Source organism: Rhodococcus sp. OAS809 (assembly GCF_040546695.1).
GTDB lineage: Bacteria > Actinomycetota > Actinomycetes > Mycobacteriales > Mycobacteriaceae > Rhodococcus_F > Rhodococcus_F qingshengii.
Map to the genome: position 1 here is coordinate 5,928,309 of NZ_JBEPOI010000002.1, position 57,671 is coordinate 5,985,979.

General features: G+C 63.6%; 52 protein-coding genes (2 of these 52 cut by a window edge). 29 read left to right on the top strand and 23 right to left on the bottom strand.

The genetic code is table 11. From position 1 onward, the window contains the following. The 8 genes from ABIE52_RS30880 to ABIE52_RS30915 form a co-directional block, all read left to right on the top strand. Positions 1-2,242, top strand: the 3' portion of a protein-coding gene (locus ABIE52_RS30880; protein ID WP_354541569.1) for a putative bifunctional diguanylate cyclase/phosphodiesterase. The gene continues 62 nt to the left of window position 1, outside the view; only the last 2,242 of its 2,304 coding nucleotides appear in the window; its start codon lies beyond the left edge, outside the window; it ends in the stop codon at positions 2,240-2,242. Beyond that, a complete protein-coding gene (locus ABIE52_RS30885) occupies positions 2,235-4,625 on the top strand; it encodes a putative bifunctional diguanylate cyclase/phosphodiesterase (protein ID WP_192712318.1) in 2,391 nt (796 codons plus the stop codon). Before ABIE52_RS30880 ends, ABIE52_RS30885 begins: the two co-directional genes overlap by 8 nt. A gap of 46 nt (positions 4,626-4,671) precedes the next feature. After that, on the top strand, positions 4,672-5,523 hold the full coding sequence (locus ABIE52_RS30890; RefSeq protein WP_007728815.1) for an SDR family NAD(P)-dependent oxidoreductase: 852 nt from the start codon (positions 4,672-4,674) through the stop codon (positions 5,521-5,523). Between the two features lie 3 nt (positions 5,524-5,526). After that, positions 5,527-6,432, top strand: a complete 906-nt coding sequence (locus ABIE52_RS30895) for a TIGR03619 family F420-dependent LLM class oxidoreductase (RefSeq protein WP_042448880.1) — start codon at positions 5,527-5,529, stop codon at positions 6,430-6,432. A gap of 68 nt (positions 6,433-6,500) precedes the next feature. Then, on the top strand, positions 6,501-7,187 hold the full coding sequence (locus tag ABIE52_RS30900; protein ID WP_003943290.1) for a nitroreductase: 687 nt from the start codon (positions 6,501-6,503) through the stop codon (positions 7,185-7,187). 73 nt (positions 7,188-7,260) lie between these two features. Continuing rightward, a complete protein-coding gene (locus ABIE52_RS30905; RefSeq protein WP_192712319.1) occupies positions 7,261-8,397 on the top strand; it encodes a class I SAM-dependent methyltransferase in 1,137 nt (378 codons plus the stop codon). Positions 8,398-8,591: 194 nt separating this feature from the next. Continuing rightward, entirely contained in the window at positions 8,592-9,443 is an 852-nt protein-coding gene (locus tag ABIE52_RS30910; protein WP_192712320.1) for a Bax inhibitor-1/YccA family protein, read from the top strand. Between the two features lie 120 nt (positions 9,444-9,563). Further along, entirely contained in the window at positions 9,564-10,319 is a 756-nt protein-coding gene (locus ABIE52_RS30915) for an enoyl-CoA hydratase/isomerase family protein (RefSeq protein ID WP_192712321.1), read from the top strand. A gap of 81 nt (positions 10,320-10,400) precedes the next feature. On the opposite strand, the gene ABIE52_RS30920 is transcribed toward ABIE52_RS30915, so the two are convergent. Continuing rightward, positions 10,401-11,618: an acetyl-CoA C-acetyltransferase gene (locus ABIE52_RS30920; RefSeq protein ID WP_019744600.1), complete on the bottom strand. Its 1,218-nt coding sequence runs from the start codon at positions 11,616-11,618 to the stop codon at positions 10,401-10,403. A 121-nt stretch (positions 11,619-11,739) separates the two neighbouring features. Beyond that, positions 11,740-12,711 carry an SGNH/GDSL hydrolase family protein gene (locus tag ABIE52_RS30925; RefSeq protein ID WP_042448870.1) on the bottom strand — a complete coding sequence of 324 codons (972 nt, stop codon included), beginning with the start codon at positions 12,709-12,711 and terminating at the stop codon, positions 11,740-11,742. Positions 12,712-12,782: 71 nt separating this feature from the next. Here ABIE52_RS30925 and ABIE52_RS30930 point away from each other — a divergent pair, with 71 nt between their 5' ends. The 3 genes from ABIE52_RS30930 (at position 12,783) to ilvA (ending at position 16,684) form a co-directional block, all read left to right on the top strand. Then, positions 12,783-14,168, top strand: a complete 1,386-nt coding sequence (locus tag ABIE52_RS30930; protein WP_003943292.1) for a cystathionine beta-synthase — start codon at positions 12,783-12,785, stop codon at positions 14,166-14,168. Between the two features lie 44 nt (positions 14,169-14,212). Further along, the gene (locus ABIE52_RS30935) at positions 14,213-15,385 is read left to right on the top strand and encodes a cystathionine gamma-synthase (protein WP_007728802.1); all 1,173 of its coding nucleotides are present in this window, start codon (positions 14,213-14,215) and stop codon (positions 15,383-15,385) included. 135 nt (positions 15,386-15,520) lie between these two features. After that, a complete protein-coding gene (gene ilvA / locus ABIE52_RS30940) occupies positions 15,521-16,684 on the top strand; it encodes a threonine ammonia-lyase (protein WP_223304414.1) in 1,164 nt (387 codons plus the stop codon). A gap of 6 nt (positions 16,685-16,690) precedes the next feature. Here the strand turns inward: ilvA and ABIE52_RS30945 are convergent, their stop codons facing one another. Both ABIE52_RS30945 and ABIE52_RS30950 read right to left on the bottom strand, forming a co-directional pair. Continuing rightward, positions 16,691-17,485: an FAD:protein FMN transferase gene (locus ABIE52_RS30945; RefSeq protein ID WP_003943281.1), complete on the bottom strand. Its 795-nt coding sequence runs from the start codon at positions 17,483-17,485 to the stop codon at positions 16,691-16,693. Then, positions 17,482-17,727 carry a hypothetical protein gene (locus ABIE52_RS30950; RefSeq protein WP_153211881.1) on the bottom strand — a complete coding sequence of 82 codons (246 nt, stop codon included), beginning with the start codon at positions 17,725-17,727 and terminating at the stop codon, positions 17,482-17,484. Before ABIE52_RS30950 ends, ABIE52_RS30945 begins: the two co-directional genes overlap by 4 nt. 205 nt (positions 17,728-17,932) lie before the next feature. Here ABIE52_RS30950 and ABIE52_RS30955 point away from each other — a divergent pair, with 205 nt between their 5' ends. Then, the gene (locus ABIE52_RS30955; RefSeq protein ID WP_003943296.1) at positions 17,933-19,033 is read left to right on the top strand and encodes a C40 family peptidase; all 1,101 of its coding nucleotides are present in this window, start codon (positions 17,933-17,935) and stop codon (positions 19,031-19,033) included. 88 nt (positions 19,034-19,121) lie between these two features. On the opposite strand, the gene greA is transcribed toward ABIE52_RS30955, so the two are convergent. Together greA and ABIE52_RS30965 are read right to left on the bottom strand one after the other, a co-directional pair. Beyond that, complete coding sequence (greA, locus tag ABIE52_RS30960) at positions 19,122-19,616, bottom strand: transcription elongation factor GreA (protein ID WP_007726385.1); 495 nt, start codon at positions 19,614-19,616, stop codon at positions 19,122-19,124. Positions 19,617-19,843: 227 nt separating this feature from the next. Continuing rightward, entirely contained in the window at positions 19,844-20,269 is a 426-nt protein-coding gene (locus ABIE52_RS30965; RefSeq protein ID WP_007726384.1) for a DUF4307 domain-containing protein, read from the bottom strand. Between the two features lie 303 nt (positions 20,270-20,572). Here ABIE52_RS30965 and mca point away from each other — a divergent pair, with 303 nt between their 5' ends. Genes mca through ABIE52_RS30980 form a run of 3 tightly spaced genes read left to right on the top strand, consistent with a single transcriptional unit; the run spans position 20,573 to position 23,809 of the window. Then, positions 20,573-21,451: a mycothiol conjugate amidase Mca gene (mca, locus tag ABIE52_RS30970; protein ID WP_007726383.1), complete on the top strand. Its 879-nt coding sequence runs from the start codon at positions 20,573-20,575 to the stop codon at positions 21,449-21,451. Then, positions 21,448-21,762, top strand: a complete 315-nt coding sequence (locus ABIE52_RS30975; protein ID WP_003943283.1) for a hypothetical protein — start codon at positions 21,448-21,450, stop codon at positions 21,760-21,762. The genes mca and ABIE52_RS30975 overlap by 4 nt, the downstream gene beginning before the upstream one ends. 19 nt (positions 21,763-21,781) lie before the next feature. Further along, positions 21,782-23,809 (top strand): thioredoxin domain-containing protein, encoded by a 2,028-nt coding sequence (locus ABIE52_RS30980; protein ID WP_047270318.1) that lies wholly within the window; start codon positions 21,782-21,784, stop codon positions 23,807-23,809. Here ABIE52_RS30980 and trhA read toward each other — a convergent pair. Beyond that, entirely contained in the window at positions 23,776-24,444 is a 669-nt protein-coding gene (trhA, locus tag ABIE52_RS30985) for a PAQR family membrane homeostasis protein TrhA (RefSeq protein ID WP_042920879.1), read from the bottom strand. The genes ABIE52_RS30980 and trhA overlap by 34 nt on opposite strands. Positions 24,445-24,616: 172 nt before the next feature. Here trhA and ABIE52_RS30990 point away from each other — a divergent pair, with 172 nt between their 5' ends. Continuing rightward, positions 24,617-25,384, top strand: coding sequence for an isoprenyl transferase (locus ABIE52_RS30990; RefSeq protein WP_003945211.1), 768 nt, complete (start codon positions 24,617-24,619; stop codon positions 25,382-25,384). Between the two features lie 6 nt (positions 25,385-25,390). Here the strand turns inward: ABIE52_RS30990 and coaA are convergent, their stop codons facing one another. Further along, positions 25,391-26,323 (bottom strand): type I pantothenate kinase, encoded by a 933-nt coding sequence (coaA, locus tag ABIE52_RS30995; RefSeq protein ID WP_003945270.1) that lies wholly within the window; start codon positions 26,321-26,323, stop codon positions 25,391-25,393. A 172-nt stretch (positions 26,324-26,495) separates the two neighbouring features. Here coaA and ABIE52_RS31000 point away from each other — a divergent pair, with 172 nt between their 5' ends. The 5 genes from ABIE52_RS31000 (at position 26,496) to phoH2 (ending at position 33,048) form a co-directional block, all read left to right on the top strand. Next, entirely contained in the window at positions 26,496-27,692 is a 1,197-nt protein-coding gene (locus ABIE52_RS31000; RefSeq protein WP_007726370.1) for a hypothetical protein, read from the top strand. Between the two features lie 76 nt (positions 27,693-27,768). Next, positions 27,769-29,076 (top strand): serine hydroxymethyltransferase, encoded by a 1,308-nt coding sequence (gene glyA, locus ABIE52_RS31005; RefSeq protein ID WP_003945195.1) that lies wholly within the window; start codon positions 27,769-27,771, stop codon positions 29,074-29,076. Positions 29,077-29,228: 152 nt separating this feature from the next. Continuing rightward, positions 29,229-30,662, top strand: coding sequence for an amidase (locus ABIE52_RS31010; protein ID WP_192712322.1), 1,434 nt, complete (start codon positions 29,229-29,231; stop codon positions 30,660-30,662). A 26-nt stretch (positions 30,663-30,688) separates the two neighbouring features. Next, on the top strand, positions 30,689-31,405 hold the full coding sequence (locus ABIE52_RS31015; RefSeq protein ID WP_030536254.1) for a helix-turn-helix transcriptional regulator: 717 nt from the start codon (positions 30,689-30,691) through the stop codon (positions 31,403-31,405). Between the two features lie 275 nt (positions 31,406-31,680). Further along, positions 31,681-33,048, top strand: a complete 1,368-nt coding sequence (gene phoH2 / locus ABIE52_RS31020) for an RNA 5'-3' helicase PhoH2 (RefSeq protein ID WP_007726365.1) — start codon at positions 31,681-31,683, stop codon at positions 33,046-33,048. Positions 33,049-33,108: 60 nt separating this feature from the next. Here the strand turns inward: phoH2 and ABIE52_RS31025 are convergent, their stop codons facing one another. The 5 genes from ABIE52_RS31025 to ABIE52_RS31045 form a co-directional block, all read right to left on the bottom strand. Further along, complete coding sequence (locus ABIE52_RS31025; RefSeq protein WP_003945227.1) at positions 33,109-33,513, bottom strand: carboxymuconolactone decarboxylase family protein; 405 nt, start codon at positions 33,511-33,513, stop codon at positions 33,109-33,111. Positions 33,514-33,543: 30 nt separating this feature from the next. Further along, on the bottom strand, positions 33,544-33,969 hold the full coding sequence (locus tag ABIE52_RS31030; RefSeq protein WP_007726363.1) for a limonene-1,2-epoxide hydrolase family protein: 426 nt from the start codon (positions 33,967-33,969) through the stop codon (positions 33,544-33,546). Positions 33,970-33,986: 17 nt separating this feature from the next. Further along, on the bottom strand, positions 33,987-35,600 hold the full coding sequence (locus tag ABIE52_RS31035) for a serine hydrolase (protein WP_050656894.1): 1,614 nt from the start codon (positions 35,598-35,600) through the stop codon (positions 33,987-33,989). Between the two features lie 97 nt (positions 35,601-35,697). Continuing rightward, positions 35,698-37,269 (bottom strand): MFS transporter, encoded by a 1,572-nt coding sequence (locus tag ABIE52_RS31040; protein WP_050656893.1) that lies wholly within the window; start codon positions 37,267-37,269, stop codon positions 35,698-35,700. A 97-nt stretch (positions 37,270-37,366) separates the two neighbouring features. Further along, entirely contained in the window at positions 37,367-37,933 is a 567-nt protein-coding gene (locus ABIE52_RS31045; protein WP_003945239.1) for a TetR/AcrR family transcriptional regulator, read from the bottom strand. A gap of 340 nt (positions 37,934-38,273) precedes the next feature. Here ABIE52_RS31045 and ABIE52_RS31050 point away from each other — a divergent pair, with 340 nt between their 5' ends. Both ABIE52_RS31050 and ABIE52_RS31055 read left to right on the top strand, forming a co-directional pair. Further along, positions 38,274-38,729 (top strand): nitroreductase family deazaflavin-dependent oxidoreductase, encoded by a 456-nt coding sequence (locus ABIE52_RS31050; protein WP_007726357.1) that lies wholly within the window; start codon positions 38,274-38,276, stop codon positions 38,727-38,729. 59 nt (positions 38,730-38,788) lie between these two features. Continuing rightward, entirely contained in the window at positions 38,789-39,508 is a 720-nt protein-coding gene (locus ABIE52_RS31055) for an NADPH-dependent F420 reductase (protein WP_074447084.1), read from the top strand. Between the two features lie 49 nt (positions 39,509-39,557). Here the strand turns inward: ABIE52_RS31055 and ABIE52_RS31060 are convergent, their stop codons facing one another. Then, the gene (locus tag ABIE52_RS31060; RefSeq protein ID WP_007726353.1) at positions 39,558-40,961 is read right to left on the bottom strand and encodes a class II fumarate hydratase; all 1,404 of its coding nucleotides are present in this window, start codon (positions 40,959-40,961) and stop codon (positions 39,558-39,560) included. Positions 40,962-41,062: 101 nt separating this feature from the next. Further along, positions 41,063-42,097, bottom strand: coding sequence for a class II fructose-bisphosphatase (gene glpX, locus ABIE52_RS31065; RefSeq protein ID WP_003945202.1), 1,035 nt, complete (start codon positions 42,095-42,097; stop codon positions 41,063-41,065). 180 nt (positions 42,098-42,277) lie between these two features. On the opposite strand from glpX, the gene ABIE52_RS31070 reads away from it, so the two are divergent. Further along, the gene (locus tag ABIE52_RS31070; RefSeq protein ID WP_003945206.1) at positions 42,278-42,847 is read left to right on the top strand and encodes a DUF4245 domain-containing protein; all 570 of its coding nucleotides are present in this window, start codon (positions 42,278-42,280) and stop codon (positions 42,845-42,847) included. A gap of 21 nt (positions 42,848-42,868) precedes the next feature. On the opposite strand, the gene ABIE52_RS31075 is transcribed toward ABIE52_RS31070, so the two are convergent. The 3 genes from ABIE52_RS31075 to ABIE52_RS31085 are packed head-to-tail and all read right to left on the bottom strand — an operon-like array spanning position 42,869 to position 44,945. Next, complete coding sequence (locus ABIE52_RS31075) at positions 42,869-43,087, bottom strand: exodeoxyribonuclease VII small subunit (RefSeq protein ID WP_003945276.1); 219 nt, start codon at positions 43,085-43,087, stop codon at positions 42,869-42,871. Then, complete coding sequence (gene xseA / locus ABIE52_RS31080; RefSeq protein ID WP_007726351.1) at positions 43,084-44,349, bottom strand: exodeoxyribonuclease VII large subunit; 1,266 nt, start codon at positions 44,347-44,349, stop codon at positions 43,084-43,086. The genes ABIE52_RS31075 and xseA overlap by 4 nt, the downstream gene beginning before the upstream one ends. Then, positions 44,346-44,945, bottom strand: a complete 600-nt coding sequence (locus ABIE52_RS31085; protein ID WP_192712323.1) for a lipid droplet-associated protein — start codon at positions 44,943-44,945, stop codon at positions 44,346-44,348. The genes xseA and ABIE52_RS31085 overlap by 4 nt, the downstream gene beginning before the upstream one ends. 153 nt (positions 44,946-45,098) lie before the next feature. Here ABIE52_RS31085 and ABIE52_RS31090 point away from each other — a divergent pair, with 153 nt between their 5' ends. Then, positions 45,099-46,112, top strand: coding sequence for a 4-hydroxy-3-methylbut-2-enyl diphosphate reductase (locus ABIE52_RS31090; protein WP_003945273.1), 1,014 nt, complete (start codon positions 45,099-45,101; stop codon positions 46,110-46,112). Between the two features lie 69 nt (positions 46,113-46,181). Here the strand turns inward: ABIE52_RS31090 and ABIE52_RS31095 are convergent, their stop codons facing one another. Then, entirely contained in the window at positions 46,182-47,138 is a 957-nt protein-coding gene (locus tag ABIE52_RS31095) for a DUF6542 domain-containing protein (RefSeq protein WP_007726347.1), read from the bottom strand. A gap of 217 nt (positions 47,139-47,355) precedes the next feature. Between ABIE52_RS31095 and ABIE52_RS31100 the strand changes: the two genes are divergently transcribed. After that, the gene (locus ABIE52_RS31100) at positions 47,356-48,531 is read left to right on the top strand and encodes an exonuclease SbcCD subunit D (protein WP_192712324.1); all 1,176 of its coding nucleotides are present in this window, start codon (positions 47,356-47,358) and stop codon (positions 48,529-48,531) included. After that, entirely contained in the window at positions 48,528-51,506 is a 2,979-nt protein-coding gene (locus ABIE52_RS31105) for an AAA family ATPase (RefSeq protein ID WP_192712325.1), read from the top strand. Before ABIE52_RS31100 ends, ABIE52_RS31105 begins: the two co-directional genes overlap by 4 nt. On the opposite strand, the gene ABIE52_RS31110 is transcribed toward ABIE52_RS31105, so the two are convergent. After that, positions 51,507-52,700 (bottom strand): AI-2E family transporter, encoded by a 1,194-nt coding sequence (locus ABIE52_RS31110; protein ID WP_003945249.1) that lies wholly within the window; start codon positions 52,698-52,700, stop codon positions 51,507-51,509. A gap of 152 nt (positions 52,701-52,852) precedes the next feature. On the opposite strand from ABIE52_RS31110, the gene ABIE52_RS31115 reads away from it, so the two are divergent. Then, positions 52,853-53,257: a hypothetical protein gene (locus tag ABIE52_RS31115; RefSeq protein WP_003945253.1), complete on the top strand. Its 405-nt coding sequence runs from the start codon at positions 52,853-52,855 to the stop codon at positions 53,255-53,257. 6 nt (positions 53,258-53,263) lie between these two features. On the opposite strand, the gene ABIE52_RS31120 is transcribed toward ABIE52_RS31115, so the two are convergent. The 3 genes from ABIE52_RS31120 to ABIE52_RS31130 form a co-directional block, all read right to left on the bottom strand. Continuing rightward, complete coding sequence (locus ABIE52_RS31120) at positions 53,264-53,473, bottom strand: YbdD/YjiX family protein (RefSeq protein WP_003945213.1); 210 nt, start codon at positions 53,471-53,473, stop codon at positions 53,264-53,266. 2 nt (positions 53,474-53,475) lie between these two features. Continuing rightward, entirely contained in the window at positions 53,476-55,758 is a 2,283-nt protein-coding gene (locus tag ABIE52_RS31125) for a carbon starvation CstA family protein (protein WP_007726338.1), read from the bottom strand. A 112-nt stretch (positions 55,759-55,870) separates the two neighbouring features. Next, positions 55,871-57,448 (bottom strand): FMN-binding glutamate synthase family protein, encoded by a 1,578-nt coding sequence (locus tag ABIE52_RS31130; RefSeq protein WP_037132028.1) that lies wholly within the window; start codon positions 57,446-57,448, stop codon positions 55,871-55,873. Between the two features lie 92 nt (positions 57,449-57,540). Here ABIE52_RS31130 and ABIE52_RS31135 point away from each other — a divergent pair, with 92 nt between their 5' ends. Beyond that, positions 57,541-57,671, top strand: the 5' end (the start) of a protein-coding gene (locus ABIE52_RS31135) for a CD225/dispanin family protein (protein ID WP_397524156.1). The gene runs 388 nt beyond the window's last position; only the first 131 of its 519 coding nucleotides appear in the window; it begins with the start codon at positions 57,541-57,543; its stop codon lies beyond the right edge, outside the window.

Here is a 57,671-nt window from a genome sequence, read left to right on the forward strand (position 1 = left end):
TGACGTAACTCGTGAGCAGATAGCCGTCACCTTCGGCGTGCTGCCATGGGCCGCTGCCGTCCACCTCGTCGTCACACTCGGGCTGACGTTGTATGTAATTCCCCCGGACGGCGGACCGCTGCCGCGTGTGTGGCCATTGCTGTCCGGCGTGATCGGGTTGGTGGGGATGTGCGTGGGTCTCGCCATTCATTTCAACCTGATCACACCCACGTACCGGATGTCCTACGCGTTTCTCATCGTCGAATTTGCTGTAGTCGGGATCCTGTATTCCTCGCTCGCCCTGGTCCTGTACCCGATCCTGGACGATTCCGGCGATCTGATCCTGATAGCGGTCACCACATCGATCACCGGTGCCGGAGCCGTGGCCACCGCGATGTTGCGAGTGGTGGGGGTCACCTGGGTCCTGTCCAATCTGATAATCCTCGGGGTGGCATTCTGGCTTCAGCTGGGACCCGAGTTCGAACGAATTCTCATTGGAATGATCGCCTATGGCGCGGCTCTGATCGGCGGCACGATAGTGGTCTCGGGCAACCTGGAATCTCGCTATCGAGCTGAATTGAGCGCCGCGTCGGAACGATCGGTCGTGCAGATGCTTCTCGAAGACTTCGAAGGCAACGCCGGGGACTTCGTGTGGGAGACGGACCAGAAAGGCAAGTTCAACCGAATCCCGACGCGGCTCGCGGTCGAAGCGGGGCTGGACTCCACCGAGTTGCAGGGAACGGCGTGGCAGGACCTGTTCATGGAGTTGGGCACCCTACGGATCCCCGGCGGGATCGATGCGCTCATGGAGTTGCAGCAGGCCCGCCACACGAAGACCGCATTCGTCGACGTGCTCGTTCCGGTCCGAGTTCACGGTGAAATTCGGTGGTGGCAGATCTCCGGACGCCCGCGCCCCGGCCGTACACCCGACGAGTTCGTCTGGCGAGGAGTCGGTTCCGACGTCACGGAAGTAAAACTGCAGAGTGACGAGATCGTGCGGATGGGTCGTGTGGACGCACTCACCGGTATGCCGAACCGGCACAGCTTCTGGACCGAGCTCGAGCGACTGCTGCGCGAGCCGTACACAAGCGAAAGTGGTCTCGCGTTGGCCATGCTCGACCTCGACAACTTCAAGTCGGTCAACGACACACTGGGACACACCGTTGGCGACGCGGTTCTGCGAGAGGTCGCGGATCGCCTGTCCGAAGCCGGCGGGGTGTCACAGTTGTTCGCACGTCTGGGGGGAGACGAGTTCGCGGTTCTTTTCACCGATGTGGGTGACAGCTCACAAGTTCGTACTCTGCTCGGCCGCTACATCGAAACTCTGCACGAGCCGATCACAGTGGCTGGTACGCGGTTGGAGATCGGATGCAGCATCGGGTACTACCTCCCCGACGAGCTGCCGTCCTCCGCCGACGAGATGATGGGCGCTGCGGACCTGGCTTTGTTCGCGGCAAAGGAATCCGGGCGCGGGGCCGTACGTGAATATCGAGACTCGATGAAGTCCGTGGCCGATCGGCGGGCCCGCCTGCTCGAAGATCTGGGAAACACTGTCGCGGAGAAGGACCTCGAACTCGAGCTGTTGCCCAGGATCGACGTGGTTTCCCGCGAGATCGTGGCCGTGGAAGTCCGCGTGATCTGGCACAACGCCCGCCTCGGTGCCGTTACGTCCGCCGAATTCATGAGCGTCGCAGACGACACCGGTTTGGCGTACTCACTGGGGACTACCGTCTTCGAGTTGGCCTGCGAGGCGGCGTCCCGCCTTCCTGATCACCTGCGGGTAGCCGTCGCGGTATCGACGCGTCAGCTCGAATCGGATTCCTTTGTCGTCGCGATAGGGGACTCGCTTCGACGATCAGGTGTCAGTGCACATCAGCTCGAGCTCCAACTCAACGAATCATCGGCGATCACCGACGAGTCCAAGTTTGCGTTGCACGCCATCGCGGACATGGGAATCGCGCTGACCGTGGACGAGTTCGGCGCCGGATTCTCCTCGCTCGCATCACTGTCCGGCCTTCCGTTCACCCGAGTCCGGATAGAACGCTCCATTTCGGGTGCAGTGCCTGGTGGACGGTCGATCCTCGAAGCTGTCGTGGATCTGGTCGACGCGTTGGGAATGGAGGTCGTCGTCTCGGGAGTCGACGGTGAGGAAGACTTGAAGTCCGTGGCCGCTGCAAGGGTGAGGACTGTTCAGGGATACATCGCCGGCGGAGCCATGTCGGTCGACGCGGTCGCAGCGGCGGTAGCAGGCCGACGTGGATGACCCGGCAGTACTCCGTAGGCGTCGCGTCGGGACGTCGGTGCGCAAACTCGGTCGCAGCGGCACGGAACAACACCTCTCGGATTACGATCGCCGTCGCCTACTCGATCGACGACTGCGGTTCACCGCGCGCGTACTGCCGTGGTCGTTTCTGACCGCGGCGGTTGCCTTGTCAGCGATCGTGGTGCTTCTGCCGGTGGATGCCGGATGGTTCACCTTCGCCTGGTCGAGCGTCATGCTGTTGTCGAGCGCTGGATTCAGTGTGTATTGGCTCCGGCGCTCGCGTCTCGGCGTCTCCGAGTCCCAGACCACCGAACTGGTGGTACTCACAGTCGAAATCATTGTCTGGGGAGTGCTCCTGGCGTGCTTGGCTCTCGTTCTCTTCCCGAGGCTCGATCCTCGTGACGAGTTGGTACTGAGCTCGACCTTGATCGGTGGGATCGCGGTCGGCGTGTTTCCCACCATGATGTTTCGCGGAATCACTGTGGTCTGGATCAGCCTGGTGGGAGTCGGGTTGGCCGGGGCGTTCTGGACGGAACCGGGCACATCGCGTTTCGTGCTGATCGGGGTGCTGGTCGTCTTTGTAGGTTCGCTCTACAGCGGAACTTTGCTGTTGGCCAAACTTTTCGAGAGACGGCTACGCGCCGAACTCATAGCCGAGGACGAACGAGATCTCGTCGAGTTGTTGCTCAACGATCTCGAAGACGGAGCACAGGATTGGCTCTGGGAGACCGATTCGCGCGGTATCGCCAGTACCGTGTCGTATCGATTCGCCGAGCAGGTCGGTTTGCCGGCAGCACAGATTCGGGGCCGCACAATGCACGAGATCCTGATCGGGATCGGCGCGTCCCGAACAGATGTGGGCAGGAAGTCCCTTGATCTCCTCGCCGCGAATTTTCAAGCCGGGACGGCGTTTCGGGACCTCACCATGCAGGTCGTCGTTCGGGGCGATACTCGCTGGTGGTCGATGTCAGGTCACCCGGGCAGTGGCGATGGGGCGACCTACGGGTGGCGCGGTGTCGGATCCGATATCACGCACTCGTATCACCAGCGCCAGAACATCTTGCGATTGGCAGAGATCGATTCGTTGACCGGTCTCAGAAATCGGTACAGCTTCAACGCTCAACTGTCTTCGCGGATTCGGGACGGACACAGGGTGTGGCTGGCAATTCTGGATCTGGACAACTTCAAGTCGATCAACGACCGGTTGGGACACCACATCGGAGACGACGTGCTTCGCGATGTTGCCGGCAGACTGCACAGCGTTCTGCGATCGAACGAGATCTGTGGCCGACTGGGGGGTGACGAGTTCGCCATCGCCTTCGACGACCTAGCCTTCGACGACATCGGGAGTGCAGATGAGGTGGAGAAGAGATTCCAAACGATTCTCGACTCATTCGAACGACCATTTTCACTGGTCGGCAACCAGATTCGCATTCGTGCCAGTCTGGGGTACGGCTCGATGCCCGACGACGCCGACAGCCTCGAAGACCTGGTGATTGTCGCGGACCTCGCGCTTTACCACGCAAAGGAGAGCGGTCGGAACCAGATTCGCGCCTTCGATGCGACTTTGCGGGATCGTGCGACGGGTAGGGCCAGGGCACTGTTGGATCTTCGTCGTGCGTTGATCGACGAAGAGTTCGAGTTGGTTTATCAGCCACAGGTCTCGGCCGCGACTGGAGTTGTTGTCGGGTTCGAGGCTCTGCTGCGGTGGAACCATCCGACTTCAGGTCTCGTCTCGCCGGGAGACTTCATTTCGGTCGCCGAGGAAACCGGCTTGATCGTGCCGATCGGTGCAGGTGTTCTGAGGGCTGCCTGCACGGCGGCGACAACGTGGCCGGAGGACATTCGGGTTGCCGTCAATGTTTCTCAGGTGCAACTGCGTTCGAGTCGATACGTCGACTCGGTACGCCGGACACTGATCGAGGTGAACCTCCACCCCAGCCGACTCGAGATCGAGGTGACCGAATCGTTGGTCATCGACGACGCCGACCGAGATGTGTTGGTACAGCTCTCGGCGCTCGGCATCGCCATTGCGATGGACGACTTCGGCACCGGGTTCTCCTCGGTTGCCAGCTTGGCCCGGCTGCCGCTCGATCGGTTGAAGATCGATCGGGCGTTCGTCGCACCGCTGGACGCGGATCCCTCGAATTCGAGGTTCGCTGTCTTGCGAGCCGTCATCGCGATTGCCAAGTCTCTGGGGCTGGACACCGTCGCCGAGGGCGTGGAGACGGAGAGGCAGCGCGCGATAGTGACCGAGTGCGGATGTGACGTGATCCAGGGGTACCTCGAGGGAATGCCGATACGGGCAGCCGAGATTCCGCACTATTTGAATGGGCGACTCGGCGGTTCGAGCAGGTGGGGTGTCGCGGCTACCACTGAGTGAGAACTTTGCGCCCGTTTTGCCGTTCGATGTGTGACGGTACGCCGAAGTGCTTCACATCGAACTGCAGAAGGGTGTCTTCGTGGTGGTCGGATCGGCGTACTCCCCAGGGCCGATGTTGGTGGGTAAGAAGGCAGTGGTCACAGGCGGTTCCCAGGGAATCGGCGCAGCGATTGTTCGAGCATTTGCATCGCATGGCGCGTCAGTTCTGGTTGTCGACGTGGCTCCTCTTGGCGACGTCGAATTCGACTCGGCTGCAGGTGGTTCGATCAACTATCTCGAGTACGACGTGCGGACGCGGGAAGTCCCCGTCGCGTTGACCGAGTTCGCCCCGGACGTCCTGGTGAACAATGTGGGTCATTTCCTGAACCCGCCGACAGAGTTCACCGGTACGGATCCCGGTTTCTGGTCCGAGGCCGGCAGCATCAATTTCGATCACGTCGTGCGTCTGACCCATGCCCTGCTTCCCGGCTTGATCGACCGCGGTTTGGGTGGATCGATCGTGAACCTGACGACGGTGGAGGCGCATCGAGCGATCCCGGGCCACACGATGTACTCGGCATACAAGGCCGCGCTGACACAGTTCACCAGGAGCCTTGGTGTGGAGATCGGTCGAACCGGAGTGCGCGTCAACGCCATTGCCCCGGATCTGATCGAGTCGGTACAGGTGCCGTATCGCACGATCGTTCCTGCCGACGACTGGGACAAGTGGCCGGGGTGGGCACCGTTGGGCGGACCGGGCCAGCCGGTCGACATTGCCGGCCCCGCACTGTTCCTGGCTTCCGACCTGGCGAGATACATCACCGGAACCGTGATCCACGTCGACGGCGGCTCGCACGCTGCCGGAGGCTGGTTCCCCACAGAAGAGGGTGGCTGGACCAACCGGCCCCGAAAGGCTTGACACATGACAACTTTCAGTCTGAACGTTCCCAACTTCGGCACCACTCTCGCGGAGGACTCCTACGCGAAACTCGTGCAGGTCTGTCAGAGCGCGGAAGCTGCGGGCTTCGACCGGGTCCTCGTCACCGATCACGTGGTGATGGGCTCGGACAACTCGGCGTACACGTGGTCGGCGTTCCCCACCGAGCCCGACGCCAACTGGCTCGAGCCGCTGACCGTCCTGGCTTTTGTTGCCGGACAGACGAAGACAATTCGCTTGGGGACCGGAATCGTCATCGCGGCGCTGCGCGGGGGAGCGGTACTGGCCAAGACGGCCGCGACACTCGATCTGCTCTCCGGGGGCCGACTCGACCTGGGCGTCGGAACAGGTTGGCAGGAACGTGAATACGAGGCGGCAGGTATGGACTTCGGTAAAAGGGGACCACTGCTCGACGACGCTCTCGCAGTGTGCCGGGCCCTGTGGAGTTCGGCGCCGGCGAGCATCGACACCCCTCGTCTGAAGTTCGACGACGTGTACTGCGCGCCCCGTCCGGCCGCTGGAATCCCGATCTGGGTGTCCGGTTCGCTCTCCAAGGCCGTTGTACGACGCGTCGCAACCTGGGGTGACGGGTGGATTCCGATCATGGGTGCCGCGGACGACGACCTACGTGAAGGGATCGACGTCATCGGCAAAGCGATGGCGGATCTCGGACGCGATCCAGCGGAATTGCAGGTCCGTGGGCGACTGACCGTCGTACGCGGGTCCGACGGTTCGATCGACCTCCCGGCGACGATGATCGGCGCCGAGCAGCTGCTCGAATCCGGTGCCACCGATGTGCTGGTTGCGCTGGCGGCAGTAGATCCGGATCCGGATGCGGCGATGGCAGAGTTCGGCGAGCTGGTGGCGGCCTTCGCAAAGGTGACCCGCTGACGATTGCGTCGAGGCGGTAGTTCTATCGTGCGAAGTGTTGTAGTGCAGCCTGATCGAGGAGAGAACACATGACCGAGAGCATCGTCGTGGATACGAGCCTGGAAGCGTTGCTCGACGCCCGGATCAGCTGCCGCGCCTACGAGGACCGTCAGGTGCCACGTGAGGTGATCGAGGAGATCCTTCGGCTGGCGCAGAAGACGCCGTCGTGGTGCAACACGCAACCGTGGCAGGTCGCGATCACCGAAGGGGAGGGCACCGAGCGATTCCGCGCCGGCCTCGGTGAGTACGTGATGGCCAACGCCCAGGAGTCGGACTTCGAGTTCCCGCGCGCGTACCAGGGCATCTACAAGTCGCGTCGGTTCGACTGCGCGATGGCGCTGTATTCGAGCGTCGGAATCGAGCACGGTGACCGCGCCGGATCCGCGGCACAGACGATGAAGAATTTCGAGCTCTTCGGCGCTCCCCACGTCGCGATCATCACCACCGACGAGGCATTGGGCACCTACGGCGCAGTCGACTGCGGGTTGTACGTGAACAGCTTCCTGCTCGCGGCCCAGAGTCTGGGGGTCGCCACCATCCCGCAGGCGGCGCTCGCGGGCAGCTCCAAGTTCATTCACGAGCATTTCGGTATCGACGACACTCGCAAGGTTGTCTGCGCGATCTCGTTCGGATACCCCGACGCCGACCACCCGGTGAACGGATTCCGCACCGAACGCGAAACCGTCGACAACGTCGTGCAGTGGATGTCGAACTGACAGGGATGTCGAACTGATCACCTGCTGGTCGGGGGATTGAGTGTTGCGTAGTTCCACCTGAAAGACTGGTGGCATGTCCGACACACCCGAACTGTTCGATCGTCTGCGCCGATTCCCCGATGTCGAGGCACCCAATCTCTTTGCCGTCGATGCGGCTGATCGTCTGATCCTCGACGAGGCCGCCGACGCTCTCGCCGCGGCACCGGCGGGCACCGTCGTCGTGATCGGCGATCATTACGGTGCGCTGACTGCCGGTGTTGCGCTCGTGCACGGAATCGCCGCCGTGCGCGTTCACCAGGATCCGCTCACCGGAGAGCTGGCCCTCGCGAACAATGCGCGCGAACTCGGATTCAGTGACGCCTTCACCTCGCACGGACTGGACGAGGAGTTGCTCAGCGGCGCCCGCGTCGTGCTCATGCAATTGCCGCGTAGCCTCGCCGAACTTGCCGAGATCGCCCAGCTGATCGCGCTTCACGCCGACCCGGCGGTTCGTGTCTTCGCCGGTGGGCGTGACAAGCACATCACCCCGGCGATGAACAAGGTTCTCGGCGAATCGTTTTCCGACGTCAGCGCCTCGCGTGGGCGTCAGAAGTCCCGCGTACTCAAGGCTTCGGAACCGAAGCCCGATGTTGCTATCACGTTCCCGGTGACCGAACGCCTCGACGAATTCGACCTCGACGTCGTTGCTCACGGCGCAGTGTTTGCCGGTGCGAGCCTGGACATCGGCACCCGGTTGCTCCTGGAGAACCTCGGAAAGATTGCGGTCGATCCGCTGAGCGACGTGATCGATCTGGGTTGTGGCAGCGGCATTCTCGCGGCGGCGATCGCGCGGAAGTTCCCGGACGTGCACGTGATCGCAACGGATCAGTCCTCGGCAGCCGTCGCTTCGGCTCTGGCGACTGCGTCCGCAAATGGCGTCGGCGATCGAGTGAGCGGCCTGCGCGACGACGCCGTGGGTTCGTTGCCCAGTGCGAGCGCGGATCTGGTTCTGTTGAACCCGCCGTTCCACGTCGGCGCGGCGGTCCACACCGGCGGAGCACTCAAGATGTTCGAAGCTGCTGGCCGTGTCCTGCGTCCCGGTGGCGAGTTGTGGACTGTTCACAACGCGCATCTGGGGTATCGCGAACCGTTGAAAGCCGCGGTGGGTCCGAGCGAGGCGATGGCGAAGAACGCGAAGTTCATCGTGATGAAGTCGGTCAAACCGTCCTAGTATCGAAAAGGGACGAGTGTCGAAGAGTGTTGATCTTCCGGAAATGCGCCGGGAACTACAACCGAAGCTTCGACGTTGTAAATTACGAGTGCTTTACTTTTAGTCAGGTACACGGACCGTGTCGGAAACTCGGATCCGTCCGGCGAACCCGCGACGCACCCGTCGTAGGCCACCACGATGAAGGGATGATCACGGTGCGCACCACCAGCAACCCGGTGTTCCGCAATCTGCCCAAGCAAGAGGGCAACGGATACGCCTCGTTCGGATCTGCGACGGCGGGCGCCTCGCAGGCAACCCAGCAGTTCGGTCAGCCGCAGTACGCTCCGGCCGAGCCGTACCAGACCGGTCCCACCTCGCGGGCCATGACGATCGACGACGTCGTCACCAAGACGGGCATCACGCTCGGTGTGCTGACGATCTCGGCACTGGTGTCGTACTTCCTGGTCAACAACAACGTCGACCTCGCTACCCCGCTGGTAATCGGCGGCGGTCTCGTCGGCCTCGTTCTGGTTCTGGTCGCGACGTTCGGCCGCAAGATGGACAACCCGGCAATCGTGTTGGCGTACGCCGTCGCCGAGGGTCTGTTCCTCGGTGCGCTGTCGTTCATGTTCACCAATATTCAATTCGGTGGCGTCGGCGGATCTGCACTGATCGCGCAAGCAGTCCTCGGAACGTTCGGCGTGTTCTTCGGCATGCTGGTCGTCTACAAGACCGGTGCGATCCGGGTGACACCGCGTCTGACGCGAATGATCATCGGCGCATTGATCGGCGTTGTCGTTCTGGCCCTCGGTAACCTCGTCGCGAGCTTCTTCGTCGAGGGCGGACTGGGACTGCGTGACGGCGGAACGCTCGCCATCATCTTCAGCCTCGTCTGCATCGGCATCGCAGCCTTCAGCTTCCTGCTCGACTTCGACGCCGCTGATCAGCTGATCCGCGCACAGGCGCCCGAGAAGGCAGCCTGGGGCGTCGCATTCGGCCTCACCGTCACCTTGGTCTGGCTGTACGTCGAGATCCTGCGTCTGCTGAGCTACTTCAACAACGACTAGTTCTCGAGTCGATCCGTAACACGAAGAAGGGCCCCGCGAGGGGCCCTTCTTTTGTCGTCTGTGGGCGGTTACGGTGCTTGGATGCCTAGCAACTGCTTGGTTTGGAACGAAGGGGAGCGAATGTCGACAAACACCTCTGAACCCATCCTGGTCGCGGATGCCGGAGCAGTGCGAACGCTGACCTTCAACAATCCGAGCCGCCTGAACGCTTTCAATGCGGCCGGCTTTCGAGCTTTGACCAAGGCTCTCGACGACGCGGCGTCGGACGATTCCGTGGCCGTGGTGATCGTCGAGGGCGCAGGCAAGGCATTTTCCAGTGGCGTCGACCTACGCGCACTGGCCGAACCCGGCACGGACAATGCCGACTTCGGCGACGCATTCGCGCCGCTGATCATTGCGCTGGTGGAGTTTCCGAAGCCTTTGATCGCCGCGGTGCACGGCGCCGCCGTCGGCATCGGCCTGACCATGCTGCTCTACTGCGACGTCGTCTACGTTGCCGAGAACGCACGCTTGCGGGCACCGTTCACCTCGCTGGGTACCGCTCCCGAAGCTGCCAGTAGTTGGTTGCTGCCCAAGGTGATCGGAACACAGCGCGCCGCCGAGCTGATCCTGTCGGCCCGGTGGCTCAGCGGCATCGAGGCGGCCGACTACGGCTTGGCGACGGCCGCCGTAGCTGCCGACGAGGTACATGCGCGTGCCCGCGAGAGTGCCGAGCAGATTGCCGCCAACGTCGGACCGGCAGTCCTGGCCGCCAAGCGACTGCTCCGTCACGGTTGGGCGGAAGAGGCTCGCGCCGCCGTGCAGCGTGAGGACGAGGCTGCGCGAGAGTTGATTCGCGAGTTGGGGAGTTTTGCTCAGAAATTCACGACAACATGAAAACCGCGAACATTGAACACGACCACACGAAAGCGGCCGCCCGGCAGAAGCCGGGCGGCCGCTTTCGACGTGCTCAGGGGATCAGCTGAGGCGCTCGATCACCATTGCCATGCCCTGTCCGCCGCCGACACACATGGTCTCGACGCCGAAGGTCTTGTCCTGCTCCTGCAGGTTGTTGATCAGGGTGTTGGTGATACGGGCACCGGTCATACCGAAGGGGTGACCCAGCGCGATCGCGCCACCGGAGATGTTGAGCTTGTCCTCTTCGATGCCCAGTTCGCGAGCGGATCCGAGGACCTGCACTGCGAATGCCTCGTTGATCTCGAACAGGTCGATGTCGGAGATCGACTTGCCGGCGATCTTCAGGGCGTTCTTGACGGCCTGGATCGGGCCGAGGCCCATGATCTCGGGGGACAGGCCCGAGACGCCGGTGGAGACGATGCGAGCGAGCGGGGTCAGGCCGAGTGCCTTTGCCTTGGTGTCGGACATGATCACCAGTGCGGCTGCGCCGTCGTTGAGCGGGCAGGCATTGCCGGCGGTGACGGTGCCGTCGGGGCGGAAGACGGGCTTGAGGCCGCTGATGCCCTCGTAGGTGGTGCCGGCGCGGGGGCCGTCGTCCTTGGAGACGACGGTGCCGTCGGCGAGCGTGACGGGCGTGATCTCACGCTCGAAGAAGCCGCGCGCGATGGCTTCCTCGGCGCGGTTCTGGCTGCGAACTGCCCAGCGGTCCTGGTCTTCGCGGGTGATGCCGGTGGCCGAAGCGACGTTCTCGGCGGTCTGGCCCATGCCCAGGTACACGTCGGGGATCAGGCCCTCTTCGCGAGGATCGGTCCAGGCGACTCCACCTTCGGCGAGCTTGGCGCTACGGGCCTGCGCTGCGTCGAAGAGCGGATTCTTGGTGTTGGGGAGGCCGTCGGCGTTGCCGGTGATGAAGCTGGAGACGGACTCGACGCCGGCGGAGATGAAGACGTCGCCCTCGCCTGCGCGGATGGCGTGCAGCGCCATGCGGGTGGTCTGCAGCGAGGAGGAACAGTAACGGTTGACCGTGACACCGGGGAGGAAGTCGTAGCCGAGCTGGACGGCGACGACGCGGGCGATGTTGAAGCCCGACTGACCGGCGGGCTGGCCGCAACCGAGCATGAGGTCGTCGATCTCGGTGGGGTCGAGCTCGGGGATCTTTGCCAACGCGGCGGCAACCATCTGAGTTGCGAGGTCATCCGGGCGGATGTCCTTGAGCGAACCCTTCATTGCGCGGCCGATGGGCGACCGTACTGCTGAGACGATTACTGCCTCGGGCATGAAAACTCCTTTTGTGTACTGCTCGAGGGCGGCTTGAAACGCCGTCGAGCAGGGCAAGTTGAATGCAGCTTCGACTTACAATTTACGTTGCCGCTCCCAGATGGTGGTCACGCAGTCTCACTCAGTTGACGTCGGGGCGCTGACCTGCAGGTTTGGTGCGTCTCGCGAAGGCTTTCCACTGGGTTGCCGCCGCCGTCAGTCGGGCCGCGACGGTGCGGGCTTGCGCCGCCTCCGAAACGTGGGGGAGCTCGGGTAGCGGGCCACCCTGCCATTCACCCAGAGCCGACGCGAGAACCGGGACGATCTGCTTCGCCGCGAGTTCGTATCCGGCCGCGGACGGATGGAAACGGTCGGCCGAGAACATCGTGTCGGGCGAGGCCAGGAATTCCTTGGCCAGCAGGTCGGCCAGTGGAACGGGATGACCCCCGGCGTTTCTGGTCGCGGCCGCCTGGGCGAGTGCGAGGCGATGGCCCCATTCGCGCACCACGGAGCGCAGAGGTTGCGGGATCGCCGTGACCACCCCCAGATCCGGGCAGGTGCCGACAACAACGACGGCACCGCTCTCGCGTAAGCGTCGAACCGCGTCGCCGAGGCGTTTAGCCGACGCGTGAATCGCGTTCTTGGCGGTGACGTCGTTGGCGCCGATCAGGATCACCGCAGCGTCCGGGGGAGGACCGGCGACGAACATGGCGTCGACCTGCCCACTCAACCCGCGGGAGGTGGCGCCCCCGATGGCCTTGGTGCTCAAACGGATTCGCTTCCCGGTTTCACTCGCAAGCAGCTTCGCGACCTGAACACCCGGTACTTCCGAGGCCGTCAGCGCGCCGACGCCGGCCGCAGACGAATCGCCGAAGATCATCAAGTGGAGATCGAAGGGCACGGCCCGCCACCAGAGTTCCGGGTTGTCGGCGCCGGGTGCGTACACCCCGTCCGCCTCGGGTGGCTTGGCGATATTGCGACCGATCACCCCGCGGGCCGCCCCCGCCTGCGACATCAGATAGTTGTAGCCCAACCAGGAGAGCGTGCCTGCACTCGATCCGGCCACCACCGTGGCCACCGACGCTTTCAGTCCGGTTCGACTCACACTTGCCAATCTAGCCGGATTGCACCACCTTCGCCCGACGTCCGCGCGCACCGTTTTCTTTCATCTGGGAACATGGACGAATGCGCATCGCGGAACACGTCGTCGACCTCATCGGCAACACCCCACTCGTCAAGCTCACGTCCGTCACGGGCGAAAACTTCGGCACGGTGGCAGCCAAGGTCGAATACCTCAACCCTGGCGGTAGCTCCAAGGACCGCATCGCCGTCAAGATGATCGACGCAGCCGAGGCTTCGGGTGAACTGAAGCCGGGCGGCACCATCGTCGAGCCGACTTCGGGCAACACCGGAATCGGCTTGGCGCTCGTGGCGCAAAAGCGTGGATACAAGTGCGTTTTCGTCTGCCCAGACAAGGTCAGCGAAGACAAGCGCAACGTCCTGCGCGCCTACGGCGCCGAGGTGGTCGTGTGCCCCACGGCCGTCGCGCCGGACAACCCGAACAGCTACTACAGCGTCTCCGACCGTCTCACCCGTGAGATCCCCGGCGCCTGGAAGCCCAACCAGTACTCCAACCCGGGCGGACCGGAGAGCCACTACGAGACCACCGGCCCCGAGATCTGGGCCGACACCGACGGCAAGATCACGCACTTCGTCGCGGGCGTCGGCACCGGCGGCACCATCACCGGCACCGGCCGCTACCTCAAGGAAGTTTCGGGCGGCAAGGTCAAGGTCATCGGCGCAGACCCCGAGGGCTCCGTCTACTCCGGCGGCACCGGTCGTCCGTATCTGGTCGAAGGCGTCGGCGAAGACTTCTGGCCGTCGGCATACGACCCGTCCATACCGGACGAGATCATCGCCGTCTCGGATGCCGATTCCTTCGAGATGACGCGTCGCCTCGCCCGCGAGGAGGGACTGCTGGTCGGCGGTTCCTGCGGTATGGCCGTCGTCGCTGCCCTCGAAGTAGCCAAGCGTGAGGGCCCCGACGCCCTGATCGTCGTCCTCCTCCCGGACGGTGGCCGCGGCTACCTGTCCAAGATCTTCAACGATCAGTGGATGGCGTCGTACGGATTCCTGCGCACCCCACTCGACGGCAAGACCAACGTCCCCACCGTCGGCGACGTTCTGCGTGGCAAGTCGGGCGAGCTGCCGGACCTCGTTCACACCCACCCGTCGGAGACCCTGCGCGACGCGATCGAGATCCTGCGCGAGTACGGCGTGTCCCAGATGCCCGTCGTCGGTGCGGAACCGCCGGTCATGGCAGGCGAGGTCGCCGGAAGTGTGTCCGAGCGAGATCTGCTGAGCGCGGTCTTCGAAGGCCGTGCGCACCTTGCGGATTCCGTCGAGAAGCACATGAGCAAGCCGTTCCCGCTCATCGGTTCCGGCGAGCCGGTCTCGGCTGCCACGAAGGCGCTCGGGGACACCGACGCACTCATGGTCGTCGACGACGGCAAGCCGGTCGGTGTCATCACGCGCCACGATCTCCTGGGTTTCCTGAGTTCGGATTCCTGAGTTCGGATTCCTGCGCCGGCACCGGCGCCATTAGGCTGGGGACCATGAGTGAGCAACGCAGCAAGGCCGACAACATCAGCTGGCAGGGTTTCTCCACGAAAGCGGTGCATGCGGGTTACGAACCCGATCCGCTGACCGGTGCGGTCAACGTGCCGATCTACGCGAGTTCCACCTTCGCCCAGGACGGCGTCGGTGGAATGCGCAGTGGCTTCGAGTACGCGCGAACGGGTAACCCCACCCGTCGCCCACTCGAGGCGAACCTCGCCGCGCTCGAATCCGGAACCTACGGCCGAGCGTTCAGTTCGGGAATGGCGGCCACCGACTGCCTGCTCCGTTCGGTACTTCGACCCGGCGATCACCTGGTCATCCCCGACGACGCGTACGGCGGAACCTTCCGTCTCATCGACAAGGTGTTCACGCAGTGGGGGATCGAGTACACCCCGGCTCCGGTGTCCGACGTCGATGCGGTGCGCGCGGCGATGAAGTCCAACACCAAGCTGGTCTGGGTCGAGACGCCCACGAACCCGCTGCTCAATATCGGTGACATCGAGCTCCTTGCCGAGGTCGCCCACGAGGGCAACGCAAAGATCGTGGTGGACAACACCTTCGCCTCGCCGTACCTGCAGCAGCCGCTGCAGCTCGGTGCCGACATCGCGCTGCACTCCACGACCAAGTACATCGGCGGACACTCCGACGTGGTCGGTGGCGCTCTCGTCTGCAACGACGAAGAACTGGACACCGCGTTTGCCTTCCTGCAGAACGGATCCGGCGGCGTTCCCGGCCCCTTCGACGCGTTCCTGACGTTGCGCGGAATCAAGACACTGGCGCTGCGCATGGAGCGTCACAGTGACAACGCGGAGAAGGTCGTCGAATTGCTCGACGGCCACCCCGCGGTTGCCAGCGTCATCTACCCCGGACTGGCTTCGCATCCGTCGCACAAGGTCGCGGCCAAGCAGATGCGACGCTTCGGCGGCATGATCTCCGTCCGTCTCAAGGGCGGCAAGGCGGCAGCTCTCGACCTGTGCTCGCGCACCGAGATCTTCACGCTGGCAGAATCTCTCGGCGGAGTCGAATCCCTCATCGAATTCCCCGGTGCGATGACCCACGCCTCGACGGCCGGTTCCGCTCTCGAGGTTCCCGACGATCTGGTTCGCCTGTCGGTCGGCATCGAAGACGCCTCCGATCTGGTCGGCGACATCGAGCAAGCGCTGTCCTGATCTTCGCTCTACAGTAATTCGACTTCGAATCTGCAGTGCGCCTTCACACCTCACGAGGGTGTGGAGGCGCACTTTCTGGAGGCATGCGTGAATCTCGAACAGATAAAGGCTGCACAGCAACTGCTCGCCCCGGTCATGCGACGCACCCCGGTCGTGGCCTCGCGAGTGTTGTCCGAAACCACCGGCTTCGCCGTGAGTTTGAAATGTGAAAATCTGCAGCGCACCGGCTCTTTCAAACCGCGCGGTGCGTACAACCGCATTGCCAATCTTTCCGCAGAGGAACGGGCAGCGGGCGTGGTGGCGGCCAGTGCCGGTAACCATGCGCAGGGAGTTGCCTGGTCTGCAACAGAATTGGGAATCAAGTCGACCGTCTTCATGCCGACGGGTGCGCCGCTGCCGAAGTTGGTGGCCACCAAGGCATATGGAGCTCAGGTCCACCTGCACGGTTCGACTGTCGACGAAGCGCTCGTGGCCGCTCGCGAATTCGCGGACCGAACCGGAGCAGTTCTGGTCCACCCGTTCGACCACGAGGACGTCGTGGCGGGGCAGGGGACTGTGGGGCTCGAAATCCTCGAGCAACTGCCTGAGGTCGGCACGATCCTCGTTCCCACCGGCGGCGGCGGTTTGATCGCGGGAGTGGCTGCAGCCGTCAAAGCTGTGCGCCCGCAGGTCCGCATCGTCGGAGTGCAAGCCGAGACCGCGGCTGCCTGGCCGGCGTCGTTGGCAGCCGGGAAGCCGACCGCCTTGGCGTCGATGTCCACGATGGCAGACGGTATCGCCGTTGGCTGCCCGGGCGAGGTTCCGTTCGCCGAAGTTGCCGCCCATGTCGACGCCGTGGTGACGGTCAGCGAGGAAGCGCTGTCCAAAGCGCTCCTGCTGTGCCTCGAACGCGCCAAGCTCATCGTCGAACCGGCCGGCGTCGCGGCCGTCGCGGCCTTGATGACCTGTACTCCGGAGGAGCTGGGACTGACAGGGCCGGTGTGCGCCGTGCTTTCCGGCGGCAACATCGATCCGCTACTTCTCACGCACGTCATCTCGCACGGTCTGCGAGCGGCCGGACGGTTCCTCGGAGTTCACATCACCATCGACGATCGGCCGGGCGCACTGGTCTCGTTGCTCGAAGTGGTTCGAGCGAACGGCGCCAGCGTGGTCGATGTCATCCATTCCCGTACCGGTGGCGAACTTGCACTCGACGAAGTGGAAGTCTTCCTCACCGTCGAGACGCGTGGTCCGGACAACAAGGCGGAACTTCTGACGGCCTTCGACCGCGCCGGTTACGCAGTACGACTGCAGAACTGAGGCGAGTTACTCGTCAGGCCAGCCGCCCAGAACCGTCACGCGGTACTCCTGGTCGACCAGCCTGGCGGGTACGTCGAGTTGATGTAGCCAGTCGATGGCCGAACCGCCCATGCCGACCGCAACCCGACTGAATGCGGCGGCCTGGGCGCAGGAGGATGCAATCACCGACACCGTGCGCCACATCGGCGTCGCCGTCGATTCGCGGTGCAGTGGCTTGACGGTGCTGGCCGTGGCGATCCCGCAGTCGGACGGAAGTGCTACCTGGCAGGTCGGGTCGCCGGGCAGGTCTTGCACCTGAATCTGCCAGCCGTCTTCCGGCGCCGGGCCGGCAACCGCGATGTCCCCGCCGAGGCCGACCAGCACGCCACACCCGAGAAGAGTCGCAGTGGACGCGGCACAGTGGTCCGCTGAACTGGCGCGGGCCGTCGCGGACAGATCGAGAACGACGTCGTCCGGGCTGTACACGCGGTTGTTCTCGACGCGAATCTTCCACCAGGAGTGAGGGTCTGCCGACCCGGCCGTCGGCGTGAGTTTGCCGTCGGTCAGTCGTGCGACAGCCAACGCGTCTTCGAGGAAGTGCGCGAACATCGGGGTCACGGCGACGCCGTCGACGTTGCTCGCGGCGCTGACATAGGTACGAATCTCGGAGTCGGCACGATCTCGATTGGTGGCGGCGTCGGCAGCGGTGAGGTACCCGCGAACCAGGCTGGCCGCGGAGGGAAGGACTTCAGGGTCGGTGACGACGACCCGGGCCTGAACCCCCCACGTGAGCCACTCGGAGGCCGAGCGCGGAGTACTCACGAACCGTTGGAGACGGCGTCCGGGGTTCCGAATCCGGCGACCACGACGGGCCGCTTCGCTACGGGATTCTTGGTGTGAGAAGCCGACGTGTCCGGTGCGAGTGCCGTGGCAGTGGGAGAAGAAACGAGTGAAAGTCCGCCGCTTGCGAGTGCTCCCGCCACAGCCGTGGCTGCGAGGGCGAGGCGAACGGGTCGATACACCGTAGTGCGTCCCCGGGCGGGTCGTGGCCGATCGTCGCTCATGGACTCAGCTTGCACGCCGAACCTGAGAAAAGCCTTGGCGTCTGTAGTCATTTGCGTAACGCCCGCCGAGATAAATGAGACATTGGTTACAGGAGTCGCGAGACTGAGCCGTGTCGAATGCATGTTCGAAAGAGTAGATGTTCGCACCGACAAGTTTCGGGTACGACCACGTACGTGGATTTTCAGAGGTTTATCGGAGGTTCGGATGGCAGTCGGTGTCCTGGCGATCGCTGTGTCGATCGGCACCGCACTGGGCGTGATGAGTGGAACTCTCGGAGCGCCCGCACAAGTCGAGAAGAACGAGTCTTCGAATGCTGCAGTCTCACTTGCAGCCTGGAACGGACCGGCACGAACTCAGGACACACCTGAGGGAATCGTGCCTTCCGTACCCTCCAACTTTCCGGGAGCGACATTGGCGCCCGTGGGAGCGGTGGCAGTGTTCGCGCCGTGGATCAAAAAGGCCGGTGCTCTGTGCTCGGAGATCACGCCCGCGGTGATCGCCTCGCTGTACTCGGTCGAGAACGGATTCAAGTACGGACCCGATACCGACATCTCACCGGAAGGTGGGCGCGGGCCTGGCCGCTTCACCACCGCAGCGTGGACGGCATACGGCAAGGACGGTGACGGCGACGGAAAGATGGACATCCTGGGCGTTGCCGATCCGGTGATGACAACCGGATACCGGTTGTGCGATCTCGTGAAGCAAGCGCAGTCCTGGCAGAAGTCCGGTGAGGTCGAGGGCGATACCGTCGACCTCGCGCTCGCTGCCTACGACGTCGGGCCGGACGCAGTTCGCGAAGCGGGCGGCGTTCCGGCAGACAAGTCGGGCGAGGTTCCTGCGGAGCAGGCGGTCGCCGCTCCGTTCGTCGCCCAGATCAAATCGTTGCAGGACTCGTTCGCCCTGATGCTTGCGCCCTTCGACTACAACAACCTCGCCGCAGCGGTGGGCGGCGTCGTCGAGGCCGGTCTGAAGTTTCTCGGATTGCCGTACGTGTGGGGTGGCGGAAACATCAACGGGCCGTCGATGGGCGGGTTCGACTGCTCGGGGCTGACGTCGTACGCGATCCACGCGGCCACCGGGGTGACTCTGCCCCGGACCTCGGAGACGCAGTGGGGTGTCGGCGTCGAGATCCCGCTGGATCAGGCGCAGCCCGGTGACCTGTTGTTCGGCAACTGGCAGGCAGGCGGCCCCGGCCACGTGGCGATCTACGTCGGCAACGGTCAGATGCTTCACGCACCCACGTTCGGCGACGTGGTGAAGGTCGGCCCGATCTTCGCCGGCATGAAGGCTCGCCGCGTGGTGTGAGTGGGCAGGAAACGGCGAGCGTCGACAGAGCAAGAAGCGCCACCCGACCGAGTCGGGTGGCGCTTCTTTTCAGAGCTGGTACAGCCGATCAGCTGTGGTAAGGCTCCGCGCTCAGCAGCGTGACCTTCATGGTGCTGCCGTTGGGCAGGTTGTACTCACGCGTGTCGCCGACCTTGGCTTCGAGCAGCGCGCCGCCCAGCGGTGAGTTCGGCGAGTAGACCTCGAGCTTGGCGTCACGTGCGCCTTCTTCGCGGGTAGCGATCAGGAACGTCTCGGTGTCACTCTCGTCGCCGTCGTAGTAGACCTTGACTACGGATCCGGGCAGTGCGACACCGGACTGAGTGGGGGCCTCGCCGACCTTTGCGCTGTTCAGCAGCTCCTGGAGCTGGCGAATGCGGGCTTCCTGCTGACCCTGCTCTTCGCGGGCAGCGTGGTAGCCGCCGTTCTCCTTCAGGTCGCCCTCTTCGCGACGCTCGTTGATCTCGGCGGCGATGACCGGGCGATTGGCGATGAGCTGGTCGAGTTCGTTCTTGAGCCTGTCATGTGATTCCTGGGTAAGCCAGGTCACCTGGGTCTCGGTCATCTCGATCACTCCCTAGTAGTCGGAGCCGGGGGCTCCCTCGACGATCGCTGCAACAGCAGCGAACAACGACACAGAAGCACCACCAGGGATGCAACCTTGCCGTCAAACCTTGCGTCAATGCAGCAATACACGGTTCCACCCGGAACCGTGTATCGGGCAATTCTATCACGCATGACTACCCGCCCTGTCCGGCGTCAAACGTCCGGCAGGGTGGGTGCGTTCCGAGGTCAGCTCTTGGTCAGGTACTCCGGAACGTCGAAGCTGCAGCCGTAGACGTCGGCCATGCCTGGCGGCTGGGACGTCTTGACCTCGGTGTTGAACTCGAGGGTCTGATGTTCCGACGACGGGACGTAGACCTCACGTCGACCGGTTTCGGAGCCGTCCTTCGAGCGTGCGCGCACGATGCACATCGCTTCACGCGACGAGTCGTCGCGTGTGACGGTGAAACGGATCTTCACCGTGGAGTCGTTGGCGATGTCGAACGAGATGGTCTCGGTCTCGATTTCCTTGACCGCAAATTTTCCGTACGCGTAGTACGCGATTCCGCCGCCTACGACGATGACGAGAGCGGTCAGAGCCCACACCATCCACTTGCGGGGACTGCCCGTGCGAGTTGTGCTCGGGTACCGATCTTGGGGAAGCGGTTTGCTCATCACTCTGCTCTCGAAGACTCGAGTTCGCGTGTCGTGCAGCAACTGACTGTGTCCCGCCGGATTACCGAAGGGGTCACGGCTGCGCCAGGAACTCTCGGGTGGAACTATAGAGGACGTATCCCGTCGCGCCGTCGGTAGGTTTGTCGGCAGTCGGTACGTTTGACGGCAACGGCCCGGAGTAATCCGAGCGGTGCACAGCGTGTGATTCGAAGACTGCCGGTGACGGCTACAGGTGAACTGCCGGTGACGGCTACAGGTGAACTGCCGGCAACGGCTACAGGTGAAGTTGAGGTGAACGAACACGTGAGCGGATTCCGGCTCATGGCCGTCCATGCCCATCCCGACGACGAGTCGAGCAAGGGTGCGGCCACCACCGCCCGTTATGCAGCCGAAGGCCACGAAGTGATGGTCCTGACGCTCACCGGGGGTGAGCGTGGCGACATTCTCAACCCGGCCATGGACGTTCCCGGTGTCCGCGATCGAATCAGCGAAGTTCGCCAGGAGGAGATGGCCGAGGCCGCTCGCATCCTGGGCGTGAAGCAGCGCTGGCTCGGTTTCGTCGATTCCGGGCTTCCCGAGGGCGACCCTCTTCCGCCGCTGCCCGAAGGGTGCTTCGCCCTCGTTCCGCTCGAAGAGTCGACGCGCGCTCTGGTCAAGGTGATTCGCGAGTTCCGTCCCCACGTCGTCACGACGTACGACGAGAACGGCGGATACCCGCACCCGGATCACATCCGGTGCCACGAGGTGACGATGGCAGCCTACGAAGCCGCCGCCGATCCCGAGTACTTCCCCGAGGACGGTCAGCCGTGGGAAATCAAGAAGGTCTACTACTCGCACGGATTCATCCGTAAGCGCCTCGAACTCTTCCAGGAGGAGTACGAGCGTCGCGGAGAGCCGTTCCCGATGGCGGACTGGCTCAAGAAGTGGAAGACCGAACGCGGCGACATGATGGTCCGGGTGACCACTCAGGTCACGTGCGGCGACTACTTTCCCCAGCGTGACGATGCTCTGCGCGCACACGCGACGCAGATCGATCCCAACGGTTCGTTCTTCGCTGTGCCGCTCGACATTCAGCAGAAGATCTGGCCCACCGAGGAATTCGAGCTCGCCAAGACGCGGGTCACCACGTCCATTCCGGAAACCGACCTGTTCGCAGGTCTCGAAGAGGACGCTCAGAAGTGAATGCTCTGTCCGCCGAGGTAGTTCTCGGCACCACACAATTTCTTGCTCAGACCCCGAGTAATCCATCCGGCCCGGAGTTCGGAAAGTCGTCTCCGGTCGGCCTGCTGGTGATTCTTGCGCTGCTCATCGGTGTGATCCTCCTGGTTCGGTCGATGAACCGGCAGCTCAAGAAGCTGCCGGAGACGTTCGAACCGGATCATCCCGAACTCGATCAGCAGGCAGACGAAGGCACCGACCGGGGAGCTATCACTGCTCCGAGCCCGGCGGACCCCAACGTCTCTACCGAGAAGAAGCCCAAGCAAGAATCCTGAGACGAACGAGGTAGCGGCGATGGACCCACGGATGCGGAACAACCTGGGTGGGTCCTCGAGCCCTTACCTGCGTCAGCACGCCGACAATCCGGTCCACTGGCAACAGTGGGGCGAAGAAGCGATGGAGTGGGCGCGCGAGCGCAACGTGCCGATCCTCCTCTCGATCGGATACTCGGCGTGCCACTGGTGCCACGTCATGGCGCACGAGTCGTTCGAGAACGACGAGATCGCGGCCGTCATGAACGCGAATTTCGTCTGTGTGAAGGTGGACCGAGAAGAACGTCCCGACATCGACGCCGTCTACATGAATGCGACGGTTGCGATGACCGGCCAGGGCGGCTGGCCCATGACCTGTTTCCTGACTCCCGACGGTTCACCGTTCTACTGCGGCACGTACTACCCGCCGACGCCTCGCGGCGGAATGCCCTCGTTCACACAGCTTCTCGAAGCGATAGTCGACACCTTCACGAATCGGCGCGACGAGGTCGACAACGCGGCGCAGTCGATCGTCACGGAACTTCAGCGCGCGTCGGGCGGGATTCCGTACGGCGGAGCGCCTATCGACGCCGAGCTGCTGAACGCGGCGGGTCGATCGATCCTCGGCGACGAGGACGTCCCGCGCGGGGGATTCGGTGGGGCACCGAAGTTTCCACCGTCGGCACTACTGGAGGGGCTGCTCCGACAGTACGAGCGAACGGGTTCGGGCGAGATCCTCGGCGGCATCGAGCGCACCGCCGAAGCAATGGCACGTGGCGGGATCTACGACCAGTTGGGTGGCGGTTTCTCGCGGTACTCGGTCGATGCCGAGTGGGTGGTTCCGCACTTCGAGAAGATGCTCTACGACAATGCGCTGCTCCTGCGGTTCTACGCGCACTGGGCGCGGCGCACCGGATCGGACCTCGCCACTCGCGTCACCGAGGAGACCGCAAGGTTCCTGCTCTCCGATCTGCTGACCGAGAACGGTTGCTTCGCTTCGGCTCTCGATGCCGACACCGACGGCGTCGAAGGCCTCACGTACGTATGGACGCCGACGCAGCTGGTCGAGATTCTCGGCGCGGAGGACGGGCAGTGGGCGTCGGAGTTGTTCCGGGTCACCGATACCGGAACCTTCGAAGAGGGTGCGTCGGTACTGCAGTTGCTCCGTGACCCCGACGACTGGTCGCGCTGGCAGACGGTCTCCGACGCTCTCCGTGCCGCCCGGGCTCAGCGTCCACAGCCTGGCCGCGACGACAAGGTGGTGACGGCCTGGAACGGGTTGACCGTCACGGCCTTGACGGAAGCCGGACTTGCCCTGGACCGACCCGACTGGATCACCGCGGCGGCCGAGTGCGCAGGCGCTCTTCTCGACCTTCACCTGGTGGACGGTCACTTGCGTCGCGCTTCCCTCGGCGGGGCTGTCGGCGCCCCGACGGGTGTGCTCGAGGATTACGCAATGTTGGCCACCGGCCTCCTGGCTCTATATCAGGCAACGGGATTGGCGCGGTGGCTCGATGCGGCGCAGCAGTTGCTCGACGTCACTGTCGACCACTTCGCTGATCCGGCCGAGCCGGGAAGCTGGTTCGACACGGCCGATTTCGCGGAGTCGCTCGTGACTCGGCCCCGAGACCCGTTGGACGGCGCGACGCCGTCCGGTGCGTCGAGCGTCGCGGAGGCTCTGTTGACCGCAGCGGCGTTGACCGATGCCGAGCGCTCTTCTCGTTACGCCCAGGCCGCGGCGGACGCGCTGGCGAGGGCCACGCTGCCGCTCGAGCGTGCGCCTCGGTCGGCGGGGCACTGGCTCGCGGTGGCGGAAGCGTCGTTGCGTGGTCCGATACAGGTGGCCGTCGTCGGGGAAGGTTCGCTGTTGGCCGATGCCCGCCAGCTTGCGCCGGGTGGTGCAGTGGTTGTCGGGGGTGCCCCGGATTCTTCACCGCTGCTTGCAGATCGACCCCTCGTCGACGGAGGTGAAGCCGCGTACATCTGTCGGGGATTCGTGTGTGATCGGCCGGTGACGACGGTGGTGGAACTGGCGAGTCAGTTGAACACGACGAGCCATACCGCGATGTAGTGGCAGATCGCTGCGACGACCGTCGCGGCGTGGAAGAACTCGTGATGCCCGAACGTCGTGGGCCACGGGTTTGGCCATTTCGTCGCGTACAGAATTGCGCCGACGCTGTAGAAGATTCCGCCGACGAGCAGCAGCACCATCGGCGCCACACCGACCTGGTGCGTCAGTTCACCGACCACGGGAACGATCGCCCAACCGAGGAGCAGGTAGAGCGGGACTCCCACCCATTTCGGGGCGGTGGGCCAGAGCATCTTGAGTGCGACGCCGGCGAGCGCGCCTGCCCACACGATCGCGAGGATGATCTTGCCGGTGTGAGTCGGGAGGCCGAGCATGGCGAACGGTGTGTAGCTGCCGGCGATGAAGAGAAAGATCATCGAATGGTCCGCACGCTTCATCCACGTACGGCCCTTGACCGTCTGCCACTGGATGCGGTGATACGTCGCACTGATGCCGAAGAGGCCGCAGATCGTGACGCTGTAGATCGCGGTTGCCCAAGCCGCTTTGGCGCCGACCTGAGCGCCGGCTACGGAGACGAGAACGACGCCCGCGACGACGGAGACACCGAGCGCCCACAGATGGATCCAACCGCGCATGCGTGGTTTGACCGGAAGCTCGTCGACCCCGAATGCCGTCATGTGCAACCCCTCTCGTTCCGTACTGTTGCGAACCGCGTAACCTACGGTACCGTAGGTTACGCATCAGTAGCATAACCTACCTGCGGGTTTTCGACGCGTACAAAAACCGTGACGGCGCTCGCATGTGGCTGTCACTGCCGGGCGTAGTCTTTGACACCATGGTGATGTCACGGTGAATCTGCGCGGACTGCTGTACAGCATCTACGAGCGACGACTCCTCAGTCATCTCGACGGTCTCGCGCACCCACGGCACGTAGCCGTGATGTGTGACGGAAATCGGCGATGGGCTCGCGAGAACGGCTTCACCGATGTCAGTCACGGGCACCGCATGGGCGCGCTCAAAATTGCCGAATTGCTCGAGTGGTGCGACGCCGCCGGAATCGAGATGGCAACCATCTACCTGCTCTCGACCGAGAACCTGCGCCGCGAGCCGGAAGAGCTCGACACCCTCCTCGAAATCATCACCGACGTCGTCGAAGAGATCTCCGGGCCCGGCAAGAACTGGAGTGTGCAGATCGTCGGTGCTCTCGATCTTCTGCCTCCCGAGCAGTCCAGGCGCTTGCGGGAAGCGGCGGCGGGGACGAGCGGCCGAACCGGGACACATGTCAACGTCGCGATCGGATACGGCGGGCGTCAGGAGATCGCCGACGCCGTCCAATCGCTCCTGCGCGACAAGATCGGTGCGGGTCTGAGCGGAGACGAACTGATCCAGGCCGTCACGGTCGACGGCATCGACGGGCATCTGTACACGTCGGGACAGCCCGATCCGGATCTGGTGATCCGCACCTCCGGCGAGCAGCGGCTCTCCGGATTCCTGTTGTGGCAGAGCGCCTATTCGGAGATCTGGTTCACCGAGGCGTACTGGCCCGAGTTCCGTCGAGTCGACTTTCTTCGAGCCTTGCGCGATTACGCGGCGCGCCACCGCCGGTTCGGCGCCTGAGCCGTCTCAGAGCTTGCGCAGCCGCAGCCGGTTGATCGTGTGGTCGGCGTCCTTGCGCAGCACCAGGGTTGCGCGGGGACGGGTGGGGAGAATGTTCTCCACCAGGTTCGGGTGATTGATCGAGTTCCAGATCTCCTTCGCCGCGATGGTCGCGTCACGGTCGGAGAGGCCGGAGTAGTGGTGAAAGTGGGCGTTCGGATCGGCGAACGACGTGTTGCGTAGCGCGAGGAACCGCTGGATGTACCAGGCTTCGATGTCCTCGATGCGGGCGTCGACGTAGATCGAGAAGTCGAACAGATCGGAGACCATCAGACGCGGGCCGGTCTGCAGGACGTTGAGGCCCTCGATGATGAGGATGTCGGGCTGGCGGATCAGGTGGTACTGGCCCGGGATGATGTCGTACGACGTGTGCGAATAGACCGGTGCCGCTACCTCTTCCGCCCCGGACTTGACTTCGGTGACGAAGCGCAACAGCTTGCGGCGATCGTAGCTTTCGGGAAAACCCTTGCGGTGCATGATGCCCCGACGCTGGAGTTCCCTGGTCGGATAGAGGAATCCGTCCGTGGTGACGAGGTCGACGCGCGGATGGTGATCCCAGCGGGCCAGGAGAGCTTGCAGCACACGAGCAGTCGTGGATTTTCCGACCGCGACCGAACCGGCGACGCCGATGACGAAGGGCACCTGACGGTCGGGATGCTTCTCGCCGAGGAAGGTCGCGGTGGCCGCGAACAGTCGTTGGCGTGCCGCTACCTGTAGGTGGATCAGACGTGCGAGGGGGAGATAAACCTCGGCAACTTCTTCGAGATCGATCTGCTCGCCGAGACCACGCAGGCCGTACAACTCGTCCTCGGTCAACACCAGTGGCGTCGACTTACGCAGTGTCCGCCACTGCTTGCGGTCGAACTCGACGTAGGGACTCGATTCGTTGGTGCGCGCCATCAGCCCAGCTCACCGGCACGTAGTGAACCCGGGGCCCGGCGGACGAAACAGCTATGCGAGCAAGCCAGGCGCGTGTGCGCACGATCCGAGTGCATAGTCGGATTGTGCTCGGTGCCACGTCCGGGACTTTCGCCGGGTGGCATTCCGGAGCGAGCGACTAGGCTCGGTCGTTATGGATCCAGACACACTTGTTCGCCAATACCTGCTGCTCGGACTGGGTTTCGACCGTCTCGAAGACGGGTTCGTCGACGCGTTCACCGGTGACCCGGCGCTGCGAAAGCAGATCGAGAGCGCCCCGAAGCCCGATCCGCGTGAACTTGCCCGCACGGCACGTGAATTGCGGGGCGAGTTGGCCGGAAGTGGTCTAAATGCCGAACGCTCCCACTTCGTCGACGTACACCTTCGCGCCCTGGAATGCTCCGGGCGCAAGTTCGCGGGTGAGGACATCGGCTTCGTGGACGAGGTCGAGGCGTACTTCGACGTCCGAATCGAGAAGGGAAACGAGGACGCCTACAGCGACGCTCACCGGTTGATGGGTGAAGTTCTGCCCGGTCCGGGACCGTTGGCCGAGCGGGTGCAGGCCCATCGCAAGGCCGACGAGATCCCCGCGGCGAAACTGAACGAATGCGTCGAGGCAATGTCGAGTGCGCTGCGCGATCTGGTCCGCGGCACGTTCGGGCTTCCCGCGTCGGAAACCGTCGAATACGAAGTGGTGGGGGACAAGCCGTGGTCCGGCTTCAACTACTACCTCGGTGACTACCGCTCCAAGGTTGCGATCAATTCGGATCTGCCGCAGTTCATGGCCAACCTGCCGCGGCTGATCGCGCACGAGTCCTACCCCGGCCATCACACCGAGCATTGCCGTAAGGAAGCCGGTCTGGTCGGTTCGGGCCAGCTCGAGCAGACACTGTTCCTGGTCAACACGCCGCAGTGCATCATGGCCGAAGGCCTCGCGGATTTGGCGCTGGAAGCGATTGTCGGCCCGGACTGGGGTTTGTGGGCGCAGGACATCTACGCCGATCTCGGCTTGTCTTTCGACGGGGAAAAGGCGCAACGGCTCTCCGCCGCGTCGGGGCAACTGCTGAGTGTCCGGCAGGATGCGGCGCTGATGTTGCACGACGAGGGGCGCAGCCTCGACGACGTGGCGCTGTTCCTCGAACGGTGGTCGCTGTCGACGCCGGAACGCGCTCGCCAATCGCTCAAGTTCCTGTCTTCGCCGCTGTGGCGGGCATACACCAGCACGTATGTCGAGGGATACCGGCTGCTCGGGGGCTGGCTGGACGAGGTGCCGGTGGGCGCGGAGCGCACCGAACGCTTCCGCAGGCTGCTCGACGAGCCGCTGGTCCCCAGCTCTCTGCGTGCTGCCTAGTGCCGGGTGGAGACGGCGGGAGCGAACTTCGTAGACTGGACGCATTCGTTTCCGCATCCAGCTTGGAGATTCCTCGATGACCGCTGTGCCCGGCTCCGACGTCAACTCTGCATCACTCGCCGAACTCGACCCCGAAGTCGCCGAGGCGATGGCTGGTGAATTGGCTCGTCAGCGCGACACGCTCGAGATGATCGCGTCGGAGAACTTCGTTCCCCGCTCGGTTCTGCAGGCTCAGGGCAGCGTCCTGACCAACAAGTACGCCGAGGGCTACCCGGGACGTCGTTACTACGGCGGTTGCGAGCACGTCGACGTCATCGAGGATCTGGCGCGCAACCGTGCGAAGGAACTCTTCGGTGCAGAGTTCGCGAACGTTCAGCCGCACTCGGGCGCACAGGCCAACGCTGCTGTTCTGATGGCACTGATGAACCCGGGTGAGAAGCTGCTCGGCCTCGACCTTGCACACGGCGGTCACCTCACGCACGGCATGAAGCTCAACTTCTCCGGCAAGTTGTACGACGTCGCGTCCTACGGCGTCAGCAAGGAAGATCACCGCATCGACATGGACGAGGTGCGCTCGATCGCCCTCGCCGAGAAGCCGAAGGTCATCGTTGCCGGCTGGTCCGCGTACCCGCGTCAGCAGGACTTCGCGGCGTTCCGCGCGATCGCCGACGAGGTCGGGGCGTACCTGTGGGTGGACATGGCTCACTTCGCCGGACTGGTTGCGGCAGGACTGCACCCGTCGCCCGTCCCGTACGCAGACGTCGTCTCCTCGACCGTCCACAAGACCCTCGGTGGTCCGCGTTCGGGCCTGATCCTGGCGAAGAAAGAGTGGGCCAAGAAGCTCAACTCCGCTGTCTTCCCCGGTCAGCAGGGTGGACCGCTCATGCACGCCATCGCGGCCAAGGCAGTCACCTTCAAGATCGCTGCCGGTGAAGAGTTCAAGGATCGTCAGGCACGCACCCTTTCCGGTGCGCGCATCCTTGCCGAGCGTCTGGGCAACAAGGACGTCGCAGACCAGGGCATCAGCGTCCTGACCGGCGGCACTGACGTCCACCTCGTGCTCGTGGACCTGCGTAACTCGCAGCTCGACGGCCAGCAGGGTGAGGACCTTCTGCACGAAATCGGCATCACGGTCAACCGCAACGCTGTTCCGTTCGATCCCCGCCCGCCGATGACCACCTCCGGTCTGCGTATCGGTACCGCAGCGTTGGCCACTCGCGGATTCGGCGATGCCGAGTTCACCGAGGTCGCCGACATCATCGGTACCGCTCTGGCCGGCAACGCGGATCTGCCGGCGCTGCGTGCGCGCGTCGCCAAGCTCGCTCTCGACCTTCCGCTGTACGACGGTCTCGAGAACTGGGGCCTGCTCAGCAAGAACGTCTAGGAATTCCTTCACCGACGGCCCGGTCCCTTTTTAGGGGCCGGGCCGCTGGTTTTTTGCCAGTCGCGGATTGTGGCATCGGTCACATGACCGATGGTGGCCGAGTTCGGTGCTTCCTAGCCTGAGAGCATCACCCCTCCGGCGAAGGAAACCCCATGACCGAACAGAATCTGCATTGGCTCTCCGCTACCGAGATGGCGGCGTCGGTCGCGTCGAACAATCTCTCGCCCAACGAGATTGCCGAAGCGATGATCCAGCGCGTCGACGCCGTCAATCCGTCGATCAACGCGATAGTGCAGTTCGATCGCGAGCAGGTGACGCGCGATGCGGCCGAACTCTCACGGCAACAGGAAGCGGGCGAGAAGCTCGGCCCGCTGCACGGCGTTCCGTTCACGATCAAAGATCTGACGGCAGTCGACGGGCTGCCGACCACGTTCGGGATGAAGCCGACGGCCGACAACATCGCGACGGGAAATGCCGTCGTCGTGGACAGGCTGCGTGGCGCCGGCGGACTGTTCCTGGGAAAGACGAACACCCCCGAAAGTGGTTACTACGGAGGCACGGACAACCACCTGTACGGGCCGACGCACAACCCGTGGAAGCTCGGCAACAGCGCGGGCGGGTCCAGTGGCGGTGCGTCGGCTGCCGTGGCTGCAGGCCTCGGGCCACTCGCCGAGGGCAGTGACGGCGCGGGATCGGTGCGTATCCCGTCGGCGCTCTGCGGGGTCGTCGGGTTGAAGCCGACCACCGGCGTCATCCCGCAGACCATCCTGGCCGGGCGCTTCTACAACTGGGCGTATCACGGTCCGATCACCCGGACTGTTGCCGACAACGCGCTGATGCTCGACATCATGGCCGGGCCGGACAATGCGGACCCGCTCTCGATCGAGCGTGCCGAGACCTCGTACGTCGAAGCCTCGAAGGGCGACGTGAAGGGCCTTCGCGTGGCGTGGTCGACGAATCTCGGTCTCGGCCATGTTGATCCGGAGGTGCTGGCGGTGTGTCTCGACGCGTTGTCGGCATTCGAGGAATTGGGTGCCCGGATCACCGAGGCGACCCCGCAGTGGGGAAATCCGTCGGCGTCGATGTGGAACGGCATCTGGGTTCCCGGTTTCGCTTCCGAATACGACTTGCTCGACTGGGAGAACCAGCGCGGCGAGGTCGACGACAACCTGATCGAGATCATGCACGAGGCCGAGCGGCTCACCGGTGTCGACGTCGGGCGGGCCGACGCATTCCGCGGCGTCATGTGGGACACGTGGACGACGTTCATGAACGACTACGACGTGTTGGTCTCGCCGACCCTGGCTTCGGCCACGTTCCCGCTCAGTCAGTTCGCGCCGTCGTGGCTCGAGGGTGCGTCGCTGCGTGAGCAGTTGCTCGATTGGCTCTTCACCTACCCGTACAACATGCTCAACAATCCGGCGATCACCGTGCCCGCCGGATTCACCGCCGACGGTCGACCGGTGGGGCTGCAGATCGCCGCACGTCACCGCCGGGACGCACTGGTCTTGCGGACTGCCGCGAACTTCGAAGCGGTGCGTCCGTGGGCGGACAAGAAGCCGGCCGATTCACTGGTCGTGGCCTAGCTCACACGATTGGCTAGATTGGTGTGATGACGTCTGTACTGCCTGATCGCGGCGCTGGACCTGACATGTTCGCGCCGCGATCGCCGGCGGCCGGGGCGTACGGCATTCTCGGCCTGTGCGCCGAAGAACTCCGCGCTCGTGGACTCGCGTACTCGGCTGCGGCGGTCACGTACCGGGACCCGTCGAGCGGAAGGCATCGGGCTCTGGCGAGTTCCGGATACGACGCCAGGGTGCTCGAGTTCCTGCTCGAGGACTTCGTCGCCGATCGCAATCTCTTCGGCATCATTCGCGAGGCTTCGGGCGTGCCCGTGTTCTGGCAGGACGTGCCACGATTCGAGCAGGTCGAGATGGTCACCGATGTTCTGCGGCCGTCCGGGTACGCCGAGGGTGCCTCGGTCGCATTGGGGTTCTCCGGCCGTGAGGTGACCGGATTGCTGCACATGAGCTTCGCGGATTCCGGCGTCGTCGATCGCGTACGGGAGGTGGTGGCGGCGTCCAGCGCAGCCTGCTCGCGCGTCGTGGGGGACCAGGTGGCGCTCGATCGTGTCCATCTGAGCCCACGGGAGATTCAAGTACTGCAATTGGTGGCCAGGGGCGCGGGCAATGTCGAGATCGCCGAGGAGTTGTTCGTCAGCCGTCGCACCGTCGCCACCCATCTCGAGAACATCTTCGTCAAGACCGGAACCAATTCGCGGGTTCAGGCAGCGGTGCGCGCCGCGAAGTGGGGTCTGATCGAGTCCTGAGTGACGCCGAATCACACGAGTGGCATTTTGTTACCTGGCGTTCACCAGATGTGCGGCTCGTTCCGTGGCGCGAGTGTCCGATCCGCAGTACCGTCGGCAGTAACGAGTAACCAGAAGTTACTTGTGCGGGAGGTTCTGATCGTGACTGAAACACTCAGTACGAGAGGGCCGGCGCCCGGCCCTTGTTTCAGCTGACACAGCGTCACCTGACACCAGAGCCGTCCGGCCCAGCGAGCTGAGTTTGCGCGGGTGCCGCGCAGACCTAGGAGCCCAACGTGACTGCATCACGCTCCGTCTCTGCCCACTCGGCCCGGGCTGATCAATCAGCCGGGAATCATTCGGGAGATGCACTTCGCACGTACGTCTTGGATACCTCGGTACTACTGTCCGATCCATGGGCTGTCACTCGATTCGCCGAACACCACGTGGTACTCCCACTGGTCGTGATCAGTGAACTCGAAGGCAAACGGCACCACCACGAACTGGGATGGTTCGCCCGAGAATCGCTCCGCATGCTCGACGATCTACGGATCGAATACAGCCGCCTCGACCGTCCGGTGCCGATCGGCACCGAGAACGGGACACTGCAGGTCGAACTCAATCACACCGACCCTGCGGTGCTGCCCGTCGGATTCCGCACGGACAGTAACGATTCGAGGATTCTGGCGTGTGCGCTGAATCTTGCTGCGGAGGGCAAGGATGTAGTCCTCGTCAGCAAGGACATTCCGCTTCGCGTGAAGGCAGGCGCGGTGGGACTACCTGCCGACGAGTACCACGCTCACGACGTCGTGCCATCCGGATGGACGGGCATGACTGAGCTGGACGTCGCCTCGACGGACATCGACGAGCTGTTCAACGAGGGTTTCCTGGACCTCGACGAAGCGCGAGATCTGCCGTGTCACACGGGTCTTCGCCTGCTCGGTGGTTCGTCGAGCGCCCTCGGTCGGGTGACTCCCGACAAGCGCATCCAGTTGGTGCGCGGTGAGCGCGAGGCGTTCGGGTTGCACGGCCGCTCCGCCGAGCAGCGCATTGCGCTCGATCTCCTCATGGACGAGAGCATCGGCATCATCTCTCTCGGTGGTAAGGCGGGCACCGGTAAGTCGGCCTTGGCTCTGACGGCAGGTCTGGAAGCGGTTCTCGAGCGCCGCACTCAGCGCAAGGTTGTCGTCTTCCGTCCGTTGTATGCCGTTGGCGGACAAGAACTCGGCTACCTTCCCGGTAGTGAGAGCGAGAAGATGGGCCCGTGGGCTCAGGCCGTTTTCGACACTCTCGACGGGTTGGCCTCGCCAGAGGTTCTCGAGGAGGTTCTCGCCCGCGGAATGCTGGAAGTGTTGCCGCTGACGCATATTCGCGGTCGGTCGCTGCACGATTCGTTCGTGATCGTCGACGAAGCGCAGTCGCTCGAACGAAATGTTCTGCTGACAGTGCTTTCTCGTCTGGGAACCGGCTCGCGAGTGGTCCTCACGCACGACGTCGCGCAGCGTGACAACCTGCGAGTGGGCAGGCACGACGGAGTTGCGGCCGTCATCGAGAAGCTCAAGGGGCACCCGCTTTTTGCGCACATCACACTCACGCGCAGTGAGCGTTCGCCGATCGCCGAGTTGGTGACCGACATGCTCGAGGAGTTCGGCCCCACTTCCTGAGAAGTGATCTCCCCGTGCGGACTTCGGTCTGCACGGGGAGATGCCTGGGTTTGAAGTTGTTCAGTTTTGCAGCGGTCCCAGTTCGTTGTCGAGAACTTCCTGCACCACACGCATCGCCGCCAGTCCGGCCGGAGCGCCGCAATACGCGCTCGCGTGGATCACGGTTTCGACGATCTCGGTGCGCGTCAAGCCGTTTCGCAATGCCCCACGTACGTGGCCTTTGAGTTCGTTCTCGGCGCGCAGCGCGATCAGCATCCCCAGATTGATCAGACTGCGACTGCGGCGATCGAGTCCGGGACGCGTCCATACCGAACCCCAGACGTTGGCCGTCACGAAGTTCTGCAGTTCTTCGCTGTCCGTTCCCCGGGTGCGCTCGAAGGCGGCGTCGACGAAATCGGCCCCCATGACTTCGGTGCGCACAGCCAATCCGGCGTCGAAGGAGTCAGGCGTGGTGTTTTCGGACATGGCAGGTTCGCTCGCTTTCGGCAGGTGATTTCAGGCCGGAGCAAGCCTACTTCGTGTCCCGGTCCCGACGACTGCGCGGCCGACCGCGGTCACCACGCCCCACGCGACGTCTCGCAGACTGAAGTAGTCCCGCCAGACGCAGACCTTGCCGTCGCGCAGTTCGAAAGTTCCGCATACCCAGAACTCGATGCGCAGCGGTCCGACGGTGAGGATGTCGGTGCGTTCGGTGAGCACCGTGGACTCGTCGCCGACGATGTGGTGCATCTCCGCCTCGAATTTCAGTGAAGGCTTGGTGACCAGACGTAGCGCTCGCACGACGGTCTTCTTGCCTCGCAGGGTGGGGAGCGAGACGTTCTGCCAGACGATGTCGTCTGTCATCAATTCGGCTGCGGCGTCCACGTCGAAATCGGTGAGGGCCGCGAACATTGCGTTCACCGTGGCTGTCGAACTACTCATGGGGTGTCCTTGGCTGATTATTCGGCCGGTGTTGCCCGGATGAAGGTACCGAGATGATCGTGATCGAAGTACTCCAAGGTTAGCGAGTTTCCGTCGAAGGTGGCCTTTGAGACCGTCCCGGCCGGTGCGTTCTCGCCGCTGAGCGGGAACGTGAAGGTGTTTCCGTCCCAGTGGGTCAGAGGGTACGTCGCGGCCGCGGGACCCATGGTCAAGGTCAGCGCACCGTTCTGCTGCGTCACGAGCGCGGGACCCCAGTACGGATTGCCGTAGTCGCCGGTCAATTGGTCTGTCGGTGGCGCGGGAGCGGGGGAGGCCGGCGGCGTCTTCCCGGCAAGTTCGCCCTCAGGGTCGGCCTGTGAGGCAAAGGACGCTTCGTACAGCGGGCGCCACTCGCGGGTGATCTTCCCGAACTGCACCAGATCGGCGAATTCGGCGGTCAAAGTCTCTGCGACGCCGGTGGGCGTGCCGTTGGTCAGAACGACTATGCCGACGTCAGCGGAGGGAATCGTCACGAAATTGGTCCCGGCACCGAGCAGGAAGGCGCCGGAGTGGCTGGCGGTCACACGGCCTGCCGCGCTGTCGGAAACGTTGAACCCGTAGCCGTAGAAGCCGGAACGTTCCCCGATTTCCTGCGCATGGCGCGAGACGATTTCCGGGTTGACTGCGGGCACGAGCGCATCCGTCTGAACGACCTGCTGCCCCTGATACCGACCGCCAGACAGCACCATGTCCAACCACTTGGCCATGTCGTTCACCGAGGAGCTGACTCCACCGGCGGGGGATTGGGCGTCGGCGTCCCGAACCGGCCCTACCTTGTACTTTCCGTCTTCGAGGATATGGCCGACTGTTCGATTTTCTCGGGCTTGGTAATCGGCAAACCGCGAAGACGTCGAAGTCATACCGAGCGGACCGTAGATCGTGTTCTGCGACAGCGTTTCCCAATCGGTGCCCGCCGCGGCTGCAACGGCCTCCGCACCGGCTGTGACGCCGAAGTTCGTGTACTCGTATGTGATTCGGAATGGATTGAGCGGTAGTTGGCGAAGTTTTTCGAGTACCTGGGCCCGGTTGTAGCCCAGGTCCTCCAGCCCGTCGCCGGCGTGGTCCGGTAACCCCGACCGATGCGTGTAGAGATCGGAGATCGTGAGGTGGTCGGTCACCCACGGATCGGCAAGCGCAAACCCCGGCAGTTTCGATATCACCGGAGTGTCCCAGTCGACGGTCCCGATTCCGACTTCGTGGGCGACCACCGTGGCCCCGACCGATTTCGACACCGATGCCAGTTGGAACACGGTGTCGGCATCGACGGTGGCGCTCTTACCCAACTCGCGAACCCCGAATCCCTTTGCGTACACAGTCTTACCTCCGTGCACCACGGCCACCGCCATGCCGGGAACACCGGAACTTGCCATGAGATCGTTCGCGAGGTCGTCGAGCTTCCCGACCGCGTCGTCGATTTGCCCGTCCGGGATCGGCACCCCGGCGTCGAGACCCGGGCTGGCGTCGCTGACGACCGGCCCGGGCGCCGAGGTGGTGTCTGAATCGGACGAGCATCCGGCGAGCAGGGCGACCGTCAGTACTACCGGAACCGCCGCTGCCGACAGTCGCGAGCTGTTTCTACTGGTGATGGACACGAGATTCTCCCTAGCAGGGTTGTCGTCGGTACCACTCGGTCAATCCAGTATCGGGGAACGGCGGGCTGATATTGGGACAAATCGGGAAACCTTGTAGCTACTTCGGGGTCTTGGTTGTCAGACTGCCGAGAATGGAGCCTTCCGTGACCGGCTTCCAAGGGAGCAACAACGCGACCAGCAGAGCGGTGATCAATGCTGCTCCGACCGTGAAGTACGACGCGATGGCGAAGCCTTCCAGGCATGCGGTCTTCATCGTGTAGATCAGACTGTCCTTCTGCTGCTCGAAGAGCGGACTGATGTCGCGGGAGCGGATTTCGATGACGCTGAGCACGGACTCACGAGCGAAGCCTTTCTCCTGCGCCGACATCACGGCGTCGGGAATGGCGTCGACGATCGGAGCCACCTTGGACGTGTAGTACGAGGCGACGATCGAACCGATGACGGCGACGCCCAGGGTCCCGCCGAGCTCACGCGTCGTGTCGTTGACTGCCGAACCTGCCCCCGCTTCGTCGAGGGGCACCGAGGACATGATGGAGTCGGTCGCCGGTCCCTGGACAATTGCGAGGCCCAGACCCATGAGGACCATCGAGATCACGACGGGTCCGAGGTAGGGCGTCTCGACGGTCGTCCGACCCGCCAGGTACATCCCGCCGCTGAGTACCAGGAGGCCGAACACCATCACTGCAGTCGTGCCGAGTTTCTGTGCCGCCAAGGTGGCGACTGGGGCGCCCACGGCGACAGCTGCAGCGAAAGGCAAAGAGTGGATGCCGAATTCGAGCGGCGAGTACTCCCGAACGCCCTGGAAGTACTGCGTGATCAGGAACAAGAATCCGAACATGCTGAAGTAGCTGACAGCAATAGCCAAGGCGGGGAAAGAAAACCGCCGGATTCGGAAGAGATTCATGTTCAGGATCGGCGCGTCGGTGCGCAGTTCCCATGCGACGAATGCGGCCAACAACACTGTCGCAGAGAGGTATCCCGTGATGCTGAATGTCGACACCCATCCGCGATGTGGTGCGTCGATGATGGTCCACACCAGAATGACGATGCCCAGTAGCGACAAGATTGTTCCGACGAAATCGAATCGGCCGACGTGGAGCGCCTTCGATTCCGGAACAACCAGCAGCACACCCACGATGACCAACAATGCTGCCGGAACGTTCATCCAGAACACCGAGTGCCAGGAGAAGTGCTCGAGAAGCCAGCCGCCCGCAGTCGGGCCGATGGCAATCGCGAAGCCGGCCATTGCGGTCCAGGCCGCGATGGCGATGGCTCGTTCTCTGGCGTCGGTGAAGATGTTGGTGATCATGGCCAATGTAGCCGGAAAGACCGCTGCGGCAAAGACACCCATGGCGGCTCGCGCCATGATCACCTGTTCGAGGTTGGAAGCCAAGGCGCCGACGAGCGACATCGCACCGACGCCGATCAAGCCGATGATCATCACTCGGCGGCGTCCGAAGCGGTCACCCAGGTGGCCGAAAGTGAGTAGGAACCCGGCGAAGGTCAACGTGTACGCGTCGACGATCCACTGCAGGTCGCTGACGCTGGCGAACAAGTCGACGCTCATCGTCGGCAGTGCGACGTTGACCACTGTGTTGTCCAGCACGACAAGGAGTTCGGCGAGGCAGATGAAGATCAGCGCAGTGAATCGACGTGACTTGGTCATCATGGGCGCCGAGGGCGCCGGTGCAAGTGTGTGAGACATGTTTGTACGCCATCTCTGCTCCTGCGCGGACGGCAGCAGCGGTTGGAAGAAAGAGGGTTGGTCAGCTCGGGGCCGAGACCAGAGCCTTGAGGTGAGCGCCGATGCGATCGAGAGGCGCCGTGGTGTGCTGAGCTTTTGCCATCAGCGTCGCGCCTTCGATTGACGCGATCACGACGGTTGCCCACTGTGCTGCAGTCTCGGACGGCTGTCCCTGCTGCCAGAAGAACGATGTGAGAAGCGATTCCCACGAGGTGAAGGATTCGCCCGCAGCAGTTAATGCCGCCGGCGTCGACGCGCCCTCCACTGCCGCGGCTGCGACCGGACAGGAGGAGGTGAAATCGCTCTCTACCAAGCTGTTTCGAAATATCGTGACAACCGCGTCGATGATCTCCGGTGGGGAAGACTGAGCGATCATCGAACTGATGGCGGCACTGACGCCCCGGCCGAAGTAGGCAACTGCTTCGCCGGCCAGCTGTCCTTTGCCCTCGGGAAAGTAGTGGTACACCGACCCGCGGGGAGCTCCCGAGCGTTCGACGATCTCGGTGAGCGAGGTCGTCGCGATCCCGTGTTCACGGAAGGCATTGATGGCGCCGACCAGCATCAGAGTGCGGGAATCGGAGTCGGCCATCCCGCCATCGTATGCAATCGCAGTGCTGTTCGAATCATCTGGTGCCGCTGATTCTCTTGGTACTCCCCACTTGCGACGCGCTGCGGCGATCGGACAACGCGTCTGCGGGCCGGTCATGGCAACGAGGCGTCTCGAGGTGTGTTCATCACTGCCTCCCAGTATGTCGATCGGTATAGGAACGAATCTGAGACTAGATGTAACCGACAGACACAGTCAAGTGTTGTGTGCAGGTGGTGGGTATCGACGGAGATTCTTGGTGGCAAAACTCCCCGAACAGTGGTTATATCGTGCGGTATAGAGCTGTTGTTTCGAGCACCAGCTTCGGAGGAGAGGAAACGACATGCCGGTACCGACGTCAGTTGCACGAAAACGAAGAATCGAAGTCGCAGTCGGGAAGTATTTCGCCAATCCGCTGGTCACCGGATTGAATCGGATCGGTTTGATGCCGTCGTTGATGACCGAGATCGAGACGGTTGGACGCCGAACCGGTCTGACCCGCCGAGTGCCCGTTGCGATCACCTACGACGGTGACGAGGCGTGGGTCATTGCGCAGCATGGCACCGGCACGGGGTGGGGTGCCAATATCTCTGCGACGCCGAAGGTTCGGATCCGTCGCCGCGGCGAGTGGGTGGACGGACAGGCCCAGATCATGCCGGACGACGACGTGCCGGCACGGGTGAAGACATTTGCGTCGGGGAAGATCAGATCGGCGCTGACGGCCTCTGCCTTTCGCGGATTGCAGACCGACCCGGTCAGTGTTCGCATCAGGCTTGAACTCGATCCGTCAACCGATTGAATCAACGGGAGTTGAAATGGCCGGTGCGGAATGACCCGGTGCGTTCTCGTCGTTGACGAATGCAGCGGTGGCGCGATCGCCACTCCACACGACGAAGGAGCAGGATCATGCGCATCGGAATCATCGGAGCCGGTCAGATCGGTGGCACGCTCACACGTAGGCTCGCTGCGCTCGGTCACGACGTGCGCGTCTCGAACTCGCGGACACCGGACACCCTTGCAGAACTGGAAGCGGAGACGGGCGCGAAGGCAGTCCGCAGCACCGAGGCCGCCGAGGGTGCCGAGCTGGTCATCGTGAGCATTCCGCAGAAGAACGTGGTCGATCTACCGGCGGGGATCCTCAGCGGTGCGGTCGCCGGTGCCCCCGTCATCGAGACCAACAACTACTACCCGCAACAGCGTGACGGTCTGATCTCGGCCATCGAGGACGGACAGACCGAAAGCGGATGGGTGCAGGAACACCTGGGTGTACCGGTATTCAAGGCGTTCAACGGAATCTGGTGGAAGCATCTCCTCGAGAAGGGCCTTCCCGAAGGTGCAGAGGGGCGCATTGCGCTACCCATCGCCGGCGACGACGACGCGAACAAGCAGGTCGTCTTCGATCTGATCAATCAGTTGGGCTTCGATCCCGTCGATGCGGGAACGATCGACGATTCCTGGCGTCAGCAGCCGGGAACTCCCGTGTACGGCAAGGATTTCGATCGCGAAGCGACGCTGAAAGCATTGGCCGAGGCGAGTCCCGATCGCACCGACGAGTGGCGGGCAACCGCTGCGGTGTGAGTGCAAGGGTGGCGGTTTCCGAAGTGGAAACCGCCACTCTTTTGTTTGTTCAGTCCTTGACCTTCGCCATCGCCAGAACGTCGAGACGCTTGTCGAGTTCTTCCTCGCTCAGCTTGTCCGGGACGAGTCCGCGCTCGATGACGACCTGACGGATCGTCTTCTTCTCCTTGAGTGCCTGCTTCGCGACGGCTGCGGCTTCCTCGTAACCGATTGCCGAGTTGAGGGGCGTCACGATCGACGGCGACGATTCGGCGAGTGTCTTGAGGTGCTCCTCGTGCGCGACCAGTCCGCTGACGCACTTGTCGGCGAACAGTCGAGAGACGTTGGCCAGCAAGGTGAACGACTCCAGCAGGTTGCGGGCCATGACCGGGATGTAGACGTTGAGTTCGAAAGCTCCGGCGGCGCCACCCCACGCGATGGCGGCGTCGTTTCCGATCACCTGAGCCGCAACCTGAGTGGTTGCCTCGGGCAGGACCGGGTTCACCTTTCCGGGCATGATCGAGCTTCCCGGCTGCAGATCAGGGAGTGCGATCTCGCCGAGTCCGGTCAGCGGACCCGATCCCATCCACCGAATGTCGTTGGCAATCTTCGTCAGTGAGACGGCGATGGTCCGCAGCGCGCCCGATGCCTCGACCAGTCCGTCACGCGCGGCCTGCGCTTCGAAGCTGTTCTTCGCCGGAGTCAGCGCGTCGACGCCGGTCGACTTGACCAGTTCGGCAACAACTTTGGGGCCGAATCCATCCGGAGCATTGAGGCCGGTGCCGACTGCTGTTCCGCCGATCGGCAGCTCGCCGAGGCGGGGGAGTGTTGCGTTGACGCGCTCGATGCCGGCCTCGATCTGACGTGCGTAGCCGCCGAACTCCTGACCGAGCGTGACCGGCACAGCGTCCATCAGATGGGTGCGTCCGGATTTGACGACGGTCTTCCACTCGGTCGCCTTCGTGGCAAGCGCAGCATGCAGATGTTCCAGTGCCGGAACAAGATCGGTGACCGCTGCTTCGGCGGCTGCGACATGCGTGGCGGTGGGGAAGGTGTCGTTGGAGGACTGCGACATGTTGACGTGATCATTGGGATGTACGTCCACACCGGCGGCCTTCGCGATGGATGCGATGACCTCGTTGGCGTTCATGTTCGAACTGGTTCCCGAGCCGGTCTGGAAGACGTCGATGGGGAACTGATCGTCGTGCTTGCCTTCGGCGATCTCGTTCGCGGCGGCTATGATTGCGTCGGCCTTGTCCGCGTCGAGGAGTCCGAGGTCCTTGTTGACCTGCGCACACGCTGCTTTCAGCAGGCCCATTGCGCGGATCTGGGTGCGCTCGAGCGGGCGCCCGCTGATCGGGAAGTTCTCGACTGCACGCTGGGTCTGTGCTCGCCACAGTGCGTCGATGGGCACCCGAACTTCGCCCATGGTGTCGTGTTCGATTCGGAACTGTTGATCGTTGCTCTCCGTCATGGCTCCACATTGCCACTTTTCGAGAGCGGGTAGGGGGCTACGTCCCCCGTGAGCGGTTAAGGAGTGCAGGGACTCCCTAACCACTCACGGGGCGGAGCCCATCAGAACGTCGGGGGAACCGCGCCCTCTTCGCCGTCGAAGTCGACGGAGCTGTACTCGCGCAGCTTCTCGAGACGGTGGTACGCGTCGATCATGCGAACGGTGCCGGACTTGCTACGCATCACGATGGACTGCGTGCTGGCGCCGCCGCCGTAGTAGCGGACGCCGCGCAGGAGGTCACCGTCGGTGACGCCGGTGGCGCAGAAGAAGACGTTCTCGCCCGAGACGAGATCTTCGGTGGACAGGATCCGATCGAGATCGTGACCGGCGTCGATGGCCTTCTGCCGCTCTTCGTCGTCGGTGGGGGCCAGCTTGCCCTGCAACGATCCACCCATGCAGCGCATGGCTGCTGCGGCGATGATGCCCTCTGGCGTTCCGCCGATGCCCACGAGCATGTCGGTGCCGGACTCCGGACGCGCTGCGGCGATCGCGCCGGCAACGTCACCGTCGGAGATCAGACGGATACGAGCGCCGGTGTCGCGGACGTCCTGGATCAGCTGGTTGTGACGCGGGCGGTCCAGGATGCAGATCGTGATGTCGGAGACCGACGCCTTCTTGACCTTGGCCACGCGCTTGATGTTCTCGGCGATCGGTGCGCTGATGTCGATGACATCTGCGGCATCCGGCCCGACAGCGATCTTCTCCATGTAGAACACGGCCGACGGATCGAACATCGCGCCGCGCTCGGCAACAGCCAGAACAGAGATCGCGTTGGGCATGCCCTTGGACATCAAGGTGGTGCCGTCGACCGGGTCGACGGCGAAGTCACAGTCGGGGCCGTCGCCGTTTCCGACCTCTTCGCCGTTGAACAGCATCGGCGCTTCGTCCTTCTCGCCTTCACCGATGACGACGATGCCGCGCATCGAGACTGAGGAGACGAGCTGACGCATGGCGTCGACGGCTGCTCCGTCGCCGCCTTCCTTGTCGCCGCGGCCTACCCAGCGGCCGGCAGCCATAGCACCGGCTTCGGTGACTCGGACCAATTCGAGTGCGAGGTTACGGTCCGGGGTCTCACGATGAGTGCTGCTGGCCGTCATGTGCGGTGCCTCCTGGCGCGGTCGCGGTCGACGGGGTGTGTCGACGCAGTGGTTTCTTCAGGCGTCATTGTCCCAGATGGGAGCGGCTACGTGCGCTGTCGGGTCGCCGCAGAGACGTTTTGTCTCGCTCGAGGGGGACCGGGAATCGTATCTACTGCGGAGTACCTGGATACTGGGGGTGTGGCATCGAAGAAACCCCGCATTCTCGAAGACAACAAAGACATGGTCTGGTCTCTCGTACCGTTGGTGCTGTTCTGCATCATCATTGCGGGCATCGCCAGCCAGTGCACGTTCAGTCCTGGCGGCCCGACACAGGGGCCTATCCCGAGCGTCGACGTGGACGCAGCTCTGAACTACGACGCGAAGGAACTCGGATTTCCCATCCGTAATCCCGGTGTTCCGGACGGGTGGACTCCGAACTCCGGCAGTCGCAAGATCATCTCCGGCGACGGCGGCGGAGATTCGAGCACTGTGGGATTCATCACGACCAGTGGTCGCTACATCCAGCTGACACAGAGCAATGCCGAGGAATTCCCGTTGGTGTCACATGTTGCCGGTGGACAGCGATTCGCGACCGGAGTCGAGACCGTCGGTGCCGATACGTGGAACGTCTTCGGCGGCGAAGGTGTCGAGTCGATCTGGGTCACGGACGTCGGGGATGTTCGCCTGTTGCTCACGGGCGCGGCGACGCCGGAAGAGTTCCGGATTCTTGCCGAGAAGGTCGGCGCAGCGCAGCCGATCACGCCATAGGATTTGCGGTCGGAGCGGACGTTACTCGTCCGCTTCGGCCAGAGCCTTTTCGACGCGGGCCCTCGCGCCGGCCAAGTGCTCTTCACAGCGCTTGGCCAACGCTTCGCCTCGCTCCCACAGTGAGAGTGACGCGTCGAGGTCCAGACCGCCCTGTTCGAGAATCTTCACGACGCTCACCAATTCGTCGCGGGCTGCTTCGTAGCCGAGTTCGTTGATGTCGGTGTCGGTGGCGTTGCTCATTTTTCTCTTCCCATCACTGCGGCGCGAACGGCGCCGTCTGCAAGTCGAACTCGAATCTGGGTACCGGGTGGCGCGTCCTCGACCGAGCGCAGAACCTCCGGATCGCCGTCGGCGACAACACGTTGCACGACTGCGTACCCGCGGGCCAGCGTCGCGGCGGGGCCCAGCGTGGTGAGCCGGGCGCGCAGATGCTCGATCGTTCGGGACTCGGTGTCGATCAACCGAGTCACATCGCGTCGTCCGGCGGCTTGGAGCCTTTCGACCTCCTCGGCGCGACGGTCCACCGCGAGCAGCGGCGATGCCATGACCGGTCGAGTGCGCAACTGTTCGATCAGATGAGACTCACGCTTGACCCAGCTGCGCAGTGCCGCAGCGCTGCGGTCACGCAGATCCGCAACCAGGGCAGCTTCCGCAACCGCGTCGGGTACGACGCGCTTGGCCGCGTCCGTGGGTGTGGCTGCGCGCAGGTCGGCGACGTGGTCACTGAGCGGGCTGTCCGGCTCGTGTCCGATGGCACTGACGATGGGCGTCGTGCAGGCCACGATGGCGCGGCACAGCGCTTCGTCGGAGAACGGCAGGAGATCCTCGACGCTACCGCCGCCGCGAGCGAGGATGATGACGTCGACTACCGGGTTGGCGTCGAGTTCCTTCAGCGCTTCGATGATCTGGGGAACAGCAGTCGGGCCCTGAACCGCGGTGTTACGCACTGCGATGGCAACTGCTGGCCAACGACGATGGGCGACTGAGACGACATCCTTCTCGGCCGCACTGGCTCGGCCCGTGATCAGGCCGATCGTGCCGGGCAGAAACGGAAGCGGCCGTTTGAGCCGCGGATCGAACAAGCCCTCGGCGGCGAGCAAGGCGCGCAGTCTCTCGATGCGGGCAAGCAGCTCACCGATACCCACGGCGCGAATCTCGGTGACACGCAACGACACCGTTCCGCGTCCGGTGTAGAACGAGAGCTTGCCGAACATCACGACACGCGAGCCCTCGGTCAACGGCACCGGGGAGTTGTGCAACAACTGCGGTGAGCATGTGATCGACAGCGACATGTCTGCCGACGGATCACGCAGGACGAGAAAGGCCGTTCGGGTGCCGGGGCGTGCATTGATCTGGGTGATCTGACCTTCGACCCAGATGCTGCCGAGCCGATCGATCCAGCCGGCGACCTTGGCGGAAACCGTGCGGACCGGCCACGGCTGCTCAGCGCTGCTGGCGCCGGACGATCGCTGCGATGAAGCGGGGGGCGTTGCGGAAGTCACTTTGCCTTGGCTGTAGTGATGCGGTTGGTGAGCATGGTCTGGAACGGTGCGCGAGCGAGCGTCGCATTCTCGTAGTCCAGGACTGCGGTCAGCTCGTCGATGCTGAGCGTCCGGATGCGCGCACGGAGCTGTGCGAGTGTGAGGTTGGGGTAGTCGAGTTCGGTGACGATCTCGGGCTCTTCGGCAGGTCCGTCCGTCGTAGCTGCCATGGATTCGGACTCGGCGACGGGTGCGGGTTCCTCGATGGGGGCAGTCGGCTCGAGCGAGTAGAGCGCGAAGCGACCGGCGTTGGTCGGGGTGTCAGCGGTGGTCGATCCGGTGGAAGGCGTCGGGTCAGCAGGCGCATCGACGTCTTCGTCGAAGACCGCCCACTCGGGCTGTTCGTCCTCGGAAGACCAGTTGATCAGTGCAAATGCCTGATCGCCCTTGATCGCCAGCGAGGTGATCGACTGCTGCACGCGCATGCTTGTCTGCAGCATCTGGCTCACGGCGGTCATCGGCAGGGCGACGGCGGTGGTGGGCAACTTCTTTGCCTCTTCCATCGCGGTGACGGCGAGTCCCGCGGCAACGCGCGCCACGAACGGTGGTCGGATCATTCCCCCAGCTTGCCGCAAAGCTCCGACAATCGGTAGCCGACTTGCCTGTGACGGCCGTACTCGTTTACTTCGGAACCTTCGATCGGAGCCCGAAACCGAGGTGTTCACGTTTGCCGGAGTGTCTCACGTTCGAGGTGCCAGTAGGCTGGTCACATGTCTTCGGCTGTTCCTCTCAATCTCGGTATCGCGCACTCGGCTGATTCGCCGTCCACCCGCAAGGGCAGCGCCAAGCGCGTGCTCCTCGCCGAGCCTCGCGGCTACTGCGCCGGCGTCGACCGCGCGGTCGAGACCGTCGAGAAGGCCCTCGAGAAGCACGGCGCACCCATCTACGTGCGTAAGGAGATCGTCCACAATCGCCACGTCGTCGAGACGCTCGAAGATCAGGGCGTGATCTTCGTCGACGAAACCGACGAGGTTCCCGAGGGATCGTTGCTCGTGTTCTCGGCGCACGGTGTGTCGCCGGCCGTCCACGACTCGGCTGCCGAGCGGAACCTGCGCACGATCGACGCGACGTGCCCCCTGGTCACGAAGGTGCACCAGGAAGCGAAGCGATTCGCCCGCGACGATTACGACATTCTGCTCATCGGCCACGAAGGCCACGAGGAGGTCGAGGGCACCGCAGGTGAGGCTCCCGATCACGTCACCATCGTCGACGGCCCGGATTCGGTCGACGCGGTCACGGTTCGTGACGAGTCGAAGGTCATCTGGCTTTCCCAGACCACACTGAGCGTCGACGAGACGATGCAGACCGTCGCGCGCCTGCGTGAGCGCTTCCCCAATCTGCAGGACCCGCCGTCCGACGACATCTGCTACGCCACGCAGAACCGTCAGGTCGCGGTCAAGGCGATGGCTCCCGAGTGTGATCTCGTGATCGTGGTGGGTTCGCGGAACTCGTCCAACTCGGTTCGCCTGGTCGAGGTCGCGCTCGGGGCGGGCGCTGCCGCGTCGTACCTGGTCGACTACGCCCGTGAGGTCGATCTCGCGTGGCTCGAGGGTGTCCAGACAGTCGGCATCACGTCAGGCGCATCGGTACCCGAGGTGCTCGTGCGCGGCGTGATCGAACTTCTTGCCGAGCACGGATACAACGACGTTCAACCCGTCACCACTGCCAACGAGACTCTGGTGTTCGCCCTTCCCCGTGAATTGCGAGCAGCGCGCACGTCCTGAAACAAGAAAATGCGGGGCACCTTCCATCTGGAAGGTGCCCCGCATTTTTGTGCTACCGAGCGCGTCTGTTCAGGGCTCTTCGCGATCGCGGTACCGAACTCGCGGCGGCGGATACGCGGGAAGATCGACTCCGGGTGGGCGGCGGCGAGGGGGCAGCGGCGGCGATACGTCGTCACCCGAAGCGAAGAAGGGCTCCATCCGCTCCTCACGTCTGGGCGACGAAGTGGGCTCGGGCGCCCGGCGGCGACCGTACGACGGGTAGTCGTCGTCTGCCACGGGCCGACTGTCGGGCTGGGGGCGACGCGTAGGCGGTTGGTGCGTGCGATCGACCCTGGGTGGCTGAGGGCTTCTCCGAGGCGGCAGCGGACGCTCGTCCTGGATTGGCTCGCGCCTGGGGGTGCTTCGGTAGGCGGGCTGCTCGTCCACCTCGGGGGCGCGGCGACGCGGCGGCCCGGGGACGGGCGCGTCCGAGACTCTGCGTCGACGCCCGGTCTCGGGTGCGGGTTGTTCTCGCGTGGCAGCCGCAGAGGAGTCACGAGTGGTGGCCGCCGAGCGGCGGGAGCGGGTCGAGCGCGCGGGCCCGGTGGGGCGCTGATTGAGCAGGAAGTATCGGAAGCCACCGATGATCAGCACGACCACGGTTGCGGCCAACATGATCGGAAAGCGGTTGACCAACGGGTACGCGATGTTGATCGCGATATCGCGCAGCGCGGTGCTGTTGTCCTTGCCGATGAGCGTGTGCCCGATCGGCACCGCAGCGAAGAGCAGCAACGGCGGTTGGGCCATCGCGGTGAAGAGTGCTTTGTTCGAAGCGGCAACCACAGCGAAGAGACAGCCCAGGAAGTAGAACGTCGAGAACACCGCGGTGAGCTCTCCGCCGCCTCCGGTGGCATCGATCAGTACGCCGACGGCGGTCACACCGGCAGCAAGCAGGATCACTCCCCACCAGGGCAGGCCGGGGACGGTCACGATGAGCGATCGCTTGTCCAGCGGTACCCCGGAGCGAGCACGTTGGGTTGCAGACACATAACGACATTAGCGGTTCTTGCGTTGTCGGCCGTGTTTGTGCGGGTCGTGGCTGGCGCATTTATCGACGCGATGGCGCGATGGTTTCGGGTTCTTCGCCAAACGAACCGGACGGATTGTGTGCAGGGTCACCGGACGCTCGTGGGTTGGGGCACACCGACGAAGCCGTCAGCGTGGGAGATCGGCGGTGTCGGTGGGCTGCTCTACCGTCGGATTCATGAAGATTCTGCACACCTCCGATTGGCATATAGGTCGCACCTTTCACGGCGTCGATCTGCTGGCCGATCAGTCGAGTGTGCTCGGTTCCATCGCAGATTCCGTCCGCGAACACGGCGTCGACGTCGTGGTCGTGCCGGGGGACATCTACGACCGCTCGATTCCCAGTTCCGACGCGGTCACCGTGTGCAATCGAGGCTTCGAGGCAATCCGGGCGGCGGGGGCGGTCATCGTCGCGACGCCCGGCAATCACGATTCCGCGGTGCGGCTCGGAGCCGGGGCATCCTTTGCCGCTGCCGGCGGCTTGCACCTGATCACTCGCGTCGGCCAGATCGGTACTCCGGTGATGCTGAGCGATCAGTTCGGTCCTGTCGCCTTTTACGGGATTCCGTACCTCGAGCCGGAGATCACGCGCGTCGAGTTGGACGTGCCCCGGGCTCGTACTCATTCCGACATCCTCGGAGCGGCCATGTCGCGTGTTCGGCGAGATCTCGCCGAACGAACGGCTGCCGACCCCGCGACTCGATCGGTATTGCTCGCCCATGCCTTCGTCGTGGGCGGTGAGGCCTCCGAATCGGAACGCTCCATCTCGGTCGGCGGAGTGGAGACCGTCGCAGTGGGCGAGTTCGACGGCGTCGACTATGTCGCCCTCGGACACCTGCATTCTCCGCAGATGCTCTCGGAGAGTGTGCGGTACTCAGGTTCACCGTTGCCGTATTCGTTCGGTGAGCGCAGCCACCGCAAGGCTGCGCTTTTGATCGAACTCGACGCAGCCGGTCTGTCGTCGGTGCAGCGCCTCGATCTTCCGGTGATTCGAGGGCTGAGCCAGGTGACGGGAACTCTCGAGGAACTTCTCACCGAGTCGAAGTACGCCGATTCCGAGCAGTGCTACGTCTCCGCTTTGCTCACCGACCCGGTTCGTCCCGTCGATGCCATGAGGCAGCTCCAGGCACGTTTCCCGTTTGCCGTTCACCTCGAATGGCAAAGGCCGGAAGGACAATCGGATCTCAAGTATCGCGACGCGGTACGGGGTCGAACCGACATGGAGATCGCCCGCGGCTTTGTCTCGGCCGTGCGTAGTGACCCGTCCGAGCGGGAGGTCACGTTGATGGCCGAAGCGCTCAGCGCTGCCGCGCGCGCCGAGGAGTCCACGGTAGAACTGAGTGAAACCGCGTGAGGCTGCACAAACTCGAAGTCAGCTCTTTCGGGCCCTTTGCCGACACTGTCGAGGTCGACTTCGACCGATTGGGTGCAGACGGGCTGTTCCTTCTGCACGGCGACACCGGTGCAGGCAAGACCACGATCCTCGACGCGGTTGCGTTTGCCCTGTACGGGCGGGTGCCGGGTGCGCGCAACGAGGGCAAGCGATTGTTGTCCGATCACGCGCCCGCCGGTTCGGTGCCGCGCGTGGAACTCGAAGCGACCATCAGTGGTCGCAGAATCAAACTTGTTCGTAGTCCAGAGTATTCGCGTCCGAAGAAGCGCGGGACCGGTTCGATCGCAGAGAATGCAAAGGCCACACTGACGTGGTTGGACGGCCGCGGCGAGAATCTTTCGCGCATCCCTGACATCGGTGACGAGATCAACCGCCTCATGGGCATGAGCGCTGATCAGTTCTTCCAGGTGGTGCTCTTGCCGCAGGGTGAGTTCGCCAAATTCCTGCGTGCCGAGAGTGACGAGCGAGGCAAACTGCTCGAGCGTCTGTTCGACACCAAGCGTTTTGTCTCCGTCGAGGCATGGTTCGACGCCAAGCGAAAGGCAAGTGCGACCGCGCTCGCGGCAAGGGAGCAATCCGTGCGGCTGCTGCTCGCGAAGGTCGAGACAGCTGCGGGACTCGAGGTAGGCGCCGAGGCACACCCACTGGAATGGTCGCGCAAACTCCTCGCCGAGGCTCAGGACACCCGCGATACAAGTCTTGCGGAGCTGGTGACCGCGAAAGATGCAGCAGCCGAGGCTAATCGGGTGCTCACCGTTGCGCAGCGAACCGCAGATCTGGTCGCTCGCCGTAATCGTGCGACCGCTGAACTCGCAGCATTCAATACGGGCGCCGCCCAAAGAGCTGTGATCGGCGCTGAACTCGAGACCGCCAAGCGCGCACTGCCGGTGGCCGCTGTCGCCGGCGATGTGGACGCTGCCGGCTTGCACCTCGCTGCCGCACTCGAATCGATGACCGCAGCGATGTCGACCTACTCCGCAACGGGCGGTCCGGAGATTTTCGTGCCGGAGGTGTGGCCACCCACCGACGACGAGCGTCAACGCGTCGTAGCTCGGATCCGGACCTGGCGTGACGAGATCGTTCGCCTGGACGCAATGGCGGAGGATGCTCGCAGAGCCGATGCGGCAGAAGCCGAGATCGAGAAACTCGGAGTTCGGCGAGACGCTCTGTCCGAGCGCATCGATGCCATCGCGGTTGAACGCACTCAACTGCCAGAAATGGTGCGCTCGGCCGGCCAACGACTGGAGGATGCGCAACGCGCGCACGCGGCTCTGCCCGGCCTCGAAGCTGCACTGGCCAAAGCATCGGATGCTGCGGCAGCGGCTCATGAATTCGTCTCTCTGCGTGCGCAAGCCGAGAAGATTCGTGTGCAGGTGTTGGATGCGCGCGACGCCCATCAGAGTGCTCGCGGGCGCTGGCTCGACCTCGTGCAGAAGCGTATCGAGGGCATGGCTGCGGAGTTGGCGAGTTCACTCGCGCCCGGTGACCCATGCCAGGTGTGTGGTTCGCGTGAACACCCTGCGCCGGCGCAGTTTGATGTCGTGACGGTCACCGAGCCCGATCTGGAAGTCGCGTCCGCAGCCGAGCGTGCGGCCGAGAAAGCCCTGAGCAAGGTAGTCGACCGCCAGGTAACCGTCGACCGTGACATCGACCGGGTGATCGCCCGCGGCGGGGACGGCGACGTCGCAGAACTCGACAGGCTCCGCGCCGCGGCTCGGAACGCCGTTGACGAGGCGACCCACTCTGCCGGTCAGGTTGGAGGGTTGGCCGACAAGCTCGGGCATCTCAACGAGCGTGACGGCGAGCTGCAACAGGAATCCGCTTCTCTGACGGCCGAATTGGCGGCACTGACCGAGCGTACGACGACTCTGTCGGCCACGGTCGAGCAGATTCGAGCGGCGATCGTCGCTGCGGTGGGAGAAGATTCGACCATCGCTGCTCAGCGCTCGCGGTTCGAAAGGCTTGCCTCCGCTGCCTCGGCGGCGTCTGAGATGCGTGACGACGCCGTTCGTGCGCAGGCGCGATCGGCGGAACTGTCGACCAAACTGGCCGCTGCGGCGGCCGCTGCTGGATTCGATTCGGTCGAGGCTGCGATCGAAGGGGTGAGATCGCCGGCCCGAATCGCAGCGATCGAAACGGAACTCGCCAAAGCACGCGACCTCGAGGTGGCCGCTCGGACGGTCCTCGACGACCCCGAGGTCGTTGCGGTGAGCGAAGTCGAGACAGTCGACGTCGACGGTCCTCGCGAGCGTGCTCTTCAGTGCGCCGAGGTGGTGAACTCGGCTGTTGCAGCTGCTTCCCTGGCCGAGAACCGCGTGTCGGATCTCGAACGGTTCAGCGGACAACTCGAGAAAGCATACGAAGCGGTTGCACCTGAGCGGGAACTGCACGACGAACTCGCTGGCCTCGCCGACGTGATCGCCGGTAAAGGGCAGAACAGTCGCAAGATGTCGCTGAGGGCTTATGTACTCGCGTCGCGGTTGGAAGAGATCGCGGTGTCGGCATCGGTTCGGCTGCAGCGGATGTCCGGGGGCAGATACGAGTTCGTGCACAGTGACGAGGCAGGTTCTCGGGGTCGCCGCGGCGGTCTGGGGCTCGACATCCGGGACGACTTCACGGGTGTCGTTCGCTCGGCGAAGACGCTCTCGGGCGGTGAATCATTCTTGGCGTCATTGTCTTTGGCCCTCGGACTTGCCGATGTGGTTGCGGCGGAGTCCGGCGGAATCGTTCTCGACACGATGTTCATCGACGAAGGATTCGGCACTCTCGACGCCGACACCCTCGACTCGGTGATGGCTGTGTTGGACGAGCTTCGCGACGGTGGACGAGTGGTGGGCATCGTCAGTCACGTGGACGAGATGAGGCAGCGAATCCCGAGTCGCCTGCACGTCATTCGCGGACGTGCAGGCTCCTCGGTGAAGGTGATCGCGGGCTGATCAGGCCTTTTTGTTCTCTACCTCTGACTCGGCGTCGTCGTCTTGATCCTCGAGGATGTCCGACGCATCGCCGGCGGGCATCGGCTCGTTGTCGCTTGCGCGTTCGTCGATCTGCTCGCCGATGTACCGGATGACAACTGCTGCCACAGCGGCGACGGGCACTGCGAGGAAGGCGCCGACGATGCCGTACAGCGAGCTACCGGCGGCCACGGCAAGCAGCACGATGACGGCGTGGAGTTTCATCGACTTGCTCTGCAGCACAGGCTGAAGGACGTTTCCTTCGATCTGCTGAACGGCCAGGATGATGATCAACACGATGATGGCGGTGGTGAGACCGTTGGCCACCAGCGCAACCAACACAGCCAGGGCGCCGGCGACAAAGGCACCGACGATCGGGATGAAGCCACCGATGAACGTGAGAATTGCCAGCACCGGTGCCAGCGGGACCCCGAGTATCAGCAATCCGGCGCCGATGAAGACCGCGTCGATCAGACTCACCAGTGCTTGTGTCCTGATGAATCCGCCGAGCGTGTCCCACATGCGGGTGAGGACCTCTTCGAGATGCCGACCGGCACGGCCGCCGCCGACAGCGTGGAGCCAGGGGATGAACCTCGGTCCGTCCTTGATGAAGAAGAAAGCGAGAATCAGGACCAAACCGAGCGTGACCAACAACGAGCTCGCTGTGCTCACGCCGCTGAAAACGCCTGAAGCGATGGCGGTTCCACTTTCCTGCACCTTGGTGATGACGGCATGGACGGCGTTGTCGATCTGGTCGTCCTTCAGGTTCAGCGGCGGACCCTGGAGCCAGTCCTGAACCTGGTTGATGCCCTCGGTGGTCTTGTTCGCGAGCTCGGGGGCCTGGCTGACCACTGACGGAACGATGCCGGCGATCACACCGGCCAGGATTCCGATCGAGAGCACCAGGGTGATGCCGGCTGCCGCGGCCGGTGGCATCCCGCGCTTGATCATGCCGCGGGTCGGCGGCCACATGACTGTCGCAACAACGATAGCCAGAGCCACCGGCAGGATGATGACCCAGAGCTTTTCGATCAGCCAGCCGAAAATCCAGGCGCCCAGCGAAATCGACGCCAACACCAACGACCATTTTGCGAGCCACATACCCCCTTGCCCGATGATCTCGCCGCGGTCGCGCTTGCGCACCCCTGCGGACGTCCCCTTGTCTTGCTCGCTCACTGATCGTCCTTTCCGTCGGCGCAGGGATCTCCTCGCCGATGTGCGAATCCGGTGATCTAGCTGAGCTGATCGTAACGACTGCATGCGATAACTCGTGTGTTGCGCTGCAATACTGTGTTTTGAAGCATGCTGATCGGACTAACATTTCCGTCATGAGAATCGCAGCAGCAGTCGGGGCAGCAGCAATCGTCGTTCTCGGGCTCACCGCGTGTAGCACCGAGGATCAGGACAACGCGCAGAACAAGATCAGCGAGGCAGTCACGAGCGGGCAACAGGCGCTCGAGACGGCGAAACAGTCAGCGGGCAACGCCATCGATCAGGGCAAGACGGCGCTGTTCGTCGCCACGTTCCGTGGGGCTTACGCACCGTTGGCGGAGAACCGCGACGACGCAGACATCGAGGAGATCTTGACGACCACGTGTACCGAGGTCGCCAACGGCACGGACGAGGCGGAGGTCAAGACCAAGATCACCGACCTGGCCGAGAACAACGGCAACAAGCCCACCGACGAGCAGGCCGGCCACATTTACGAACTCGCGAAGGCCACCTGCCCCTGACCGGATTCAGCAGCAGCGGGCGCCTGGGTTGGCGTCGGCTGCTGCGTGACGGCGGCGCCAGAACTCTCGTTCGCTGATCACCGGTGAGTCGGCGTGGTGGCGTCGGGTGTGCTCGACGTAGCGCTGATAGTCGAGATCACCCATCACCGAGCGAACCCACCACAGCGTTCCGCGGAACGCTGTGGTGAGTTTTGCCGTCATGGTCGCCGTCGTCATGGTCAGTGCCCACCTCCGTGTGCGGCGCCGGGCGCCCGGACTTTCCCGGCTTTGATGAGCTCGTCCCATTCTTTCTGGATTTCCTTCTCCGCGGGCGTCGGAATGAAGCTGGCGGGTCCGAAGATTTTCGACGGTTCTTCCGGGGACTCTGTGGTCGGCAGCCCGCCCGCTCGGATTGCCTTGGCACATACGATGATCCCGGCGATGACCACGACGATCACCAGTGACGCGAAGATGATCGACAACGTGCCCTGGATGAAGGTGTTGCGAATGACGGCATCGATGGCCTCCGGAGTCTTCGCGGAACCGTGCGCCGTCTCGCCGGCAGCCTTCGCGTCCTTGAACACGTTGTGCTGAGCCCAGTACCCGATCGCGGGGTTGTCGGAGAAGATCTTCTGGTACGACGCGGTCATGGTTACGACCAGGTCCCACACCAGCGGCACGCCGGGAATCCAGGCCCATTTGAACAGGCCCTTCTTCATGACGATCGTCATGACCACCGTCAGCGCGATCGCGGCGAGTAGCTGGTTGGCGATGCCGAAGAGCGGGAAGAGTGTGTTGATTCCGCCCAGCGGATCGGTGACACCCATGAGCAGAATCGCGCCCCAGGCAGCGACGACGATCAGCGAGCACAGCCACGCGCCGATGCGCCACGACGGGTCCTTGAACTTCTTTGCCGGACCGCCGAAGTTGCCGAGCGAGTCGGAGAGCATGAATCGAGCGACGCGGGTGCCGGCATCGATCGTGGTGAGGATGAAGAGCGCCTCGAACATGATCGCGAAGTGGTACCAGAACGATTTCAGCGAGTCGCCGCCGAAGACGTCGCTGAGCACTTCGGACATTCCGAACGCGAGCGTCGGGGCGCCGCCGGTTCGCGAGATGATCGATTCTTCGCCGACGGCCTCGGCTGCCTGAGTCAGCACGTCCGGTGTGATGGGGGCAGTGCCGAGGGGCAGATTGTTGACGTATTCGGCTGCGGTTTCCGGTGTTCCACCGGTCAGTGCCGCGGGAGCGTTGAGTGCGAAGTACAGGTGCTGATCGAGGATGCAGGCGGTGACCAGAGCCATGATCGCGACAAACGATTCGGTCAGCATGCCGCCGTACCCGATCATCTTGGTCTGGCTTTCCTTCTCGAGCAGCTTCGGCGTCGTACCGGACGCGATCAGTGCGTGGAAGCCCGAGAGCGCGCCACAGGCAATGGTGATGAACAGGAACGGGAACAGTGAACCGGCAAAGGCCGGGCCTTCGCCGTTGGAGGCGAACGGCGTCACTGCCGGCATGTTCAGCGCGGGTCGTGCGACCAGAATTCCGATGGCCAGCAGCGCGATGGTGCCGACCTTCATGAACGTCGACAAGTAGTCGCGCGGTGCCAGGAGCAGCCAGACCGGCAGCACCGATGCGGCGAATCCGTACGCGATCATCAGCCACGCGATGGTGACCTTCGAGAGTGTGAACCAGTCTGCGCCCCAACCGGTATCGGCAACCCATCCGCCGGAGACGATGGCAAGGAGAAGCAGGACGACGCCGATCAAGGAGACCTCGGAAACCTTGCCCGGCCGCAGATACCGCAGGTACACGCCCATGAACAGCGCGATGGGGATGGTCATCGCGATCGAGAACACTCCCCACGGGGACTCGGCGAGCGCATTGACGACCACAAGTCCGAGCACCGCGATGAGGATGATCATGATGACGAACACGCCGATCAGTGCGGCGACGCCGCCGACAAGGCCGAGTTCTTCGCGGGCCATCTGACCGAGGCTGCGCCCGCGGCGCTTCGACGAGATCCACAGGACCATGAAGTCCTGCACCGCCCCGGCGAACACGACGCCGACGATGATCCAGATCGTTCCCGGAAGATATCCCATCTGCGCGGCCAACACGGGTCCGACCAGGGGGCCGGCACCGGCGATTGCCGCGAAGTGGTGACCGAACAGCACCCGACGGTCGGTCGGCATGTAGTCGGCGCCGTTCTCCATGATTTCGGCGGGAGTTGCGACGTCGTCGCGAGGCTTGACGATCTTGCGTTCGATCAACCGCGCATAGAAGCGGTAGGCGATCAGATAGGTACAGATTGCGGCCAACACGAACCACACAGCGCTGATGTGTTCACCGCGGACGATCGCAATCATGTACCAGGCGCCCGCGCCGACCAGTCCGAGAACAAGGAAGACGACGCGCGCAGTCGTGGAGATGGGTGTTTTGTCGATGACGCCGACAGGTGGCAGGTCAGGATCGGTTTTCAGGTACTCGACATTTGGTTCCGGCGCAGTCGTCAAGCTCATCGTCGAACTCCGTCCACTAGTGCACGTGTGGCCGCCGTCACAGCGGGCCATCTGTCACTGTAGGACCAGAAGGGTGAATCCGCGCGATCTGAAACGCGGGAGTCGACCGACGTCAGAATCGGTGAGCGTCGGCGTCGATCCAATCGGTGAGCCAGCTCTGCGGCGGGGAGTCGAGCAGTTCGCCCGGCATCAGCCAGTCGAACAGGTCGGCATAGGTGCGAGTGGTGAGACCGTCGACGCGGCGGTTGAGCATTCCCGGTTGCAGTTGGTCGAAGGAATCGATGCCCATCGACGCGATCATCTGTTGCGCGCTGGCGACGGTTGCCTTCTGGAATCGGTAGACGCGCTCGCTCTTGTCGGGGATGTCGAGTGCGCGGGTGCGTGCCGGATCCTGAGTGGCAACGCCGACCGGGCAGCGGTTGGTGTGGCACATCTGGGCCTGAATACAGCCCACTGCGAACATCATTGCGCGGGCCGCCATCGTGAAGTCTGCGCCCTGGATGATGCGTTTGACGATGTCGGAACCGCTCGCCACCTTTCCGGAAGCGCCGACTTTCACGAGAGGGCGCAAACCAGTTCCCACCAGAGCGTTGTGCACCAGCATCAGGCCCTCGGTCAACGGCATGCCCATGTGGTCCTCGAACTCCACCGGACCTGCGCCGGTGCCGCCTTCGGAACCGTCCACGATGATGAAGTCGGGCGTGATACCGCGTTCGATCATCGCCTTGCAGATTCCGAGGAATTCACGACGCGAGCCGACACACAGTTTCATCCCGACCGGCTTGCCTCCCGACAGTTTTCGCAGGGTCGCGATGAAATCGACCAGTTCGACCGGGGTGCTGAACGCGGTGTGCGCGGGTGGCGAAATCACGGTCTGGCCGACGGGTACCCCGCGGGTTTCGGCGATTTCGGGGGAGACCTTGACTCCGGGAAGCACGCCACCCAACCCGGGTTTCGCACCTTGCGAGAGCTTGATCGAAATGGCCTTCACCTGGTCGGAGCCTGCGCGCTCGGCAAAACGGTCAGGATCGAATCGGCCGTCCTCGGTTCGGCACCCGAAGTACCCCGAAGCGATTTCCCAGATCAGATCGCCGCCGTGTTTGCGGTGATACGGACTGATCGCGCCTTCGCCCGTGTCGTGAGCGAAGCCGCCTTTGGCTGCGCCGGCGTTGAGGGCCTCGATTGCGTTGGCGGACAACGACCCGAAGCTCATCGCGGAGACGTTCAGGAGAGCGATGTCGTACGGCTTCGTGCAATCGCGTCCGCCGAGGCGAACTCGGGGAACGGTGTCGGGGGCGGTCCGTGCGCGAATCGAATGCGTCATGAACTCGTAGCCGATCGCATTGACGTCGCGCTCGGTCCCGAAGGGCTCTTCCGCCAGTGTTCCCTTTGCCCGCTCGTAAACCAGATCTCGCGTTTCGCGATCGAATGGCATTCCATCGGTGGATGATTCGACGAAGTACTGCTGGATCTCGGGTCGAATCTTCTCGAGGAGGAATCGCGCGTGCCCCAGGACCGGATAGTTACGGAGGATGCTGTGGGACTTCTGAGTGAGGTCGTAGGTGCCCATCGCCGCCAGCGCGAGTGTGACGACAGCGATCACCCACCATCCGGGCGAGGCGACAATTGCGAGCGCGGCGGTGCCGAGACCCACTATCCATATCAAGAGCACGATCAGCATCCGAGTCACCTCGAGAGCGTAGGCGCTCACTGTGACACGGCAGCGGTAAGTCTCCACTAGGTTCTGCGATAGAGAACCGAATCCGACTCTTTGGGGGAATGATGACCGAATCGCAATATCCGACCGACCCGCAGGATCCGAAGGAGCAGCAGTATCCGAAGGAACAGCAGTATCCGGCAGGCCAGCAGTATTCAGCCGGTCAGCAATATTCAGCAGGCCAGGAGTATCCGAC

Bases quoted from the DNA above. Each gene is read 5' to 3' on its own strand.
- ABIE52_RS31050 (WP_007726357.1), top strand. From the start codon at position 38,274: ATGCCGGTACCGACGTCAGTTGCACGAAAACGAAGAATCGAAGTCGCA.
- ABIE52_RS31120 (WP_003945213.1), bottom strand. From the start codon at position 53,473: ATGACGACGGCGACCATGACGGCAAAACTCACCACAGCGTTCCGCGGA.
- glyA (WP_003945195.1), top strand. From the start codon at position 27,769: ATGACCGCTGTGCCCGGCTCCGACGTCAACTCTGCATCACTCGCCGAA.
- ABIE52_RS31000 (WP_007726370.1), top strand. From the start codon at position 26,496: ATGGATCCAGACACACTTGTTCGCCAATACCTGCTGCTCGGACTGGGT.
- ABIE52_RS30980 (WP_047270318.1), top strand. From the start codon at position 21,782: ATGGACCCACGGATGCGGAACAACCTGGGTGGGTCCTCGAGCCCTTAC.
- ABIE52_RS31090 (WP_003945273.1), top strand. From the start codon at position 45,099: ATGTCTTCGGCTGTTCCTCTCAATCTCGGTATCGCGCACTCGGCTGAT.
- ABIE52_RS30930 (WP_003943292.1), top strand. From the start codon at position 12,783: ATGCGCATCGCGGAACACGTCGTCGACCTCATCGGCAACACCCCACTC.
- ABIE52_RS31015 (WP_030536254.1), top strand. From the start codon at position 30,689: ATGACGTCTGTACTGCCTGATCGCGGCGCTGGACCTGACATGTTCGCG.
- ABIE52_RS31055 (WP_074447084.1), top strand. From the start codon at position 38,789: ATGCAGCGGTGGCGCGATCGCCACTCCACACGACGAAGGAGCAGGATC.
- ABIE52_RS30950 (WP_153211881.1), bottom strand. From the start codon at position 17,727: ATGAGCGACGATCGGCCACGACCCGCCCGGGGACGCACTACGGTGTAT.
- ABIE52_RS31025 (WP_003945227.1), bottom strand. From the start codon at position 33,513: ATGTCCGAAAACACCACGCCTGACTCCTTCGACGCCGGATTGGCTGTG.
- ABIE52_RS30915 (WP_192712321.1), top strand. From the start codon at position 9,564: ATGTCGACAAACACCTCTGAACCCATCCTGGTCGCGGATGCCGGAGCA.
- ABIE52_RS31075 (WP_003945276.1), bottom strand. From the start codon at position 43,087: ATGAGCAACGCCACCGACACCGACATCAACGAACTCGGCTACGAAGCA.
- ABIE52_RS30965 (WP_007726384.1), bottom strand. From the start codon at position 20,269: ATGAGCAAACCGCTTCCCCAAGATCGGTACCCGAGCACAACTCGCACG.
- trhA (WP_042920879.1), bottom strand. From the start codon at position 24,444: ATGACGGCATTCGGGGTCGACGAGCTTCCGGTCAAACCACGCATGCGC.
- coaA (WP_003945270.1), bottom strand. From the start codon at position 26,323: ATGGCGCGCACCAACGAATCGAGTCCCTACGTCGAGTTCGACCGCAAG.
- ABIE52_RS31030 (WP_007726363.1), bottom strand. From the start codon at position 33,969: ATGAGTAGTTCGACAGCCACGGTGAACGCAATGTTCGCGGCCCTCACC.
- ABIE52_RS31125 (WP_007726338.1), bottom strand. From the start codon at position 55,758: ATGAGCTTGACGACTGCGCCGGAACCAAATGTCGAGTACCTGAAAACC.
- ABIE52_RS31115 (WP_003945253.1), top strand. From the start codon at position 52,853: ATGAGAATCGCAGCAGCAGTCGGGGCAGCAGCAATCGTCGTTCTCGGG.
- ABIE52_RS31045 (WP_003945239.1), bottom strand. From the start codon at position 37,933: ATGGCCGACTCCGATTCCCGCACTCTGATGCTGGTCGGCGCCATCAAT.
- ABIE52_RS30920 (WP_019744600.1), bottom strand. From the start codon at position 11,618: ATGCCCGAGGCAGTAATCGTCTCAGCAGTACGGTCGCCCATCGGCCGC.
- ilvA (WP_223304414.1), top strand. From the start codon at position 15,521: ATGCGACGCACCCCGGTCGTGGCCTCGCGAGTGTTGTCCGAAACCACC.
- ABIE52_RS30935 (WP_007728802.1), top strand. From the start codon at position 14,213: ATGAGTGAGCAACGCAGCAAGGCCGACAACATCAGCTGGCAGGGTTTC.
- ABIE52_RS30900 (WP_003943290.1), top strand. From the start codon at position 6,501: ATGACCGAGAGCATCGTCGTGGATACGAGCCTGGAAGCGTTGCTCGAC.
- greA (WP_007726385.1), bottom strand. From the start codon at position 19,616: ATGACCGAGACCCAGGTGACCTGGCTTACCCAGGAATCACATGACAGG.
- ABIE52_RS31060 (WP_007726353.1), bottom strand. From the start codon at position 40,961: ATGACGGAGAGCAACGATCAACAGTTCCGAATCGAACACGACACCATG.
- ABIE52_RS31100 (WP_192712324.1), top strand. From the start codon at position 47,356: ATGAAGATTCTGCACACCTCCGATTGGCATATAGGTCGCACCTTTCAC.
- ABIE52_RS31085 (WP_192712323.1), bottom strand. From the start codon at position 44,945: ATGATCCGACCACCGTTCGTGGCGCGCGTTGCCGCGGGACTCGCCGTC.
- ABIE52_RS30895 (WP_042448880.1), top strand. From the start codon at position 5,527: ATGACAACTTTCAGTCTGAACGTTCCCAACTTCGGCACCACTCTCGCG.
- ABIE52_RS31010 (WP_192712322.1), top strand. From the start codon at position 29,229: ATGACCGAACAGAATCTGCATTGGCTCTCCGCTACCGAGATGGCGGCG.
- glpX (WP_003945202.1), bottom strand. From the start codon at position 42,097: ATGACGGCCAGCAGCACTCATCGTGAGACCCCGGACCGTAACCTCGCA.
- ABIE52_RS30905 (WP_192712319.1), top strand. From the start codon at position 7,261: ATGTCCGACACACCCGAACTGTTCGATCGTCTGCGCCGATTCCCCGAT.
- ABIE52_RS30955 (WP_003943296.1), top strand. From the start codon at position 17,933: ATGGCAGTCGGTGTCCTGGCGATCGCTGTGTCGATCGGCACCGCACTG.
- ABIE52_RS31040 (WP_050656893.1), bottom strand. From the start codon at position 37,269: ATGATGACCAAGTCACGTCGATTCACTGCGCTGATCTTCATCTGCCTC.